Raw genomic sequence first — 56,559 nt, forward strand, 5'->3', positions numbered from 1 at the left:
GGACTACAACCTGCTCGCCGAAGCTGCCGACGCCACCACCCTCGACGACCACTTCGAGATGGGACTCACCGCCATCCTGCGCGGCTTCCAGCACTCCGCCGACTGAGAAGGCCGCCTTCACACACGGACGTTCAAAGCCCTCCAGCCCTTATCCCTGGACTGCTCCACCGCCACGCGGGCTGATCACCAAGCTCATGATCACCGGCTTAGGAACAGGAACTTAGGAGTCCTGGGCCTCCATCGTTGGCACACCCAATCGGGGAGGTCGCGACCGCAACGCGGTGCCAGCGGTGCAGCGGCCGGTGCGGATCTTCGTACCAGGCGGCGTCATCCCGGGCTTCCTCGAAGGACATGCATCTCTTACAGGCGCCCGGAATCTGACAGGAGGCTTGACGGAGTACCCGACAGCCAGCCATCTTCCCTTTAGGAAGCTTTCTTAACAGTGCACCACCTTCAAGGGACCATCCACGCACCAGCCAACATGCTGGAGGTCAGCACATGCACATCAGAAAGCACGCCGCGGCCCTGGCCGCCACCCTCCTCACCGCCACTGCGCTCCTCGCCACAGCCACCCCCGCGCACGCCGACCCCACCGACTGCAGAATGTTCAAAGAGAATGTGACCGCCACAGGCGGCACCGTCTACTACATCTGCACTGGCGGTACCGGCGGGTACGCCTTCGAGTACCGCGTCAAGTCATCCCCCAACCCCGATCACGGCGGATGGCGCTACGAACGCACCGAGTGCGTGCCCGTTGGCCAGTTCCTCGTCTTCCAGTACGTCTTGAATCAGCGAGAGGTGACGAACATCGTCAACTGCTGACGCCAGTGCCGTGATCCTGTCTGGTAAGGCCTCGGCTTTGCTGGGGCCCTACTCAGAGAACTACGGATGTGGCGCACTCCTCTGGACGACCGATCTTCGATGATCGACGTCCACTCTCCGTCCTCAGCTTCTCGCCAGGAGTCACCATGCGGAGAACCTTCCCCCTCGCCTCGATCGCCCTGGTCGCCGGATGCTCCGGCATACCGATCGCCGTGCCAAGACCGGCCCCGGCGCCACTCACCGTCGGCGGCACTATGAGCGTCCCCGGCAGCTCCCTGATCGGCGACCCCAAGTCGTGCGTCACGACCGGAGGGTACTCCGACATCCGGGAAGGCACCCAGGTCGTCATCACCGACGAGGCCAGCAAAACAATCGCCCTCGGTAGCCTGGAGGCGGGCAAGCCCGACAGCCAGAGCTTGGCCCTCTGCGTCTTCCCGTTCTCGGTGCAGAACGTCCCGGGCGGCCGGCCGTTCTACGGCATCGAGATCAGCCATCGCGGGCGTCTGCAGTACACCGCCGCGCAGATCACGATGTCCCTGCAGCTGACCCTGGGGGACTGACCCCGAACACGCGACCGCGACCTCATCGGCACTTCCATGCCACAAGGCGACATCGAGGGTGACGTCTACCGTGAAGGCGGCTGGCTTGTTTGTCTCTTTGAAGTGATACGGCGCTCGGATGACGCGGGTCGGCCTCGGCCTGGAGCGGGCTCAAAAGCCTTCCGTCATGATTGAGTATGGCGATGCTGCACGAACTGCGCGCTTACTATGAGCAGGACAGAGAGCACGGCCGCCTTCGAGAAGGGCGTGGCCGGTTGGAGTTCTGGCGGACACAAGATGTCCTGCGCCGGATGCTTCCGCCGACGCCGGCTCGGGTGCTGGATGTGGGCGGCGGCACGGGCGTGCATGCCAAGTGGCTGGCCGCCGATGGGTACGACGTCGAGTTGCTCGACCCCATCCCACTTCACGTGGAGCGGGCGCGCGAGCTAACCGGGATAGCCGCACGGTTGGGCGACGCACGGCAACTGCCCGTGCCGGATGAGAGCGTGGACGTTGTTCTACTCCTGGGCCCGCTCTACCACCTGACCGAGCGGGCCGACCGAGTTGGCGCTCTGGCAGAAGCCCGGCGTGCCGTACGGCCCGGCGGTCTGGTGGTGGCAGCGACCATCAGCCGCTACTCGGCCGTCCATGATGGAGTACGCCAGGGCTTTTACCTTGACGACGGGTTCCGCACAGCAGCCGACAGCGCCGCCGCGGGCGGGATCATGCGGTCGCCAAGGTCAGGGTTCACCGCATACTTCCACGAGCCCGAGGAGATTCCGCTGGAGTTCGCCGACGCGGGATTTCCCGAAGTCAAACACTACGGACTCCAGGGTGCCTTCTGGCTGTACGGGGATGTCGACGACTGGCTTGACGATCCAGAGCGTCGCACCCTCATGCTGGATGCGCTGCGGTCGATGGAATCAGTGCCGTCGCTCCTTGGGGTCAGCGGGCACATGCTTACCCTCGCCCACCGCGATCGATGACTATGCTGAATGCCCCTTGGGCGGCTACGGGTGAGGGCTAGGTCGAGGATGGAGGAGCGTTCGGTGTGTTCGCCGGAGGCGATGCCTTCTGGAACAGGTCGTTGAGACGATCAGCCCTTCCAGCAGGTTACGGCCGAGCTAGTCGTCGCCTCGGTGTCCGTCGCGGATCACCGCCAACCCGCCGACCCGGGTCGTGATGCCCGCCGGTCCGCGTCGGGCCGAAGCGAGCACGCTGGCCGGTCGGCCGAGGGCGTCGCCCTGCTCCACCTCGATCGCGATCGTCTGCGCGCCTGTCGTGTCGAGCAGGTGGGCGGCCAGGCAGCCGGTGCTGTTGGCGTTGGCGACGTCCTCGTCGACACCGATCGCTGGCGCGAACATCCGCGCCGCACCCGGTCGGTCGCCCACCGGCGGTACGTACACGAAACAGCCGAGGAGCCCGTACCGCAGGCACGCCGCTGTCAGCCTGCCGAGGTGTGGGCGGACTCGGAGCAGCGCCGACCGGTCGCGGACCGGTACCAGCATGCGTGGTGCGCCGGGCGCGGCGATCCGTGGCGCGTCGGTCGGATGCGGGTCGTCCGCGGTGAGCCCGAGCGCGGCGACGATCGCGGCGCGCTCGTCCGGCGCCGGGTGACGCAGCGCGACGAGGCCCTGGTCGAACCACACCTCGATGCCGGTGGGGCGGCGGATCGCGACGGTGTCGAACGTGCGTCCGCCGGTGTGCTGGCGGTCGTTCAGCTTGCCCAGCGCGGCGCGGGTCAACCGGACGGCCTGCGCGGCGACGGTGCCGTGGCCGCAGCCGGACAGTTCGGCGGTGGCGGTGAAGAACCGGACCGGCCAGCCACCGTCCGGCGTCCGCCCCGGGCCGAGGAACGCCGCGTGCGAGGTGCCGGCCGCGGCGGCGACCGCACACCGGTCCGCGTCCGTCGCCGCCGGGTCGTCGTCGGTGACGGCCGTGGGGCTGCCGCCCCTGCCGTCGCGCCGTACGCACGCATCGACCACCGTGACATCCGGCCAGGACATCGGCCCACCTTTCACGCTCAACGAACCGGCAACCTTCCGCCGATGGTCGGACCTGACCACAACGGCCGACCGAACGCGTCCCGGCCTGCCTCAGCCGGTGCCGTCCTGCACCGGATAGTGGATGATGACCGCACCGCCGGTGGCGTAGTTGGCGACATCGGCGGCCAGCCGCTGGCCCTGCGGCGACCCCTGCGCCGCGGTCATGGCGGCGGCGTCAGCGAAGTCGCCTTCGAAGACCGCGAAATACGGCGTTTCTCCCGTGGCCGCCACGTCGAAGCTGTAGCGCCACGCAAGCAGGCCGGGCCAGTTCATGACCAGCGGAAGGTGGTTGGTCACGTAGTAGTCGCGGAAGTGGTCAGGGTCGACGGGCTTGGAATACAGGACCACCAACTTATGCATGACGACCTCCTTCCAGAGAAACACTCCCGGTGACCTGGGAGCTCCTGCGAACTGGGTGAGGACGGAGGTGGTTTTGAAGAGCGCGTGAGAGTCGGTGGCCGGCCACGACGGGAGGGCCCGGGTGGGTCGGGTCGCGCCGGAATCCATGGTCGAGCACACCGGGTTCGGTGGCCGCGGCCTTCGCGGGAGCCGTGAGGGCGGACTCGAAATCGGGGGTATGCGCGGTCGGTTGAATCGCCATATGCGCAGGTTAGGGCTTGATGTGCGGGCGAGGGAAAGACCGGTACGGGCTAGACTCAGAACGGATCGTTATCAATCGATGGGGAGGGCGCGTGGCGCCGGACACGGTGAGCCTGCGGTACTTCCTGGTGCTGGCGCAGGAGTTGAACTTCACCCGCGCGGCCGCACGAATCGGTATCGCCCAGCCCGCACTCAGCGCCCGGATGCGCCGACTGGAGGCGGAACTCGGTACGGCCCTGCTGGTCCGCAACACGCGTAGCGTCGCCCTGACCACGGCCGGTGCGGCTCTGGCGGAGTCAGCGCCGCCCGCGCTGGCGGCGCTGGACCGGGCATGGGACACCGCCCGGAGCGCGGCGGCCGGTGAACTGGGCACGCTCCGTATCGGATACAGCCTCAGCACCGGGGCCGAGACGGCACCGGCCCTGGTGGACAGGCTGATCCGCGGCAACAGCGGACTCGAGGTCGGCGCGGTCCCGATGGCGACACCGGAGATCTCCCCAGCGGTCGCCGACGGCCGCATCGATGCCGGGATCACCCGCGGTGAACAGCCGGGCCGTGGCGTGCGCCGGTTCCTGCTGCGGCGTGAGCGCACCGGGGTCCAGCTGGCGCGGCACCATCCGCTGGCCGAACACCCGGAGATCGAGATCGCCGACGCGGCCGCGTATCCGCTGCGACTCCCGGACCGTGCGGCCAATCCCGTGATCCACGATCAGCTGGCCGCACTGTTCCGGGACACCCGACCACACCCCCGATTCCACACGCCCGCGGTCTCTTTCGACATGTCTCAGCGCGACCTGCGCGACGGGGTCACCCTCGCCCCGGCCGGAGAGGCCGCGGTCACGGCATCACCGGCCGGTCTCACCTGGCGACCACTGAGGGGCGCGCCCAGCCTGACGATCCACCTGGTCCTCCCACGCGAGCAGTCGCCACTGCACCGCCGCATCCGCGCCGTCGCCAAAACCCTGGCGCACGAGCTGCACTGGCTGCCGGACTGACGCGCAAAAGGTCAGGCGGGACGGACTTCGCGGCGACGTCCTCCAGCCGGGGGAGACAGCCCATCCGGTTGAAGCACTTCAGCCGCGCCATCAGTGTCGAACTGCCCGGGCCGTGCCTCCGCCGTACGCCTCCCGATACGTCGGCACCTACGTGTCGAGCACGTCCGAGACCCCGGTGAGCCAGGACGCGCGGGGACGCCCCCGGCTTCTCAGCGTCCCGGTGGGCGTCACCGCCGTACCAGACGCGTGGTGTCCACGCCCTACTCGCCGCACCCTCTACCCGCACACCGGCCCGGCCCAGAACGACGTCGTCACCGGCCCCGGCGGTGGGGCGTCCGAGCGGGCCGTACGACGACGGCCCGTGGTGCGGGGAAAGACTTGACCGGCTCCGGGGCGGGGCGCGGCCGGTCGGCTTCGCCCGGAATCCGCAGCGTCGCCTGCGCCTGCGCTGAGATGGCCGGGGGTGCGTCGACGTCGTCGTCCGTCTGATTCGGCTCGCGCAACAGTGCGGAAAGCTGCCTGGCCAGGTCTCTTCGGTCAACCGTGGACGGGCGTGCCAGGGCGGCTTCGGTGACCAGGCGCTGCTCGTCGGCCCCCATGATGATCACGTGGGCGTTCTCCGTCGGTCGTTCTTCTGTGAGCCGGGTGGCATCGTGGTGGTTCGTCATCAATGACCTCTCGATTCGTGTCGTTGTCGTGTCGTGACGCGGCTGTCAGCCGGGAGCCAGGCGGCTGAGGTGTTCCCAGGCGCGGTACTCCTCGGCCCTGGCCTGGTTCATCTGGTGGACCAGGTCGAAGGACTGGCCGCCGACGATCAGCCGCAGGGGCGGGTCGGGCAGGTCCACAAGTCGCATGACGACCGGCGCGGCAGTGCTCGGGTCGGGCCCCGCCTCGTCACCCCACATCTCGGCCAGCTTCGCCCGCAGCGGGTCATACGCCGGATCGGGCGTGGTGGCCGTCATACCGGTCGTGAACAGTCCGGTGTTGTAGCCGCCCGGCTGGACGATGGTGACCTTGATTCCGAAGGGCTCGACCTCCATGGCCAGCGCCTGGCCGAGGGAGTCGATGGCCGACTTTCCCGCCGCGTACAGACCGGCCGAGGCAATCCCGCCGCCCGTGCCCATCGTCGTCACCAGGAGGATGTGGCCCGAACCCTGGGCGCGCAGGTGGGGGAGCACGGCCTGGGTGATCCAGATCTGCCCCAGGACATTGACGTCGAAGTGGGCTCTGATCTGGGTCTCCGTGGCCTCTTCGAGCATGCCGTACAACATCGCGCCGGCGTTGTTGACCACGATGTCGAGCCTGCCGAACGCGGCCACCGCCCGTTCCACGCCCTCGTGCGCCGCGGCGCGGTCGGAGACGTCGAGCGGGACGCACGCCAGGGCGTCGGGGTGGCGGGCCTTCAGGTCCGCCAGCGGCGCCACGTCGCGGGCCGCGGCCACGACGCGATCTCCCCTGCTCAGCGCCGCCTCCGCGAACGCCCTGCCCAGCCCCCTGGACGCGCCCGTGATGAACCAAACACGCATGAAACTCGCTCCTTACATCAGTTGTCGAAGGCCTGGTAGAGGGTGGTCCAGAAGTCGCTCACCAGGTGTGCCGGGCTGGGGACGGTGTAGCCGAGCTGGCACAGCAGGATGCCGGTGAGCTGGTTGGCCGGGTCGGCGTAGGCCGAGGTGCCGCTGCCGCCGTCCCAGCCGAACTGGCCGATCGGGGTGTGGTCGCCGCGGTAGGTGCGCACCGCCATGCCCAGGCCCCAGCCGCCCTGCTGCCCCTGGCCGAAGGAGATGTGCACGTTGCCGGTGGCCATGGCGTGCCGTACGGCCTGCTGCTCGGGTGTGAGCCGGTTGGTGGTCATCAGCTCGACTGCGGCCCGCGACAGGATCCGGTCGCCCTGGTAGGTGCCGCCGTTGAGCAACATCTGGAAGTAGGCGTGGTAGTCGTCGGCGGTGGAGACCAGGCCGCCTCCGCCGCTCTGGAACGCCGGAGGTCGGCTCCACCGTCCGCCCTTGGGCTCGTCCCAGGCGAGGAACTCGCCGGTGGCCGGGTCGGGGGCGTACAGGGTGGGCAGCCGGTCGATCTGGTCGGCGGGGACGTGGAAGCCGGTGTCCTTCATACCGAGGGGCTCGAAGACGCGCTCGCGCAGGAACTCCTCGAACGACTGGCCGGTGACCCTGGCCACCAGCACCCCGACCAGGTCGTTGCTGAGCTGGTACTGCCAGCGCTCGCCGGGCCGGTACTGCAGCGGAAGCTCACCCAGGCGGCGCATCCACTCGTCAGGCCCGGGCATCGGCTCCGGCAGGTTGGGTGTGAGCCCCCGGGCGAAGATCTCGTTCATGATCGGCGTGCCCAGCGACGTCATGTCCATGCCGAGCCCGAACGTTGAGGTCAGCACGTCCCGCACGGTGATCGGCCGACGTGCCGGCACGGTGTCGTCCAGCGGGGCGTCGGGGCGCGCCAGGACCCGCGGACCGGCCAGCTCCGGCAGCCACGCGTCCACCACGTCGTCCAGCCGCAGTCGGCACTCGTCCAGCAACACCATCGCCGCGGCCATCGACAGCGGCTTGGAGGTGGAGGCCATCCGGAAGATCGTGTCCCGGCGCATCGGCGCGCCACCGTCATGTTGCATGGTCCCGAACGTCTCGACGTGCGTCTGGCCGCCCCGGCTGACCAGGGCGACCAGGCCGGGGATCTTCCCCGACTCGACGTGCCTCGCCAGCACCTCGCGCAGCCTGCGCAGCCCCGCCGCGGAGAAACCGTTGTCGCTGTGTTCCATCATGAGACTCCTGACAATTCGTTGATCTTGCGAAACTCGGAGGACCGTTCACGGCGTGGTTATGTCGCGGCGGGGCTGGAGACGTAGTTCCTCAGCCTGACGATGCGCGCGAGGGTCGCCTCCGCGGCGGTCGTGTCAGGCGCTTCCCGAATGGGGGCGCCGAGGAAGAACCGGTCGGCCCCCTCGCGTCCAAGCTGCTGGTGCTCGGCGACGAAGCCGCGCATCTCCCGCTCGTAGGCGGCGAACGCCAACGTGTGGTCGCCGTCGGCGACGGCCAGTTCACCGGCCAGGATGTAGGCGCCGATCAGCGCCTGGGAGGCGCCGTGGCCCGAGGCCGGAGCCGCGCAGTAACCGGCGTCCCCGAGGAGCACCACCCGGCCTGAGGACCAGCGGTCCATCTCCACCTGGGCGTTGACGTCGAAGAAGAAGTCCTCCGCCCTGCTCATCTCCTCCAGCAGGTGCGGGATCCGGCCGCCTTCACCGGCGAACCGCTCGGCCACGATGCGCTTGTGCTGCGCGACGTCGTCGCGGTCGTAGGTCAGCGATCCGGAGGCGAAGTGGAGCACCGCGCGCGCCTCGCCGTCGTCGCGGGCCCTGAGGAGGTCAGCCGCCTTGCCCGGCATGCTGTGAAACAGACCGGTGTCACGCTGGCTGGACAGGCCGAAGGCCGCCGTGTAGAGGCCCAGGTGCCGGACGAACCGTTCTCTCGGCCCGAAGACCTGCGAGCGGGTCCGGGAGTGCAGCCCGTCGGCACCGGCCACCAGGTCGAACCGGCGCGGCCGACCGCGTTCGAAGGTGACCCGCACGCCGTCGGTGTCCTGCTCCAGGGTGGCGATCGAGTCGCCGAGGACGTACTCCACCTCCCGGCGGGTGGCCTCGTACAGCAGGCCGATCAGGTCACCCCTGAGGATCTCCAGGGCGCACGGGCCGCCGTCACGCGCGTCACCCGGGTGCGTGTTCAGCGCGTGGGCCCGCTCCAGCAGGGCCATGCGGTCCAGCACGTCCAGCGCCTCACCGCGGAAACCCACCCCACTACCGCCCGTGCGCATCCGCGAGGCCCGCTCCACCACGGTGGGGGTGAACCCGTGGTGGCGCAGCCAGTACGCCAGGGCGGGCCCGGCGACGCCGGCACCGGAAATGAGGACGTCCATAACCTGCTCCATCGAACGAATAGATCGTGCGATTCGAGAATCAAGTACGGTTAACCCCGGAACAACGATGAATGGCGAAAGATCACATTCAGTGGGAGTAAACGGAGCAGGTCAGGCGTGGAACTGCGTGACATCGAGATCTTCCTGACCCTGGCCGAGGAGCTGCACTTCGGCCGCACCGCCGCCCGGCTGTGCCTGTCACCCGCCCGCGTCACCCAGGCGGTCCAGAAGCAGGAGCGGCAGATCGGCGCCCCGCTGTTCGAACGCACCAATCGCACGGTACGGCTGACGCCGGTCGGACAGCAGCTCCGCGACGACCTTCGGCCTCTCTACGCCGGGTTGAAGGACAGCGTGGAGCGCGCCCAGCTCGCCGGCCGGGGCATCACCGGCACCCTGCGCGTCGGCATGCTGCCCGCCAACGCCTACGACCTGCGCCCCTACTGGGACGTCTTTCGCCTCCGGTACCCGCAGTGGAAGCTGCGCGTCCAGAAATCCCAGTTCAGCGACGCCTTCGCCACGCTGCGCCGCGGGGACATCGACGCTCTGATCACCTGGCTGCCCGTCGACGAGCCGGACCTCACCGTGGGGCCGGTCCTGTTCGCCGAACCCCGGGTGCTGGCCGTCTCCACCGGCCACGAGCTCACCCGGCGCACGTCGGTCTCGCTGGAGATCGCCGCCGACTTCCAGCATCCGCAGTCCGACACCCGGCCCGACTACTGGTACGACGCCTACATTCCGCGCGAGACCCGTCGCGGCCGCACGATCGAGCGTGGCCCCGTGGTGCAGGACACGGAAGAGGCCATCACCCTCGCCAGCATGGCCGAAATCGTGGTGCTCTTCCCCTCCCACATGACTCGTTACTGGGTACGGCCGGACATCACCTACCTGCCGGTCACCGACATGGGGCCGCTGCCGTACGCGCTGGTGTGGCGAAGCGAGACGGAGGGCGAGCCCATCCGGGCGCTGGCCGGGATCATCCGCGACCTGGGCCCGCTCCCACCGGCCCCGGCCGCTCCTTGACGCCACCCGTCAGGGGCGGGGTGCTTGCCGGTGGTCGGCGGTGGTGTGTGGCCTGCTCGTAGTCGAATCCGAGCCCGAGCAGTGCCGGTTCGCTGAACGGCCGTCCCAGTAGTTCGACCCCCACCGGCATGCCGTCTGGGGTGAAGCCGGCCGGGATCGTCAGGGCGGGGAACCCGGTGTTGGCGGCGAGGGCGCAGATCCTGAGTCCTTCCTGAGGCTGGCCGATCGGCGCGGCCTGCTGTTGGACCGCCGGGTAGACCAGTGCGTCCAGGTCGTTGTCCTCGAACAGCTTGTGGAGCAGTTGTTGCGCCTGCGCGCGCCGGGCCAGCCGTTGGTGGTAGGCGTCCTGCGGGCCGGTCGAGGTGCCCAGCCGCTCCTTGAGCCGCTTCAGGACCGTGGGCGTGACCTGGCCGGAGGTGACGATGTCGGCCAGGGTCACGACGTCGGCCGGTGGCTCCAGCCGGGCCAGCGAACGGGGGAACCGTGAGCCCGGCGCCGCCAGATAGCGGTTGAGGTCGCGTTCGGTCTCGTCGGCGAACACGCTGGAGTCGTCCACCGCCGAAGTCAGCGCGGGCTGGGCGGGCAGATCGACGACGGTCGCCCCCTGCGCGGCCATGTCCCCGACGGCCGCCCGGACCAGCGCCGTCGTGACCTGCGCGGGCCCCGACGTGCTCAGGTAGTCGGTGAACACGCCGACGCGGGCGTTGACCAGGGCGGTGTCATTCAGCGTGGCGGTGTAGGTGCGGGGGATCCGCCCGATGGACGCCCTGGTGGACGGGTCGTCCGGGTCGTACCCGGCGGTGGCGTCCAGGATCAGTGCGATGTCGCTGACCGACTTGGCGATGGGGCCACCGACGTCCTGCGTGTTGGAGAGAGGCGCGATGCCGTCGCGGCTGGACAGGCCCTGGCTCGGCCGCAGGCCGACCAGGCTGTTGTGCGCCGCCGGGCTGCGGATGGAGCCACAGGTGTCCGAGCCCAGCCCGGCCGCGCCGAAACCGGCGGCGACTCCGGCGCCCGTGCCTCCGCTGGAGCCGCCCGGGTTGCGGGTCTGGTCGTAGGGGTTGCGGGTCTGCCCACCGAGCGAGCTGATGGTCTCGACGCCGGAGGCGAACTCGTGCAGGTTGGTCTTGGCGACGACGATCGCGCCGGCCGCGCGCAGCCGTGCGACCTGTTCGGCGTCATCGGCGGGACGCCAGCGCCTCAGCGCCAGCGAACCGCTGGACGTAGGCAGGTCTCCCGTGTCGTAGTTGTCCTTGACCAGGATCGGGATGCCGTGCAGCGGGCCGCGGACGTGCCCCCGCCGGCGTTCGGCGTCGAGCCGGGCGGCATCGGCGATCGCCGTCGGGTCCATGCGAATGACCGCGTTGACACCGGGCTGGTCGGCATACGCCTGCTCGTAGGCGTCGATGCGTGCCTGGTACGCCTTGACCAATCGGACCGAGGTGACCCGGCCGCTCGCCAGTAGCCCGCGCAACCGGGTGGCGTCCATGTCCACCACCCACTCGGCGATGTCGTTCGGTGCCGCCCGGTCACCTGCGCCGTCGCCCGCCGTCGCTTCGGCTGTGACCGCGGGTGCCGTCAGGAGAACGACACCGACCGCCAGGGCCGCCGCTCGGGTGTGCCGGTTTCGCCTTCGTCGTGCCACATCGGCCTCCTCGTCACCGATTGGCGCCTCGATGTACGAACACGGGAGATGCGCATACGGCCCCGCCGACCGTGAACAGCCGCTGACTGTGCCATCTGGAGTATGACCCGGGAGTGCCGTAGCGACCACCCCCCATGGTCTCCGGCGGGCTCCGCACAGGGTCAGTCTCATTCGGCCCGTACGGCGGCGCGGGCGAGGGCGGCGGCCAGGTGCGTGACGTACTCCGGGGTTGAGGAGCCGACAGGCAGCGGTTGTCGCTGAGAACGATCATGGTGCTGCCGCGAGGCGAATCATTCGTTTTACAACGCGACAATTATTTCGAGTTAACCGTTGGTCCTGTTTTTCGGGTCGTGCCCGCCGAGTTTCTGTCTGGTGATCAGAGGGCTGCCTACGGGGCGTTCACCGACCTGCCGTCACTGTCCTGATCTGGAGAAGTTCTTCTTCCTGGACCCGTTCGACCGTGATGCCATCGCGAGATCGAGGACCGATTCGCATCGCCTTGGCGTCGCCGTACAGATCGGAACGGTCCGTTGCAAGGAGCTGTTACTGGAAAAGTTGGGCGGCAGAGACACGGTGCGGCGTCGAGATTGGGTTGCTGGACGGCTGTGACAACGTTGGGGACGGGCCTGTGGTAGTCCCGGCGCTCACCGCTTGGAGGAGCCCCGCCCCCGAAAAGCTGCCCACACCGGCGATGACATCGAAAATCCCCACAATCCAGGCGATCGCCTTGGGCAGGGGGCGGCATGGGATGCGCCCGGCGTCTTGGGGCCCTCGTTGGCTGTCACGCCCACGCCATGGGTCGGAGCAAGTCGATCTGCCGAGCCCTTGCTTTTTAGGTCAGGACGTTCCCCCAGATACGGCATTCCCAAATTGGGATTACCGATGGGTGATCACGGAAAACCATGCCGGCACCCCGACATATTCCATAAAGTAGCGATTTGGATACACACCCATTTTCCGTTCCGGCGCCCATGTGAGCTGACATGCCTTCATACCCGATGTACAACCTTAAGTTGGCTGGATGGCGCAACCAAAGCGTCTGGGGGTGGGACCCGGCACTGAAGACCTGGTATGCGCAGCTCACCCGCGACAGCGCCGGGTACGACGCCATGGAGCGGGGGCCGCAGATCTGGCTCAGCCCGCCGCGGGTTCCCGTGATCTCCACCCCCGCGGCTCTCGCCGTGAAGATCGCCAAGGTCACCCGTACCGAGGTGGCCGCGGTACGGACCGCGATGAACGACTCCCTACCGGGTCGTCATGACCCACTCTGGCTACCTGAGGAGGAGCCGCACCCCGGCACCGGGCATTCGTTCGGCGGCATCATTCAGCGTCTGATCCCCAGGTGGGGGCGCCCCTGAGTGGTGAGCCTCGGCAGGGGCTGGTTTCAGACTGGGGACGTGAGGCGTTCGAAGGTTCGCCACCAGCAGCGTCCACGCGATACTGAGGGCCTGGTGGGCGGCGTTCGGCGAGCGCGGCCATACGGCACGGGTGGCCGCGCACCGGGCAGGTGGCCGAGTTAGGCCCGTACGGCACGGCCGTCTCGGTGACGTCACCGATGTTGAGCGCGGCCAGTTCCGAGGACCGGGCGGCGATGGCGTAGCCGAGCAGCACCAGGACCGCATCACAGATCCCGGCCAGGGCGGTGCGGTCCAGCGGAGTGAGCATCCGGCGTATCTCGGCCGGGAGCATCGGGGTGGCCTTGCGCACCGTCGCGGCCGGGTCGGGGCCAGGGCGAGTTCCTCGCGATGCCCGGGCAGGACCTTGCGGGCGCCGGAGGTCTCCGGCGCCACCACGTCAGCGGCCTTGTGCATCGAGCGGATCGCGGTCAGCGTCCGCTCGATGCTGGAGCGCGCAAGCGGATACCCCGTCTTCGCCGACGGGGCACGGTCAGGTGGGCGGCGTACTCGGTGACGGTCTGCGCGGTCGTCGGCAGCGCCGCCCCGCCCGTGCTCGCGCACAGACGGTGACGCGGCATATGCCCGGTGGGTCGAGGCGGGAACTCCGGCCTCGACGGCCGCGTAGTCAGCCGGGCCAAGGGGCGATCGACGGTCTCTACGGCCTTCGCGTGCGAGAGATCAGTCCGACGACCTCGGTCAGCACCGGCCAACCAGCACGCGATGCTCCCATATACCCCCATATGGGACATCAAGGATCATGGCAGGCATCGAAACGATCACGAGCACGCGGTTCACCAGGAAACACGGAAAGATCACCCCTGGTGGGGGAATTCTCCCTTTTTCTGTTTCCCTCAGATAAGGAACCTTCGCTCATGAATCGGCAGTCCCTCATCCCGGCCGCCCTGGCGGCGCTGGTCCTTTGCGCGTCGGCGCCGACCGCCTTCGCCGACGCAGCCCGAGTACGGCCGCGGCCCGATGCGCTGCGGGCGATCCAGGCCCGCCTGGCGGCCGGGGGTGGCGTCGCGCTGACCGAGAAAAGCTCAACTCGGATGCCCGGCGGCCGGATCGTCGACCACATGTCCTACAGCGCCGGATACAACGTCGAACGCAAAGACCGCCTGAGGTTGGGCCGTCCCGGCGTGTTGGCCGCCGAGACCTGGCGGCGGCTGTCCTTCGGCACGGGCGTGGCCAAGCAGATCGCCGCCGACACCGCCAAGGGCGGGGACGCCTACGTCGCCAGCCTGCTGCCGCAGACCTCCTGGCACCACTCCATCAGCGTCGGTGGCCACCTGTACGCCTCCGGCAGGCTGTATGACCCCGTGCTGCCCCAGGGCAAGAACTGGGCGCGCCTCAAGAATGTCAGCGGCGCCGCAGCCGCCTACGGCGACCAACTGCTCAACGTCTTCGAACCGGCCACCGCCAAAGCGCTGATCACTGAGAAGAACCGCAAGGGCGACGGGTATGAGTTTCGCGAACCCGACGGCAGGAAGCACTGGGAGCTGCAGTACGCCGGTGCCCTGTCCTTCGCCGCGATGTACAAGCTCTCTGCCACCTTCCGGGAGGCGCTCAACGGCCGCATGGACTCCGCTGACCGGACCCTGCAGCTCAACTGGAGTGTCTTCGTCGACGACAAGGGGCTGCCCCTGCGAGTGGTGTCGTTCTGGGAGAACCGGCAGGACGGACGCTTCTTCACCAGCGAGACCGTCACCTCCTACTCCGGCTGGGGCTCACGCACCGCGATCACCGCACCGCCGTCCAGCAGGACGGCTGTCACCCGCGGCCCGGCTGGTCTGCCCGAATCCGACGGCACGGTTGACGTCCTGCGCGCCCGTCCGGCCACCGGGTGACCAGATAGCCACGGCGAGCGCGTCGTTGAGCACGCAGGCGAGTGCCTGTCCATCCAGGACAACGTCGCTCTGTGACGGCCGACGTCACCGCTCCGCCTCTCCCGGGCGCGCCTACCCTCACCTGCGCCGCCCTGAAGACGGTTCTCGGGTACGGCACCGGCACCAACCCGGCCCATCCCAAGACGCTGGGCTACGCCAAATCTCTCGACGGCGCGATCACCCTCATAGCCAGGGGCGGTGACCAGGTAGCAGACGGTGAAGCCTTCCTCCTGGGTAGCGCGGTGCTCGCGTGCGCCTTCCAGCGCGAGGGCGGCCTGCTCGATCGTGGTGGCGCGCGAGGAGGGATGACCGGTTTGGCGCCTTCTTACACCAGGGCATATCCGTAGGCGGTGGTGAACGGCGCGAGATCAGGGACACCGAAGGTTTCGCACATCGCTTTGAAAGTGACGACTTTGTTTTCGCCGAAACGCCGGACCTGGGCGGCGTAGGAGACAGCGGACACAAAGGTGGGCGGGGTGGTCTTGCTGTGAAACTTGTCGGCGTACATCACTAGTTTCTCTTCACCCGACTCAGCCATATAGTCGGCGACGGGCAGGGGAAGTCCCTGCTCTCGCACGTCGCTCCGGCTGATCCCCATGCCGGTGTGACAGGAGCAGAAGCGGCGGATCTCGTCCGGAAACCCCTCCTCAAGGAGAAGCTCGTAGCCGAGTACGCCGTGCTGCAGGTAGCGTGTGTGATCCAGCTTTCCGCTGGCCCCGTACAGCCGATAAACCCCGATGTCGTGAAGCAGGCTTCCCGCGCGCACCAAATCCCTGTTGAGATCGGATCCGGTACGTGCGAGAAGTTGCTCTGCGATACAGCACACGATTTCACAGTGGATATAGACGAGATCGAAGGCCTCCCGGGTAGGCGCGTGCTTCTCATGGAGCGCACGAATCTGTTCGTCTGTCGGAATCCGCATTCCGAGATTCTACCAACCGGTGAACACGGCGTTCTGCGCCTTGACCGGATACGCATTCCATGAATTCGGATGCTGTTCTATCGCGCTGCCGTTGATTTGTCGTGCTCGACGCCGAACCACGTCACCGTCCTCATCCGCCGGTACGCCGTGAACCGAACGGCCGATGACGTTGGCGGGCCCGTTCGGGGCTCGGGTTGTTGTCACCGGCCGCTCCGATGCGGGTGGTCAATCCCGCACGTGCAGGCCGAAGCCCTTACGTCCCGGCACCTCCAGGCCCTCCTTCAACCGCAGTGACGGGATCTCGTAGTCACCGAAGTTCTGGCGCCGGAACGCGATCGGTTCGGTCGTCTCCAGCGACAGCAGCCGCTCCTTCCACGCCTTCGCGGCGTCCTCGACGTCGCCGCGGGTCATCTTGTCGGCGCCGTGCAGCACGAACGGCGGCAGCACTTCCATGCCCGGGTAGTACAGGATCCCGTGGTGGATCGGGAACAGCAGGTCCTCGATCGGACCGTTGATCCCGCGATCGGTGTAGTGGGATTCGGGGCCCCCGATGGTCACCGACAGGATCGCCCGCCGCCCCTGCAACGTCCCTTCGCCGAAACGCTCGCCGTAGCGGGTCTCGTCATGCGCTCCGACGCCGTACGCGAAGTGGAAGGAGAACACCCGGTCCACCCAGCCCTTGAGGATCGCCGGCATCGTGTACCACCACATCGGGAACTGGAAGATCACCGTGTCGGCCCACAGCAGCTTCTCCTGTTCGGCCGCCACGTCGGGCGTGAGCGCGCCGGAGTCGTACGCCCCGGCCGAACTCGGTATCACCCGCAGCGGGCTCGTGGCGTGCTCGCCGAAGTCCGCCGCGTCCACCACGGCCTTCCAGTTCATCGCGTACAGGTCGCTCACCCGCACCTCGTGCCCGGCGGCTTCGAGAGTGGACACGGCGAGGTCCTTCAAAGAGCCGTTCAGCGAACGCGGCTCGGGGTGGGCGTAGACGATGAGCGCCTTCATGACTGTTCCCTTCGACAAGGTGTTCGCCATAGATGCTCGACCACCGGGGCCTCGTCGTTCAGGGGCTCTTCTTCCTGGTATCAGCAGGGCCACCCTCACGTACGTCACCGGAGCCATACTGGAGGCATGGACGATCTCGCGGGCTTCCTGCGCACCCGGCGCTCCCGGGTCGACCCTGCCACCGTCGGCATCCCCACCGACAGCCGCCGCCGCGTCGAAGGGCTGCGCCGGGAAGAGGTCGCGCACCTGTCCGGGGTCAGCGTCGACTACTACGTACGCCTGGAGCAGGGCCGCGCCACCCAGCCCTCCGAACAGGTCCTCGACGCGCTCGCCCGTGTCCTCGGCCTCGATGAGACCGAGCGTGAGCACCTGTACCGGCTGGCCCGGCAGCGCCGCCGCCGCGCGAAGTCGCCCAGCGGGCGCCTGCGGCCGGAACTGCTGCACGTACTCGACCTGGTCACCGACGCGCCCGCCCTGATCATGGACCACCGGCTGGACGTGATCGCCGGGAACCGCCTCGCCGGGCTCCTCTTCGGCCGGGAGATACCGGGCTTGAACACCGCCCGGCACATCTTCCTTGAGGAGGCCGAGCGCGGCCTGTACGCCGACTGGGAGAACTGCACCCTCGACGTGGTCGGGCACCTGCGCCTGGCGGCCGGGAAGTACCCCGACGACCCGCGCCTGACCTCGCTCATCGGCGAGCTGGCGATGGGCAGCACGCGCTTTCGCCGCCTCTGGGCCCGCGCGGACGTGCGCGCCCGCACCCATGGACGCAAGGCGTACCAGCACCCGCTGGTCGGACTCCTGGAACTGCACCAGGAGAACTTCGCACTGCCGGATGAATCAGGCATGGAACTGCTGGTGCTGTCCGCGACACCCGGAAGCCCTACCGAGGACGGGCTGCGCCTGCTGAGTACGCTCAGCGGAGACGGACATCCCACGGTGGAAGACCTGCCGGTGACGAACGCGCCATGAGTCACACGAAGCCGTTGGGGTCAGCGGCGGCGATCGGCGGGCTTCACTTGCCTCGCCTGGGATGAACACCGGGACCAGGCCGAGTCCCAGATGTTCGTCAGCCGGTCGCTGACTCGGCTTTCGAAGGCCACCAGAACAGAGACAGAGGATCATCGTCAGTCCCAGCTCCTCGGCCCATTCGCGGACCCGCCATCCTCCGTTGCGCTGCTCGCAGAGGGCGTATTCGGCGAATCGGTCCCGATGAGCCCGATCTTGACCGGCAGCGTCACCTTGTGCCAACCGTGGGTCTGGCACTGGTCGCACACTGTAGGCGCCAAGCACCTTCGTGCGATCAATGGTTGCTTTCAGGGTTGGGGCAGCCGGGCACGTGCAGGTCCCGCCCGGCGAGGAGGTAGGCGTGCTCACCGTCCGGGTTCGTGCAGATGGCGCTGTTGAGCAGGCGGATCGGGCGATGAACACGCCGCTGGACGTGGCTGGTGTACGGCTCGCCCTCGTCGGCGGTCAGCCGTACGTGGACAGTGGGTTTCCCACGATGTGGCGGGTGATTCCGGCGGGGCAGTGCGCTTGGGGCGTTGGTGAGGGCACTTTGGCATTCAGGCACTGGCGGTATCCGGCACATCCTCACACCACCGCGTTGGTCGATCAACTGACCGCCGGGGCGAAAACCGTGATTGAGGACCTTTTCGACTGGGTTGATGAACTGCAGCGAGTCGGGGGATTCACGTATGGCTACCGCCAGGTGGCGTGTGCCGTCTCTATTGTCCGGTAGACGTTGGAGAGGGTGGGGCTCCGTTGTTCTTTGTCTTGTTCTGAGAAGGGCTGTTTGTGAGAGTGGCTGACCTTTCAACGTAAGGTCGATGCCGTACGTGCGATCGCCGAAGCCCTGGTTCGGGCGCCGAGGAGTCGTCGATGCTAAACCAGGATCTGCTGCGTAACGCGCGCCTGGCTGGTTATGGGGCCGTGAGCACTCAATTGTCCTTGCTGAGCGACCACCGGCTCGGGGAGGTCGTGGCAGCCGCTACTCCGCTCGGGTCGGGTATCGGCGGCAGGTCGGCGGAGCTGGACATCAACGGAACGCGCGTCTTCGTCAAGCGGATCCCTTTGACGGACATCGAATTGCGTCCGGAGAACGTGCGATCGACGGCGAATGTCTTCGAACTGCCGATGTTCTACCAGTACGGGGTGGGCTCGGCCGGGTTCGGCGCCTGGCGGGAGCTTGCCGTACACACCATGACCACGAACTGGGTTCTCGGCGACGAGTATGCGGGATTCCCCCTGATGTACCACTGGCGGATTCTGCCTGATTCCCCTCCCGAAGGATTCACCGACGAGTTCGGGGGTTTGGAAGGAGCCGTCGCGCACTGGGAGGGATCACCCGCCGTTCGTGACCGGCTGGAGGCCATCGGCCGATCCTCGTGCGGCCTGGTGCTCTTCCTGGAGCATGTGCCGTACACACTTGCCGGATGGCTGGCCGACCACCGTAAAACCGCTGCACCCGAGGGTGGGGACGGTTCGCTTTTCCGCTGGGTGGAGGAAGCTCTGACGAGCGGAACCGCCTTCATGAGTTCTCGCGGACTTGTCCACTTCGATGCTCACTTCGAGAACATCCTGACCGATGGCCGACAGCTCTACTTCGCTGATTTCGGGCTTGCTCTGAGCTCCCGCTTCGACCTTTCGGCGGACGAGTCCGGCTTCCTCTCGGACCATCTCGCGTACGACCACTGCTACACCGCGAGCCACCTGCTCCAATATCACCTGCTCGACGGTGTGCGCGGTGACACGGAACGTGAAGCCTTCCTGCACGACTGGATCGCAGGTCGGCGACCTGGCGACATCCCGCCCGAGATCGCGGCCATCATCGACCGGCACGCACGCCCTACCGTCGTCCTGGACTCCTTCTTTCGCCGTCTGTTCACCGAGAGCAAGAAGACGCCGTTCCCGGCCGCGGAGCTCGAACGGCAGTTGGGCGCCACAACCCCGAGCTGATCCACACCCTCGCCTCGGCCGCTGCCTACCGCACGGTCCCGGGTCACGCGCTCCGGTCCCTCCCGGTGAACAGCCTGTCCAGATACAGGTCGATCGCGGTGAGCGCGTCCTGGGGGCTGATCACGTTCAGTTCGATCAGGGGGGTGAGGCCGGTGAGGGTGAGGAGCAGGTTGGTCTCGGTCGCCGGGTCGCGGTCAGGGGCGATGTGCCCGTCGGCGATCGCATGGCGGACCAACTGCTCGACGAGGGCCCGTCCTTGGACGAGGCCACGGCGCGCCTGCTCATGGACGGTCTCGTCGTGCAGCGCTTCCAGGACGTAGGCGGCGCTCATCCGGCTGGTCGCGCGGGCGTCGGCATGCAGGGGGAGCATTTCCACGAGCGTCAGTCGCAGCACGTCACGGGGGTGCGGACGGTCACCGAGCTTCTTGAGGCCCTCTTTGACGCGCCGCGAGGTCTGCTCGGACGCGAAGTCCATGGCGAAAGAGAGCATGGCGGTCCGGGAGGCGAAGTAGTGCTGCAACTGCCCGAGGGAGATGCCCGCCTCCTGCGCCACCACGCGCATCGTCAGATGCGTGACGCCGCGTTGTTCCACCACCCGCCACAGCGCGCGGGCGATCGCTTCGCGGCGTCCGCGGTGATCCACCTGTTTCGGCATCGTCGGTCTCTCCCTCGTCCCCGGAGACTTTCCAATACAGTTGACATAATACAACTGACTTACAAAACTGGAGTCCACCTGAGGAAGGAAGCGTCATGCCTGAACAGCCAAGGGTGCGGACCACGGAAGGTGTGGTGCAGGGCCTCTGGCGGCAGGGGCACGCGGTGTTCCGCGGCATCCCCTACGCCCAGCCCCCGGTGGGAGCACTCCGTTTCGCCGCGCCCGCCCCGCCGCACCGCTGGGAGGGGACGAGGCAGGCGGCGGAGTTCGGTCCCGTGGTGCCGCTGTCCCTGTCGATCGACGTGGGTCCGCCGCAGGGCACGGACTGGCTGACGCTCAACGTCGGCACTCCGGATCCGGGCGCGGCCGGGCTGCCGGTGCTGGTGTGGATCCCCGTGGGCGGCTACATCTCGGCGATGTCGAGCGACCCGATGTACGATCCGGCGGCGCTGGCCGAGGCGGGACTCGTCGTGGTGACCGTCAACTGCCGCGTGGGCGCGGAGGGCTTCGCGTTCCTCGACGACGCGCCGCCCAACCGCGGATTCCTCGACCAGATCGCGGCGCTGGAGTGGGTGCGGCGGAACATCGCCGCTTTTGGAGGCGACCCCGACCACGTCACCGTGGCCGGACAGTCCGCCGGGGCCGGGTCGGTCGCCGCCCTCCTGACGATGAAGCAGGCGCGCGGCCTGTTCCGGCGGGCCATCGCCCACTCGGTGCCGGGGCTGCACAGCACCCCCGCGCTGGCACGGCAGGTCACCGCCGCGTTCGCGGACCGGCTCGGCGCGGCGGCCCCCACCGCTGCGGCCTTGCGCGACATCGACCCCTGGCACCTGGCCGCAGAGCTCACCTCCTTCAACGCCGGTCTCCATGCTCACCGGGAGAGCTGGGGAGCTATCACGGGGACCGGAACCGCCCTGTGCCCCGTCGTCGACGGCGAGGTGCTTCCCGAAACGCCCTGGACCGCGTTGACCGGTGCGCGCGCGGACGGGACCGAGCTGCTCGTCGGCCACGTCCGGGACGAGTTCCGGCTCTTCAGCGTCATGAGCGGACGGCAGGGCACCTTCACCGAGCAGGACGCCCGCACGGCCTTGGAACTACTCGCCCCCCGGCCGTACGGCGCGCAGGCGTACCGTGCCGCGTTTCCGCAGGCCACCCCGGAGGAGCTGGTGGAGACGGTGTACTCCGACGCCCTCTTTCGCATGCCGTCACAGAAGCTGGCCGAGGCGAACGCCGCAGCCGGTGGCACCTCGTACCTGTTCGAACTGTGCTGGACCGCCCCGGTCCTCGGCGGTGCCCTGGGCGCCTGCCACAGTCTCGACGTCCCCCTGGCGTTCGGCACGCTGGACAGCCCCGTCGGCACGCAGCTCATCGGCGACGAGCCCACCCCCGAGGCCGTCGCGCTCGCCCACGAGTTCAAGGAGACATGGATCCGCTTCGTCACCACCGGCGACGCCGGATGGGCCGACTACCAACCCGACCAGCGGCTCACCCGCGTCCTGGACGCCGAGTCGGAGACCCTGCCCTACCCCGAGCATGCCTCCCGCCGGATCTGGGAAGGCCACTTCCCCGCCCCCTTCGATCTCTCGTAGGGCGGAGCCACCGCAGAAGGAGAAGCGTTCCGGCTCGACCTGCTCAACGCGCGGTCAGGAACGCCGCGGTCGCGGGGCTCCGGTGTATCAAACGACGTTCAAGGAGGCTTACCCCGATGTTCCGCGCGAACGGCCCGCTGCCGGGCGACGTGCACGTGACCGCGCTCGGTCCTGAGTCCGGGCCGCCGGTGGTCTTCGTGCACGGCTCCACGAGCTGGGGCGACGACCCGGTGTACGGGTTCGCGGCGCAACGCCCGCTGGCTGACCGGTTCCGGCTGCTCCTGATGGACCGCCGGGGCTGCGGCGGCAGCCCGGACGCCGGGGACAGGTTCCCCGGCGACTACCTGGCCGACGCCGACGACGTCGCCGAACTCCTCGGGGCGGGCGCGCACCTGGTCGGCCACTCCTACGGCGCCGTCGGAGCCATGATCGCGGCGGCGCGCAGGCCGGAGGCGGTGCGCTCGCTCACCCTGATCGAGCCAGGCTGCTACCAGGCCGCCGCCGACCACCCCGACGTGGCCGAGGCGCTGCGCGCCAACCGCGCCGCCTACGCCGCCCTTCCCGACCTGACGCCCGAGGAGTGGCTGCGGGCCGCCGCCGACTCGTCCGGCATGCCGGAGCCCGGGACGGACGATCGGCGGTCGCGCGCGGCCGCCACGGCGCTGCGCGAACGCGTTTGCTGGGAGGCGGGCCTTCCGCTACCGGCGCTGCGGGCGGCGACCTTCCCCAAACTGGTCGTCTCGGGCACCTGGGAGGACGCCCCCGGGCCGTACCGGGAGCGCGGCGGCGTCCCTCTCATGGCCTGCGCACGCGTCACGGCCGAGCGGATCGGCGCCCGGCACGAGCGGGTGCCGGGCAGCGCCCACTACCCACACGTCGAGGCACCGGAACGGCTGAACGCACTGCTCACCGCCCTCTGGTCCGCCGCCTGAACGGGCCACACCGGTTCAGCCAAGCTCGTCCGCGACCAGGACCTGGTCGCCGGATGTCAGGCCAGGGCCGTCGGCGGCGCGGTAGCCGGGAGCAGGCTCGCGCACGTTTCCTCGCCGGAACGCGGTGTGGCCCGAAAATCTCCTCCAACGCCTGGATCCGTAGCCGACGGCTATTCGGCCGGACGGCGTCCCCAGGCCGAGATCAGTGGCGCGAGTGTCAGGTCGAGTTCGCCCGCGTGGATGGCGGCCAGGTGCGCGTCGAGCTCGGCGTCGTCGGCCAGACCGGCCGCGAGCAGTTCGCCGCGTACGTGCCGGATGGTCGCCGCCTCCAGCCGGTCGCAGGCCAGCCCGCCGACCGGGAAGGAGCCCGCCGCGGCGACATCTACCAAGCCCGCCTCACGCAGGGCCCCTGGCAGCGTCCGGCCGTAGCGCAGGTTCGCGCCGCGGCGCGTCAGCAGCTCCCGGACCGCGTCGCGCAGCCGATTGGCCCGCCGCTGCGCCGGGCCGTTGTCGTCCAGGCACGCCAGCGGCTGCAGAGCGGTATCGGCGTCCTCGACCAGCAGCCAGCCGCCGGGCCGCAGCGCCGCCACCATCGTGGCCAACGCCCGAGCCCGGTCGGGTACATGGACCAGCACGAGCCGGGCGTGCACCAGATCGAACGTCCCCGGCTCCGGGGGCGGATCAGCGGCGACGTCGTGCCGGAGCACCTCGTACCCGTCGCCTGTCTTCAGCCACGACGGGTCGATGTCCGTAGCCAGCACGTACCCGGTCGGACCGACGGCCGCCGCGAGCGCCTCCGGAATACTGCGACCCCCGGCCCCCACCTCCCAGCAGCGCGAGCCAGCCCTGACCCCCAGCCGGTCGAAGTGCCCCCGCGTCACATCGTCGAACAGCTCGGCCAGCCAGACGAACCGCTCGCCCGCCTCGGCGCGCGCGTTGTCCAGCAGGTATCCGCGGGCGGGAGCGGGCTCTCCACCGAGCGCGGTAGTCCCGCCTGTCGGATTCGATCGGTCACCGATGTGTGGCGGGCGGGGTGAGGAGGTCATCACTACATGGTCACCTCCCCAGACCACCGGCGCCACCACGGGGGAGGAATATCTCATAAAGCCTGAACCCCACGCGTCCCAGTCGGATTGACCATGGCCGACCTGAACGGCGATGGCAATGCCTACTACGTGCGCATCGGCAGGGTTTATGACGCCACCGCGTAAGCGATGACTGGCGCGACGACCACCGCTGGACGCAGGGGTGCCGCCAGCTGATGCATGGGAACTGCTTGTTGACAGCTTCTAGGCCACCGTACGGCGGGCGGAAGGCAGAGGTCTTCCCCGAGGCGGCCGGTCATGATCTCGTTACGGTCCGCACGACGAGCGGTGTTCGGCGGGGGAGAGAGAGGCCGTAGACGGCGCGGAAGTCGGCCTCGTGATCGCTGCGCGCCAGGGTGGGCACCAGGGATTGGGCCGCCATCTCGTGCCACATGACGAACCGCTCGGGTGCGGGACGTCCTCGGTGCGGAACACGACCTCGATCATCGCCGGTTTCCCGTTGTCGATCTCCTGCATTCGCTGATGTCCACGAAACGATCCTTTCGCGTCTCAGGTGGTGCGGGGTTTCTGCGACTTTTTAGATGATCTGTGGATCGTCGGGAGAACCAGGCGTCACCATGCAAGAGTCCCGCCACAAGCTCGCCCGGGACCTGTGCCACGGCAAACGTGCCATGTACCGGGACGGCATTCAGGACCAGCTTGGCTTGGTTCTGAATGCCACAGTTTTGTGAGCGACCCGCTCCATCGATGCCGCCGCGGCCCAGTTGCGGGTCAAGGGCCACGAGATCCGGGACGAGGACGTCGCGTGGCTGGTCTCTGCTCAAGCACAAGAGCCTCAACGTGGTGGACCGCCGCCTTCGTCCTCGCAGGCGGGTGTCTGGCGCCCGCTGCGAGGCCCGGACGCTCCCGGACTCGACGACGGGGACGCAGAAGCGAAGGAAAAACGCGATATTTCCCGATAAAGCAAGCTTTGGCACCCAGGCACCTTTGATGGAAGATCCACGTAACTCATCCATATCGGGTCGGGCCCGCATACACCCCGCCGCTCGGAGGAACACGTGCGACGAAGAATTCTCCTGCTGGGCCTCGCCCTCACCGTCATCGCCCTACTGCTCCCCACCCCCGCCGGGATCGCCGCCCCGGCCATCGCCTGGGCGCCCTGCCAGGACGATCCCGGCTTCGACTGCGGGACGGTGTCCGTACCGATCGACTGGAACAGGCGGAACGGGCCGAGGATCGACCTGGCGCTGGCTCGGCACAGAGCCACCGACCCCGCCGCCAGGGTCGGCTCCCTGCTGATCCATCCCGGCGGGCCGGGCGGCTCCGGGGTCGACTTCGTCATGGCGAGGCCCAACTGGCTGAGCGATGAGCTCCACCGCCGCTTCGACATCGTCGGCTTCGATCCGCGTGGTGTGGCCCGCAGCCACCCCATCGTCTGCTCCGGCGAGGCGCTGGACCGCACGCCGTACCTGGTCCCGGCGAGCGCGGCCCAGTTCGAGGCGCTGCGCGTGGCCATCACCGATCTGCGCGCCGACTGCCGGGCCCGTACCGGTCCGCTCTACGACCATGTGGACACCCTCAACGTGGTACGTGACCTGGACGCCATCAGGGCGGCCCTGGGCGAGGAGAAGCTGACCTTCTACGGCGTGTCCTACGGCACGCTGCTCGGTCAGCAGTACGCGGAGATGTACCCGCGCCGGGTGCGCGCCCTCGCGCTGGACAGCAACGTCGATCACAGCCTGGACATGAGGGAGTTCTTCGACACTGAGGCCGTCGCCGCCCAGGACTCCTTCGACGAGTTCGCGAACTGGTGCGCGCGGTCGCGAAACTGCGCGTTGCACGAGCAGGGCGTACGCGCGGTCTGGACCCGGCTGCTGGCCAAGGCCGACCGTGGCGAGCTGCGAAACCCGGAGTTCCCCGACATTCCGGTGACGGCCCTCTCGCTGATCAGCGAGGCGCACCTGCGGTTCTACGGTCCGCAGTGGGAGTTCCTCGCGCAACTGCTGGTCGACCTCGACAACGGCGCAGCCTTGCCTCCCGGCGTTCTCGCCCCCTACCAGAACGGCGAGGTGGCCGCCTTCCCCTTCCCGGCCCTGTGCCAGGACTTCGACCTGCGGGCCCGGGGCTACGGTGAGTACGCAGGCCACCTGCGCCGCTCGGCCAGGCTCGCGCCCGACATGAGGTACGGCCCGCTCGCCGCCACGATGGGGCCCATCTGCCTGGCCCAGCCCACGCCGATCCCCAATCCCCAGCGTCCCACGCGGGTCCGTGACAGCTTTCCGCTCCTGCTGGGCAGCACGTTGCACGACCCCGCCGCGCCCTACGAGTGGACCGTCGGCCTCGCCCGTCAGCTCGGCCCGTACGCCAGGGTGCTCACCTACGAGGGCTGGGGCCACGGCACCTACGGCTGGAGCGACTGCACCACCGGCGCCTTCGACGCCTACCTGATCTCTCGAACGCTGCCGCCGCGCGGAAAGCGCTGCGAGGCCGTTTCCGGCCTCACCGCCAGGCTGCCGCAACCCCCTCCGGCCCACATTCGGACGCCCATCCTCCCCACCTGGCCCGCGCCCCGTCTCGTCAGTGGGTGAACGCCTGGAGTTCGGCCGCTCGTATCTGGTCGCGGCTGGAGCCGACGGCGGCGCAGTCCGTCATGTCCTCCGGGACGCTGGTCTGCTGACCCGCGTACGTCGGGTTGCCGGTGCACCGTGAGGTGAGGGCGCGCAGCATCAGGTGGGTGGCGTCGGTCGCGGGGACGCGTCCGGGCGGCTGGTGTGGATCAGGCGAGCAGCCGGTCGACCAGCCCGTCGAGGTAGTCAGGGGTGAGCGGGCCCGTGTCGAACAGGACGCGTATGTAGATCGGCGCCAGGAGATGGTCCAGCACCTCCAGGGCGTCGGGCGGGTCCTCGCCGCGGTCGCGGGCACGGTCGAGCATGGCCTGCAACTGCCTGGTGCGGTCGGCCAGGAGCGCGTCGCGCACCTGGAGGCCCTGCTGGCCCTCGCCCGACAGCGCGACGGCCAGCCGTACCACCGCCAGGCCGTCGGGTCCGGTGACCTCGCGAGCCACGTTGGCGGCGTAGGCGCGCAGGTCGCCTGCCAGGCCCCCGGTGTCGGGCATCGGCGACCGCGCGTTGAGCCGGGTCAGCAGCACGTCGCCGAGCAGGGCCTGGAGGTTGCCCCACCGGCGGTAGACGCTGGTGTCGGCCACGCCCGCGCGGGCCGCGACCTCGCCGACGGTGAAGTTTCCGTAGCCGCGCTCGCCGACCAGGTCGGTGACGGCCTGGTGCACCGCCGCGCGGAGCCGGGCACTGCGCCCGCCGGGCCGCCTGGCCCGCCCCTGCTCATCCATGCCCCCACCCTAACGCAGTTGAGAACTGCGTTAGGGTCTGTCTTAACGCAGTCGATAACTGCTTTTAGGGGGATCTGTATGAAGGCGTTGCTCACCCTGACCTGCGCGGGTCAGTTCATGGTGCTGCTCGACAATACGATCGTCGGCGCCGCCCTGCCCGACATGCAGCAGCGACTCCACACCGGGCTGACCGGCCTGCAGTGGATCGTCGACGCCTATGTGCTGCTGGTGGCCATGCTGCTGCTGTCGGGCGGCGTCTTCGCCGACAGGTTCGGCCGCAGGCGGATGTTCCTGGCCGGGGTTGTGGTGTTCACGGCCGCGTCGGTGGTGTGTTCGTTCGCGCCCTCGATCGGCTGGCTGATCGCCGGACGGGTCCTGCAGGGCGTCGGGGCCGCAGCGCTGAGTCCCGCCTCACTGGCGCTGCTCGCCGCCGCGTACCCCGCCCCGAAGGAGCGTGTCAGAGCTATCGGGTTGTGGGCCGGGTTCAGCGGCATCGGTCTGGCCGCCGGACCGCTGGCGGGCGGGATCCTGGTGGAGTCCTTCGGCTGGCCCGCCATCTTCCTGGTCAACGTGCCCATCGGGGCGGTCCTGCTGCTGGCCGGGCTGCGCGTGCTGGGGGAGTCCCGCAACCCGGGCGCGCCGCCGATCGACGTCCCCGGCACGGTCCTGTCCGTCGCGGGCGTGGGCGCCGTGACCTACGGCCTGATCGAGGGCGGTTCCCGAGGCTGGACCTCGCCGGTGATCCTGGGCGGTTTCGCCGCCGGGCTGGTGCTCCTGGCCGCGTTCGTCGTGGTCGAGAGCCGGGTGCCGACGCCGATGCTGCCGCTCCGGCTGTTCCGTCAGCGGCTGTTCACGGTGTCCAACACGGCGATGGTCGTGGTCGGGTTCGCGCTGATGGGGTCGTCGTTCTTCTTCTCCCAGTTCTTCGTCTACGTCCAGGGCACGTCGATCCTGGTCGCCGGGCTGCGGACCCTGCCCGCCTCACTGGCCATGGTGATCGTCAGCCCCTACGCGGGCCGGTTCGCGGCCAGGTACGGCTTCCGCGCCGTCGTCAGCATCGGCCTGGCACTGGCCGGGCTGGGGCTGCTGGCGCTGGGCTTCGTCCACGCCGACACCGGCTACGGGAACGTGTGGTGGCGGCTGGCGGTCGTCGGCATCGGGTTCGCCCTCACCATGTCGCCGCTGACCGGGGCCGCCATCCAGGCGGTCAGCCCGCAGGAGGGCGGTCTCGCCTCGGGCGTCAGCAGCACCACCCGGCAGATCGGCGCGGTGCTCGGCGTGGCGGTGCTCGGGGCGATCGTCCACACACGGGAGTCCGGTGGCGCCTCCTTCGAGTCCGGTCTCAACATCGCCTTCCTCGCGGCGGGTGTCGTGACGCTGGGCTGCGCCGTACTCACCGGTCTGTGGTTGACCGCCACAAACCAGGACCGAACGGTCAGCGAGCCGTCGCTGACAGCTTCTCCCGGTCGGTCCACGTCGTGAACCACCCGGCGCGGCCGTGACGCAACCATGACGCGGCGCGGACGAGGCGAGGACACGGCCGATCGACAGTGGACGAGGTCGACCGGTGGCCGTCGGACAGAGGGCCACGGCGAGGATGATCGCGGAGAAGGAGAAGCATGACTGACGACGGGAACCGGGGCTGGCGTTCGCCGTCGCGGGTCACCGCCGGTGCCGCCGCGCTGATGATGGCCTGCGCCGGGCCTGCCGTCGCCGCCCCAGCGCAGGCCGGGAACGTGCAGAGGGCGATGGAGGAACTGGCCAGGGTTCCCGGGGTCGTGGGGGCGGTCGGCGGGGCCTACGTCGATGGGAGATCCATCGGGCTGGGCAGCGCGGGCACCCGGTTGCTGAACGGCGGGGGAGGGGCGATCCCCGCGAACGCTCGCTTCAGGATCGGGTCGCAGACCAAGGAGATGGTGGCCACCGTGGTGCTGCGACTGGTCGAGGAGGGCAGGCTGGGCGTGGACGACAAGCTCGGCCACCTGCTGCCGGTGGTGGTGAGCGAGGATCTGGTCGCGCGGGCCGACGAGATCACGGTACGGCAGATGCTCCGGCACACCTCCGGCATTCCCGACTGGTACGCCAAGGAGCCGAACCCGGACGGGAGCGAGGGGGACATCTCGTTCGACGTGTTCGACTTCACCACCCACTACCGGCCGCTCGACCTGGTGAGGTGGAGCCGCGACCGGCCCAGGACCGGGGAGCCGGGCGAGAAGTACTCCTACTCCAACACCAACTACACCCTCCTCGGCATGGTCGTCGAGAGGGTGACCGGCCACGGCCTGGCCACTGAGCTGCACAGACACCTGTTCGGCCCGCTCGGGATGACCAGGACCCACCTTCCCGTCAAACCACCGGAGGGCATCAGGGGGCCGCACGGCCACGGCTACTATCCCGACGCCAACGGCAGGCTGCGCGACGTGGACCGGTTCAACGCCAGTTTCGGCGGGGCGGCCGGAGGGGTGGTCTCCACCGCGCACGACGTGAGCGTCTTCAGGCGGGCGTTCTCCCAGGGCAAACTGCTGCCGCCGGAACTCCAGCGGGTCCTGACCGACCGGCTGCCCAACGACCCGCCGCCGGGTGGAGGCGGCCCCGCCTTCTGCGACGGCGAACTCGACGGCTTCTTCACGGGCGGGAGCACCGCCGGCTACCTCGCCATGACCTTCTACACGAAGGACGGCAGCCGCCAGCTCTCGATGTCGACCACCCTGAGCGTCAAGGACATCAACGGCCCGGCCGAAGGCATGTTCAAGGCCGTGGAGACCGTCTTCTGCCCATCCACAGCAGCAAGACGTGCTCTGCCACCGATCGGAGCCGTACGGCACGCCGCTGCCGCGAGGTAGTGGCGTCCCGGCCCTCCTCAGCGCCTCATCCAGATCCATCCCCTGCTGTCCTCGAAGGCCGAGCGCGGCCAGGGCGGTCTTCCCCGGCTTGACCACCGGCGGCCGTCCCAGTGCCACGCGTCCCCGTCCCGATCGAAGACCCAGACGTTGGTCGCGGACGTTCCGGAGACGACCTCGGGGTACCGCAGGCCCACCGGCGGGCGGGTGGAGCGCCATCCGTGTCCGTCCCAGTGCCACAGGCCGCCGCCGTATGGGCTGACGACCTCACCGTCGGTACCCACCGCCCACGCCTCGCCGGGCGCGACCGCGACGACCCTGGTCATCTCGGCGCCCCCAACGTTCGTCTCCGTCCACACTCCCGCGGACAGAGCCAGGCTCTCTTCGGTCGGAGTACCTCTCCCCGAAGGGTTCCGCGAGTCCGCGGCGCCGTCGGCTGAGCATCCCGCCGCGGTGACGCCCAGCACCGCGATCGCGACCAGTGGCCCGATCACGAGCGGACCGTACGGAAACCGTGCCATGGAGCAGGAACCTACACGCCCCGATCCGACCGGCCACGAGAACACCCCGCCCCTGAACGGCGTCGGTCACAGATAGGGCCCCAGGAGCAGCCGGGCGGCTCGTTCGCCCATCAGCAGGTGCGCCGCCGGGTCGGGGTGCAGGCCGTCGGGCAGCGCCCTGGCCTCGTCCGGCCCGAGGAGCTCGCGCCCGTCGAGGTAGCGCAGCGCCGGGTCGGCCCGGACGCCGACGACCTTGGCGAGCAGCGTGCGGACGCCCGTCAGGGTCAGCGCTCCGGCGCCCGGAGACCCCAGGGCGCGTTGGCGTCCGGTCTCCGGGTCGGGCGCTGTGGGTCCGGCCTTGGTCTCCAGTTCGGCGAAGGGGGTCGGTGAGACGAGCACGATCGGAGTGTCCGGATGGCCTTCGCGGATCGTGTCGAGGAAGCCGTGCACGGCGGGGACGAAGGTGCGCTCCCGCATCGACGCCCGCCCGACGATGTTGATCCCGACCTTGAGCGTGATCAGGTCGGCCGGGGTGTCCCGGATGGCGCGGGCGACCTCCGGATCGAGCATGGCGTTGCCACCGAATCCGAGGTTGGTCAGCGCGGCACCGGTCGTCAGAGCGGCGACGGCAGGCCAGGTCAGGGTCGGGGCGGGCGCCTCCGGGCCGTGGCTGACCGACGAGCCGTAGTGCACCCACGCCACGCCGGGCGGCGGGGTCGGGGCGAGCAGCGGCGCATCGGAGTCAAGCGTGCGCAGCTCGACCGCCGCGCTGTGCGGCAACCAGATCTCGACGTCCTTCTCTCCCTCGGACAGGTCGTCGAAGCGCACGGTCTCGGGAGGTCCCGGAATCAGCCGCGCGTTGGCGAGGTTGACGGTGAGGCTCAGCGCGTCTCCGGCCGTGGCCGGTACGCGGGCGAGCACGGTGCCGTCGATGGCGAGGTCGAACGACGCCGACAGCGGGCCCGCGCCCATTTTCGGCACGGTGACGTGTACGCCAAGGGCCAGCGACCGCGCTGCCGTGCGCAGGCGCAGGCGGACCCCGGCCGCATGCGAGACGACCAGGTCCATCCAGCCGTCGTGCAGGCGTGGCCGGGTCCAGGCAGGGAGCCGTCGTGGCCGGATCCCGTCCGGGGTGCGTTCCAGATCGAGCGCGCCGAGGATCGCGACCCGGTCGTCGGGCAGGCGGATGTGGTGGGTCATACGGTGTGCTCCCTGTCGTGGTCGAAGACGATCGCCGCCCGGATGCCGGAGTGCTCCGGTCCCTGTGTGACATGGCGTTCGGCCTGCTCGATCAACGGCACGCCCTGTCCTGCCTCAAGGTTCTTCCAGACCGTCGCGGCCTCGCCCGCGCTCGTCGCCCGCGCCAGGGAAATTTCCTCCGACCTCCAGCGGCCCCTCGCCGACGGGCTCGAACAGGACCCCGCCTTCGACGGCGACGCCCCGCTGTTCGCCGCCTTCTTCGTCGCCGGTTACACCGCCGTGCTGGTGGAGACCCCCCGGCGCCTGATCGCCGGAGACCAGGCCACCACCGCGCCCGCCTGCGACGCCTGTCCGACACCCTCAGCACGCCGTAACGCTGGCCGCTCGCCCTACACGGCTTGACGGACAGAGTCTGGGCAGGTCGTGCGCGGCCTCTTCACGGCGACAAGGCGCTGGTGCCTTCGTTCAAGGTCTACGGCGTCGATCAGGTCGCGTCGCATGTCGTGCACGGGCCGACCGGCGCCCCCGCGCCATCGACGGCGCGGGGGCTGGGGTGTTCCGGTGCCGGTCAGTTGTTGGGACGCCAGAGGGCGACCTTGCCCTCGGTCCACTCGACGCACCGGTAGTTGGAGGGGGCCAGCTTCAGGTCGATCTGGCAGGAGCGCCAGCCGGCTGCGGTGTTGGGGTAGAGCTTGATCGCGGTGCCCCAGGCGAGCGCAGGCCCGGCGCTGATCACCAGACCGGTCACGATCGCGGCAGTGGTGGCGCCGACGGCGGCGAGGCGACGGACGACAAGACGCTTCATATTGAGAGGATCCTTTCGTGGCGAAGGGCTCATCCTGCCCGCGAGAACGGTGCAGACGCGAATGACGACCACGACGCACTTCCTCACCACCAGGCCCCTGAGCAGGCAATAAGGCGCAAAGGCCGGTTACGGACTGACCGGATCGACCCGCAACCTGACCAGGTGATGCCTCCGGAACGCCCCCCGTCCGCCGCCAGACTGACGGGAGGCGTCCCGGAGGCATCACCTCCCTCCCCGAACTCGCGCGCAGATCGTCAGAAACATCCCGCACGTCGAGAACAACCGGGCCATCACCTCGCCAGTGGGATCGGCTACCAGGGCCCCGTCCACCGCCCTTGTCGTCATCGATGTGTAGGTCGTCAGGAACGCCCTGTAGCTGGAGCACGCCGTACGCCTCCTCGAAAAGGGACCACCGCTGACGTCGCCGCCCGCGAGGCGGGCTTCACCGTGGTCTTCGTCCAAGCGCTCACCCAGGCGGGAGTGCCGGTACGGCCCCGCCACGTCAGCGGCTATGCCGCGTAGCACCTGACCCGGCGCTACGCGTCGGAGAAGAGCAGGTGCGGGCGCGAAGGCGAACGGAATCGGCTGCCTGGCGGGCTCAGGGGGTGAGTTGGAGGAAGTGGGAGAGGACGAGGCCGGCGGCGCCGAGGAGGGTGGAGTCGTCGTGGAGGGCGGAGAACGCGATCTGCGGCTGGCTGCCCGGATGGGCGGCGGTGCGTTGCCGTACCCGCCACTCGATCTTGCCGCGCAGTGCTTCGCCGCCCGCGACCACGTCGCCGTGCAGGATGAACAGTCCGGGGGCGAGGAGCTGCTGGATGTTCGTGATGCCGACGGCGAGGTTGTCGACGTACCGGTCGAACAGCTGGGCCGCCCCGGGGTGGCCCTTGGCGGCGAGGCGGGTCAGCGGTCCGACCGTCAGGGTGGACGCCGAGGGCAGGTTGAGCCGGGCCGCCTCGTCGCGCAGCCAGCGGTGGGTGGCGATGGTCTCCCAGCAGCCGCGCTGGCCGCAGCGGCAGGGCAGGCCGTCGACCTGCACGATGCTGTGCCCGATCTCGCCGCCCGCGCCGCCCGGCCCGCGGTGCACCGAACCGTTCAGCACCAGTCCCACGCCGAGTGCCTCTCCGGCGTAGAGCGAGGCGAAGGTGGACAGCCCGCGTCCCTGCCCGAACCAACGGTCGCCGAGAGCCTGGACGCGCGGGTGCAGGTCGACGTAGACGGGCAGGCCGGTGCGGTCGGCGATGAGCGGGCCGATCGGCAGGCCCGCCAGACCGGGTGCTAGGTTGACCTGCACGATGGTGCCGCTGTCGGTGTTGACCATGCCGCCGACCGCGATGCCCACGCCGAGGGCGGCCGGTCGGTTCGGGGCGAACAGTTCGTCCAACGCGTCGGCGACCGCGTCGACGACCAGGTCGGCGTCGCGGGTGTCCGCTGGATACTCGCGGCTCGCCGTGGTCAGGATCGTGCCGCCCGCGCTGACGAGCGCGGTCTCGACGTGTCCGGGCAGCAGGTGGACGGCGGCGATGGGTGGGCTGTTGGGGGAGAACCACAGCGGGCGCGACGGTTTGCCACCGGCCGCGCTGCTGGGCTGGGGATCGCCCTCGGCCAGCATCTCGCTGTCGATCATCGGCTGCACGATGGAGCCGATCGTTGCCCGGCTGACCTCGGTGAGCCGGGCCAGGTCGGCGCGGGACAGCGGGCCGACGTCGTAGAGCGCCTGCAGCACCCGGGCGCGGTTCACCTGGCTGACCGTGTTCGGGGAGATCAGCGGCGAGTGAGGCCGGGGCGGCGGGGCCGTCGCCTCCGGGCGCGTCCACTCCGATTGCACGCTACAGTCCCTCCCGATCAAGACGGAACATCCAGGCGCCCAGAGCGGGCGTGGTTGCGCGTGATCTTTTTCCTACCGCAATATACGGGTCGTTCCGGCGATCGTCGCGTGGCATGTCGTCCTCCTCTGGGCGTCGGCTCAGCCGACGAGCGGGAAGGATCGGGACAGCACCAGACCGGCCGCGCCGAGCAGGGTGGTGCGGTCGTGGGCGGAGCCGAAGGTGATCTGCGGTTCGGCCACGGACCGCGTCGGAAGGTAGCTGCGTGCCTGCCGTTCGACGCGGCCGCGCAGCGCCTCACCACCGGCGATCACGTCGCCGTGCAGGATGAACAGGCCCGGGGCGAGGACCTGCTGCAGGTTCACCACGCCGAGGGCGAGGTTGCGGGCGTACTGCTCGAACAGCTCCTTGGCGTCGGCGTTGCCCGCGGCCGACAGGTCGGCCAGCAGAGCCGTGGTCATCGCCTGCGCGGCCGGTAGGTGCAGCCGGGCGGCCTCCTCGCGCAGCCAGTCGCGGGTGGCGATGGTCTCCCAGCAGCCGCGTTGGCCGCATCGGCAGGTTCGTCCGCTGATGTCGACGGTGGTGTGCCCGATCTCGCCGCCCGCTCCGGCAGGTCCGCAGTGGATGGCGCCGTTGAGGAACAGTCCCGCGCCGATCGCCTCGCCGATGTAGATGGACGCGAAGGACTGTTCGCCCCGGCCGGGGCCGGACCAGCGGTCGCCCACGGCCTGGGCCCGGGGATGCAGATCGAGGTGGACCGGCAGGCCGACCCGCTCGGAGACCAGGGGCCCGAGCGGAAGGCCGGAAAGCTCCGGCATCAGGTTGCAGGCAACGATGGTTCCGCTTGTCGATTCGACGATGCCGCCGACCGCGATGCCCACGCCGAGGGCCCGGGCCGTACTTCCCGCCAGGACCGTGTTGAGCTGGTCGACCACGCAGTCGACCACCGTGGCGGCGGGGGCGGTGACCAGGAAGCGTCCGCTTGAGGTGGCCAGCATTCTGCCGTCGGCGCTCACCAGTGCGGCCTTCACCCAGCCGGGCACCAGGTGTACGGCGGCCAGCGGTGGACTGTCCGGGGCGAACCACAGCGGCCGGGCCGGTTTGCCGCCGGGGGTGGCGCCGCGTTGCGGTTCGCCCTCCGCGAGCAGGCCGCTCTCAAGGAGGGGCTGCACGATCGACCCGATGGTGGCCCGGCTGACCCCGGACAACCGGGCCAGGTCGGCGCGGGACAGCGGCCCCAGGTCCTGGAGCGCCTGCAGTATCCGGCCCTGATTGACGCGCCCGGCTTTGACCGAGGTCATCAGGACGGTCGGCTGCCCGGGCCGGGGGGTCGTGCTAGGTGGCCACACCGCGCTGCCGTCCTCACCGAGTATGTATGGGCTCTTTACATACTGATTTGAGCACGGATGACGATGACCTGGCAAGTTGGGTGATCGACCCGAGACGTTGGAGCACAAACCCCAAAATGTTGCGGACCGAAACCTATTGACAGCACTAGGTATGTAGTTACCCTTAACTAACCTCGCGACTCTGACCCACCCCCGGCGAGGTAGAGCTTCAAGCAGGAAACGGTGCGACATGGAAGTAAGGCGTAGGGCTCAGCTGTTCTCGCTGTTGAGCGTCTGCACGGTGCTGACAGCCACGAGTTGCGCGGCGGGTGGTCCCTCCGCCTCGGGAACCACCCTTGACCAGACGAGCTGCGACAAGATCACAAGCGGGACGGCGGCCGGCGCGTCGCCGAACCGGCCGGGCGGAGGCGGCCAGAGCCTCAACGTCCAGCAGGCGTCGCTCGAAACCGGACTGCCCAGGACCACGACGAGCAGCAAGACCATCAGCTTCGTCGGCGGGGCCTACACCGGGACAACCGAGGCGTACTGGAAGGACCTCGCCGGCAAGTTCGAGGCGGCCAACCCCGGATACAAGGTCAACATCCGGATCATCGACTGGAACAACATCGACCAGCAGGTCAGCACGATGATCCAGACCAAGCAGTATCCGGACATCCTCAACCAGAACAAGTTCTCCGGTTGGGCCGCGAACGGGCTGCTCCAGCCGGTCGACTCGCTGGTCACCCCGACGGTCGGGAACGACTTCATCCCGTCGTTCAAGAAGAACAGCTACTACCAGGGCAGCCAGTACGGCCTGCCGCTGATCGCCAGCACCCGCGCCCTGTTCTACAACAAGGACATCTTCGCCAAGGTGGGGATCGACAAGCCCCCGGCCACCTGGGCCGAGCTGGTGGCCTCCGCGAAGAAGATCAAGGAGGCCGGATACACCGGATACGGTCTGCCGCTGGGCGGTGAGGAGAACCAGGGCGAGTGGTCGCTGTGGATGTGGTCCAACGGCGGCGACTGGAAGTCGAACGACCAGTGGAGCGTCAACAGCGAGCGGAACGTCCAGAGCCTGAACTTCCTGAGCTGCCTCGCCAACGTCTACAAGGTGACGCAGGCCAACCCGGGCCAGACGAACCGTACCGATGGCGTCTTCCGGCCGTTCGCCAACGGCCAGACCGGCATGATCATGGGTGCCAGCTTCGCTCCCAGCCTGTTCAAGCAGTGGAACTCCACCGTCAACTACGGCATCGCCCCCATCCCGGTGAACAACGGCACCGAGCCGTTCACCCTGGGCGTGCAGGACTACCTGGTGTCGTTCAAGAACCCGGGCAACACCGAGGCCGTGTCGAAGTTCCTGAACTTCTTCTACCAGACCGACAACTACGTGCGTTTCCTGACAAGTCAGGGGTTCCTGCCGACCACGCAGACGGCGTCCACCGCCCTGAAGGACGACCCCGATTTCGCGCCGTACCTGGATCTGCTGCCGATCGCGAAGTTCTACCCGTCGACCGACCCCGCCTTCCCGAAGGCACAGGGCACCCTTGAGGCACAACTCGGCACCGCGCTGACCCCGGGGACGGACACCAAGTCGGTTCTGGACCAGATCCAGACCGCGGCGACGCAGGGCAACGGCGGCTGACCCGTGACACCGAGGATGCGCCACCACACATGGCGGTCGCTGGCCTGGATCTCGCCGAGCGTCCTGCTCATCATCGCGGTGATCACGCTGCCCGCGCTGCGAATGGTATGGACGTCGCTGCAGCTCACCGATGAGACCGGGGTAAGCCACGGGTTCGCCGGGCTGGCCAACTACGAGCGTCTGCTCGCCGAACCGGCGCTGGTCAACGTGCTGAGCAACACGGTGGTGTGGGTTCTGCTCGTGGTCGGTGTGTCCATCGTCGTCGCGCTCGGCCTGGCGCAACTGCTGAACAAGCGGTTCTTCGGGCGGCGTCTGGTGCGCTGGGCGCTGATCGTGCCGTGGGCGACCTCGCTGGTGATGACCTCGACGGTGTGGCGGTACATGCTCGAAGGCGGCAACGGGATCGTCAACCGGTTCCTGATGGACCTCGGCGTGATCAGCGCCCCGATCGGCTGGTACCAGGACCCCCGGTACGCCTTCTGGTCGGTGGTCGCGGTGGGCATCGTGGTGACCATCCCGTTCACCACCTACGTCCTGCTGGCCGGGTTGCAGGCGATCGACCAGCAGGTCTACGAGGCCGGAAAGCTGGACGGCGCCGGTCCGTGGAAGACCTACCGGTACATCACCCTGCCGCTGCTCCGCCCGGCCCTGGTGATCGCCACGATCCTGGTCACCATCTACGTGTTCAACTCGTTCCCGGTGATCTGGGTGATCACCGGGAGCAACCCGGGGAACTTCTCGGACATCACCCTCACCTGGGCGTACAAGATCGCCTTCCAGCAGCAGCTGAACACCGGAGAGGGCGCCGCGCTGTCGGTGTTCAACGTCCTGATCCTCATCGTCGTTGTGCTGCTGTACCTGCGCGCGGTCAACGGCGACCGGGAGCGGAAGTCGTGGCTGGGCCGTACCTGGACCGCCCTGACCGAGCGGCTGGGCGAACGGTGGAGCAGGTCGGCGGGTCCCGCTCCGGTGAAGGTGTCCGGCCGGGTGCGCAGGAAGGTGTGGCCACGGGTGCGTCCGGTGGCGCTGCCGCTGGTCGGGCTGGTCGTCGCGGCGTTCTTCCTGGCACCGTACGCGGTGATGTTCCTGTCGTCGTTCAAGGACGGCGCCGAACTCTACGCGGTGCCCGCCACCTACCTGCCGCAGCACTGGGAGTGGAGCAACTGGGCGAACGTGTGGGACGTGCTGCCGCTCACCATGCTGCTGCGCAACAGCCTGATCATCGCGGCCGCCTCGACCGCGCTGGTCCTGGTGATCGCGGTGCCGGCCGCGTACTACACCGCGCGCAACCGGTTCACCGGCCGGACGGGCTTCCTGAACCTCGTGCTGATCACCCAGGTCCTCGCCCCGGTCGCCCTGGTCGTCGGCATCTACCAGGAGGTCATCTACGTCGACGGGGTCAACCAGTACTGGGCGATCGTCGTGGTCAACGCGGCGTTCAACCTCGCCTTCGTCACCTGGATCATGAACGGACAGTTCGCCGGCGTCGACGTCGCGATCGAGGAGGCGGCCATGATGGAGGGGCTCGGGCCGATGCGCCGGATGCTGCGCATCATGCTGCCGGTGGTGCGTCCGGGGCTGGTGACCGCGCTGGTCTTCACCTTCATCCAGGTGTGGAACGAGTTCGTCATCTCGCTGACCGTCTTCAACGACCCGACCCACGACCGGGTCACCCTGCCGGTCGGCATCCAGCAACTGGTCGGCCTCAACCAGACCAACTACCAGTACCTCTTCGTCGCCTCACTGATCGCGACGGTGCCCGTAGTGGTGCTGTTCATCACCATCGAACGGCACCTGGTGGGAGGACTGACCGCGGGGAGCGTCAAATGATCGAGTTGACCGCTGGGAACGCCGCCATCCGGGTGGACCCGGCCGACGGAGGTCGCCTGACGTCCCTGCGCGTCGGCGACGCGGAGCTGCTGGGCGCGGGTGGCCCGGGACCGGGCGGCCTGGACCGGATCATGCACGGCAGCTTCCTGATGGCGCCGTTCGTCGGCCGGTTGGAAGGGGCGCGGTTCACGTTCGCCGGGCGGGAGTGGGCGGTCCCGGCGAACCTTGCCCCGCACGCCCTGCACGGTCTCGTCTTCGACCGCCCCTGGACCGTGGACGGCCCCGCGGCCATCGGCATCGAACTGGACGAACGGTGGCCGTTCGGCGGCGCCGTACGACAGGATTTCGAGCTGACGCGGGACGCGTTGACGGTGCACGCGACGGTGACCAACGAACGCCGCGCCATGCCGGCGATCGTCGGCTTCCACCCGTGGTTCGCCCGCGGGCCCGAGTTCACCTACCGCTTCGAACCCGGCCTGCGCTATGTCTGCGACGAGGACGGCATCCCGCGGCATCTGTCCGCCTCCACCGGCCCGAGGCCGTGGGACGACTCCTTCACCGCCGTCGCGAGCCCCCCGGTCCTCCGTTGGCCGACCCTTGACCTGACCGTCGCCAGTGCGGCCAGCCACTGGATCGTCTGCGAGACCAAGGCCGACGCCGTCTGTGTCGAACCACTGTCCGGGCCGGTCAACGGCCTGAACACCAACCACTATCAGGTCGTCGAGCCCGGAGCGCCGCTGCGGTTCTCGATGACGCTGCGCTGGACCGCACGACAGCCAACCGACAGGAAGACAACATGACCGTCTTGGACTCGTTCTCGTTGCAGGACAAGGTAGCCGTGGTCACCGGAGCCAGCCGCGGCATCGGCCGGGCCCTGGCTCAGGCGCTGGGTGAGGCGGGCGCGGCGGTCGCGGTGACCGCCCGCACCTTGGAGGCGGCCGAGCGAGCGGCCCACGAGCTTCAGGCCTCCGGGATCACGGCGCTGCCGGTCGAGCTTGAGGTGACCGATCCGGCCCAGGTCGATCGGATGGTGGAACTGGTCGGCGAGCGACTCGGCCCCATCGACGTGCTGGTCAACAACGCCGGAATCAGCATCGGCCGGGCCGCCCTGGACACCCCCGACGAGCTCTGGCGCGAGGTGCTGTCCACCAACCTGGACGGAGTCTGGTACTGCAGCAAGGCGGTCGGCGCCCAGATGGCCACGCGGGGCGGCGGAAGCATCGTCAACATCGGCTCCATGTCGGCCATGATCGTCAACCGGCCCCGGTGGCAGCCCGCGTATCTGGCCTCAAAGGCGGCGGTGCACCAGCTAACCAAGGCCCTGGCCGCCGAATGGGCACCGTACGGCATCCGGGTCAACGCGCTCGCCCCCGGTTACATCCTCACCGAGGCGTCCCCGGTGGACCAGCCGGAGTACCGCGAATGGTGCGTCGAGCCCGCCGCGATGAAGCGGTACGGCCTGCCCGAGGAACTCGGCCCAGCCGTGGTCTTCCTGGCCAGCCGGGCATCAAGCTTCATGACGGGCTCGGTGGTGGTGGCGGACGGCGGATTCACCCTTTTCTAGTCCTGTGCTCGCCGAGCCGGTGGTCGGGGCGGGTCGCAGCAGGCCAATGCGCCACCGCACTCGTCCCTGACCCGGTTAGGTACGGCCACAGCCGCGGATGATCGACATGAGCGACCCATGGGTCTCGGCGTCGGCGGCAACCACAAGCCCGTGGCCCGTCCGCCCAATCGGGGCGCCGTCGATCCCGGTGACCACGCAACCGGCGGCCCGGCACACGGCGATACCGGCGGCGAAGTGCACGCTCCCGGTCAGGTCACCGCCGTCGGTGACGTACGCGGCGCGTTTGCCCGCCGCGACCCACGCCAGAGCCAACGTCGTGGACACGACCCTCGGCCGGAACCGCTCGACGAACCCGGCGTGGGCCAGCAGGTCCACGGCCCGGAACCCGGGCGCGCTCGGAAACGGCGGATCCAGGTTGACGTCCACCAGCCGGGTGGCCGCCGTGGGCGTCAGCCGCGTGTCGGCCCCGCCGTGCCGTACCCAGGCGGACTCGCCGTCGGTGAAGAAGACCTCGCCGCCGAACGGGTCGGCAACCGCCGCCGCCCCGTCGCGCAACGCCACGTTGACCGCCACCAGCATGCTGCCGACTGCGTAGTTCAACGTGCCGCACAGGGGATCCACCAGCCACTGACGTACGGCGTCGGCCGCACCCCGCCGCCCGCCTTCCTCGCCGAGCACCGCGTCCCCGGGCCGGGCGGCACGGAGGGCGCCGAGGATCGCCTTCTCCGCCTCCACATCGGCGGTCGTGGCGAAGTCCCCGCCACCCTTGTCGACGCGGGCGAGCCGCCGGCCGTACAGCCCGCGAACCACATCCGCACCGGCCCACGCCGCGGCTACCGCGACCTCGGCATCGTCAGAACTCGCCTTCGAGGTGTTCACGCCGTGCAGGGTACGTTCGGTGCTCACGTCCCGTCGATGGCTTTCAGCCTGAGTTCCTGGTCCGCTGCGCCGGCGAGGAGTTCGTCGTCGTGGCTGATGAGGAGGACGACGACACCTTCCGCGGCGAGGTCGCGCATGACCTGGGTGATGGAGTGGAGGTGGCGGCGGTCGACGCCGGAGCTGGGTTCGTCGAACACGACGATCCGGCGGGCGCTGAGCCGGGCCGCGGCGACGACGAGGCGCTGCTGCTGGCCGCCGGAGAGGGACAGCGGGTGACGGTCGCTGAGGTGCGCGAGGTCGAGGTCACCCAGGAGGGCCTGGGAACGCGCGTCGAGCCGGAGCTCGGCCTCGACGCTGTCGGTGAACAGTTGCCGCTGCACGTCCTGCATGACGATGGCGCTCGCACGCTGGCGTTGGGTACGGCTGAGCCGACGCCCGTCGAGGAACATGTCGCCCTCGTGCCGTTGCAGGCCGGTGAGGACGCGGGCGAGGGTGCTCTTGCCGACGCCGTTCGGGCCGGTGACCGCGGTGATCGCTCCGGCGGGCAGGAAGGCCTCCTCGATGTCGAGCACGCGGCGGCCACGGAAGGCGCAGCGGACATCACGCAGGACCACCCCGTTCTCGGGGACTCCGGCCGGGGGAGTGGGCCCGGCGACGCTGGCCCCGTGCGCGACGGCGGGCGGGGGCGCCGGGCGGGAGATCAAGGTGAGGCCGCGGAGCCCCTCCGCGTGCAGGGTGGCGTCGTCGAGCGCGGCGAACTCCTGTCCTGACCATTCGGTGTGGACGCGCCCGTCGCGCAGGGCGACGACCCGGTCGGCGACGTCACGCAGGAAGTGGAGGCGGTGCTCGGCGATGACGACGGTCGCTCCTTCGGCGCGCAGCCGGGTGAGCATGGCGGTGAAGCGTTCGATGGCGGCGGCGGAGAGGTTCGAGGTGGGTTCGTCGAACAGCAGCACGGGCGGGCGGTGGGTGGCCGCAGCGGCGCAGGCGACCTGCTGTTGCTGGCCGCCGGACAGCTCCTGCAGCCGCCGGTCGGTGAAGCCGCGCAGGTGATGCTCGTCGAGGACGGTGGTGACGCGTTCTCTGATGTGCTCCGCGGGCTCACCGAAGTTCTCCAGCGCGAAGGCGAGCTCGGTCTCGGTCGTGTCGGTGAAGAACTGGCGGTAGGGATGCTGGAGTACGGTGCCGGTGCGGCGGCCCAGCCGGTCGAGTGGCAGGTCGGCGACGGCCTGTCCGTCGAGGTGCGCACCGCCTTCGAGCTCGCCCTCGTGGAAGTGGGGGATGAGGCCGTTCATGAGCCTGAGAGCGGTGCTCTTGCCGCATCCGCTTGGCCCGCACAGCACGACAGTCTCCCCGGGCCGCACGTGCAGGGTGAGTCCGTCGAGCGTGGGGGCGTCCGCGCCGGAGTAGGTCCAGCGCACCCCGTCGATCCGGATCACCGCAGCACCGTGACCGTGGCCAGCGACGCCGTGACGAGTACGGCGGCGAGGTCGGCGACGCCGAAGCGGGGAGGGCGCATGGCGGTGGGCCGCGACACCGAGCCGAGTCCGCGCAGCAGGGCCGAGGCGGACAGGTCCTCGGCGACGCGCAGGCTGGAGGCGATGAGCGGGACGGTAAAACGCTCGATGCTGAGCACCGGGTGGCGGAGCATGCCTCCCCAGCCGCCGATCCCGCGCAGCCGCATGGCGTCGTACACGGCACGGGCCTCGGCGATGATCGTCGGGAGGAAACGCAGCATCACGGCCGCGGAGACGGTGATCGCACGGGGGAGGCGGGCGGCACGGAGCGCGGCGGTGAGCTCGGTGGGCGAGGTCGTGGACAACAGGTGCAGGGCGACGCCGCCGATGACGACGAAGCGAACCAGGTAGGCGGCCATGATGGCGAAGGTGCCGACGGCGGGGTGCGGTACGGCCAGCGGCAGGAGATAGGCGAAGGCCGCGACACAGGCGGCACCGGCCGGCAGGGCGACGGCGCGTCTCCAGGCACCCTCGTTGAGCGCGAGCAGCACTCCGAGGACGAGTGCCGCCGGAACGAACGACGCTCCGTTCGGCGCCATGACGACCGTGCTCGTCGCGAGCACGAGCAGTGCCTTCGTCCGCGGGTCCAGCCGGAGCACCGGGCGGGAGCGGGCCGCCACAGCGGACCGCTCCCCGACCGCCACCGGAGTGACGGTCACGCCAGGCCCGCCTTCTCGAAGTGCTTGCGCATCAGCCGCAGGCCGAGAAGCCCGCCGAGCAGGCCGAAGAGGATCGTGGACACGTCGAACGCGATCAGCACCGCCGGGGACATCAGCGCCTGCATCTGACTGATGTACTCGGCTCCCATCATCTGCATCGCGGGATCGGCGTAGTACCCCTCGCGGTCGTAGAAGATCGGCATCACGGGCCCGACGAACCAGACGGAGTAGACGGCGTAGGCGAGCACGCTCAGGCGGCGGGAGCCGTACCGGCCCGCCCAGATGATCACCTCGGCGACCAGCCCGCACACAATGCTGATCACGAAGCTGACCAGCGGATGCCCGGTGAGCACGAGGAGCCCGGCGGTGACGATCGCGAAGATCGTGACCATGCCCGCGTGGCGCACCCGGGTGAGGAACAGCATGAACGGGATGCCCCCTGCCACGATGCTCGCCACGAAGGCGACCAGCATGACGGTCGGGTTGATGAACCCGAGCATGTTGATACCGAACACGATGACGAGGTAGAGGGCGCCGAAGACGCCGATGTTGATGAGGTCCTTCGGGCTCATGCGTACGTCGAGACGGCGCTCAACCGGAGTGGTCACGGGGTTCCTTTCGTGGCGAGTTGCCAGCCGCGGGCACGGACCCGCTCGTTCCAGAAGCGGGCGTACGTGCCCCCGGCGGCGAGTAGTGCGTCGTGGTCGCCGTGCTCGGTGATCCGTCCCCGGTCGAGGACGAGGATGCGGTCGGCGGCGACCACGGTGGACAGTCGGTGGGCGACGACGATGACGGTGCGGTCCCGGGCGAGCTCGGCGATCGCGTCGGCGACGGCGGCCTCGTTGGCCGGGTCGAGTGCGGCGGTCGCCTCGTCGAGCAGCACGATGGGGGCGTCCTTGAGCAGGGCGCGGGCGATCGAGACGCGTTGCCTCTCTCCGCCGGACAGGGTGGATCCGCCCTCGCCGACGCGGGTGTGCCAGCCGTCGGGGAGGCGTTCGACGACCTCGTCGAGGCGGGTGACGCGGGCGACCCGGTCGAGGTCGGCGTCGCTCGCGTCCGGGGCGGCCATGCGGAGGTTGTCGGCGATCGTGCCCTCGAACAGGTAGACGTCCTGGAACACCTGCGCCGTCAGGCGGGAGACCCCGGCGCTGCCGAGTTCGCGGACGTCGTGGCCACCGACGCTGATCGTGCCCTCGTCGGCGTCGAAGAAGCGGCCGACGAGTTTGAGCAGGGTGCTCTTGCCCGCGCCGGACGGTCCCACGACGGCGGTGAAGCTGCCCGACGGGATCGTCACGTCGATCCCGTCGATGACCACCGGGCCGTCGTCGTAGCCGAAGCGCACGCCGCGGAGCTCGATGTCGGAGCCCGCGGGTTCTGCGGGGCTGACCGGTTCCGGCAGCGGCGGTACGGCGAGCAGCGCGCGCACCCGGCCGATGGCGTCGGCGTTGACCTGCACGTGCCCCGCGAGCTCGCCGAGTTGCGAGATCGGGTCCAGCATGCGGAGGGTGACGATCAGCACGCCGATCATGACCGGGACCGTGATGGCGCTCTGCAGGGTGAGGGCGACCGCGAGGGCGATGACGGCGGTGACGACCAGTTGCAGGGTGCCGAAGAAGGCGATCAACCCCCATGCTCCACGGATCGTGAGCCGCGACTGGGAGCCCTGCTGGCGGACCAGGGAGTCCTCCAGCGTGCCCAGCTCCGGCCGGTCGAGCACACCGTAGGCGCGCAGCGTCGGCTGCTGGCGGGCGTACTCGATGATGCGGGACGCGGTCACGCCGATGTCGTGCTCGTAGTCGTCGTCGTTGCGGCGCACGATCACCATGAGCAGCCGCAGCGCCAGCGCGCACAGCACCGCTCCGGCGGTGAAGGCGACGCCGATCCGCCAGTCGAGGAGGAAACTACCGACGATCATGGTGGCCGGGGCGGTCAGGCCGACCACGACGTGGCGCAGCAGGTGCGCGGGGATGTTGGCCACGTCCATGGTGCCCTTGCCGAGCATCCTGCCGATCGGCCCGGTACGGTCACCGCGGAACCAGCCGATCGGCAGCGTGGCGAGGTGGTTGCCGATCCGCTCGTGGAAGCTCGTCAGGACGTCCGTCCCGACGAGATAGCCGAGCGACGTGCTCCAGGCGAGCAGCACGTGATGTACGGCTACCGCCGCGACGATCGCCCCCAGCCAGAGCCAGAACCGGCTCCAGTTGACGGGCGGGCTCACGAGGGTGGCGATCAACGGGGCCACGAAGAGGAACCCCAGCCCCTGCAGGACACCCTGTGCCGCCTGGGCGGCGAGCATGACGCGCAGGTGCCTGCGGCCGCGCGCGTCCAGCAGCTCGGACAGGTATCGGATCATGGCGATCATCAGCGCGTCTCCATCTCCGTGCCGGCGTCCTCGCGGGCGCGCTGGTCGTGCTCCCACAGCCGCGCGTAGAGCCCGTCGCGGACCAGTAGTTCCTCGTGCCGTCCCTGCTCGGCCACGCGGCCGCCGTCGAGCACGACGATCCGGTCCGCGCCCCGGACGGTGCTCAGCCGGTGCGCGATGACCAGCACGGTGCGGTCGCGCGCGACCTCGCTGAGCGCGTCCTGGATGCGGGCCTCGTTCTCCGGGTCGGCGCTCGCGGTGGCCTCGTCGAGGACGAGCACCGGCCGGTCGGCGAGGATCGCCCTGGCGACGCACACCCGCTGCCGCTCGCCCCCGGACAGTTCGGCGTCCTCACCGACCACGGAGTCCAGGCCGCGAGGAAGCTCGTCCAGCCGGTCCAGGATCTGCGCCTTGGCCGCTGCCGCGCGGACGGCCGCCTCGTCGGCGTCCGGACGTGCCAGGCGGATGTTGTCCCGGACGCTCATGTGCAGCAGCGCCGAGTCCTGGAACACGAACGCCACGTGCCGGTACAGCTCGGCGGGGTCGATGTGCCGCAGATCGACCCCGTACAGCTGTACCGAGCCCTGCTGCGGGTCGTCGAAGCGGGGCAGCAGCTTGGCCAGCGTGGACTTGCCCGACCCGGACGGGCCGACCAGCGCGGTGATCGTGCCGCGTTCGAGGTCGAGGTCGACGCCGTCCAGCGCCACCGTGTCGCCGTAGGCGAAGCGGACCCCGCGCATCCTGACCACCGGGCCGGGGGCGTTCTGGTCGGGCGTGATCGGGTCGGCCGGGACGGGCAGCTCCGGGCTGGAGAGCACCTCGCGGATGCCGCGGGCCACGCTCAGCGCCGTGACCAGCGGGTGCACCGACATCATGACCGTCATCAGCCCCGCGGTGGTGACCGTACCGAACACGAGGAACGCGATGAGGTCCTCCACCGGCAGCCAACCGGCCGCGGTGAACGCTCCTCCCGCGGACGCCATGACGACGAGCACGCTGGGTGGCGAGAGAAGGATCTCCGCGATGACGCTCGCCACGCTCGTCGCCCTCGCCCAGTCCAGGAAGAACCGCGCGAAGCTGCGCGACACCTCCTGGAAGCGGCGGCTGGCGACGCCGGGGGTGCCGAACGCCTTGACGACGCCGATGCCGTTGACGAACTCGACCGCGGCTCCGCTGAGCCGGGTCAGCCACTCCATGAACTCCGGGTACTTCGTCCCGGCGCCGGCCATCGCCCGCTGGTACATGGCCAGACCGGCGACGATGGGCAGGAGGCTGACCAGCGCCATCCGCCAGTCAACGGCGAGAAGGTAGACGATCGCCACCACGGGCGGGACCGCGGCGGCGGTGACCTCCACCACGGAATGGGCGATGAGCTGGTGGAGCGCCGCGACGTCGTCCTCGACGGTCTTCTTCACGGTGCCCGAGTTGCGGTCGGTGAACCAGCCGAGGGGCAGCCTGCGCAACTTGACCAGGAGATCGCGGCGGATGCCGAAAGACACCCGGATGTCGGCCACAGCCGTCGGCTGATCTCCACCACGGCGACCAGCGGCGCCATTCCGGCCAGCGCGCTGACGGCGGTCAGGACGCCGCAGCCGATCAGAGTGGCGCGGGCGGGGGCCAGCACCGAAGGCGCCCGCAGCGCGGGCAACACCGTGGACATGTCTGATCCTTCACGACAGAGAACGACGATCCGCCCACACTATTGCGTACTAAGTACACGTAAGCAAGGTTAGGCTTACCTTAATCTTTTCCCGGGTGGGGTGCCACTACAGTTGAGGGAATGGTCACCCGGACGAGCTCCAGCGGACGCCGCCAGTTCCTCACCCGCGGGATCGTCGTGGCCGCCGGACGGCGGGTCGCCGAGTCGGAGGGCGTCGACGGGCTGACCATCCGTCGGGTGGCCGCCGAGCTGGGCGCGGCCCCCATGGCGATCTACCGGCACGTCAAGGACAAGCAGGAGCTCATCCTGGCGCTGCTGGAGGACGTGGCGAAGGGGCTGCCCCCGCTGCCCGAGGACGAGGGGACGCCGCAGGAACGGATCGTGGCCGCGTTCGTCTCCGTGGACGCCTATCTCGCCCAGCACGTGTGGGTCGTGGAGATCCTGCGGCAGGGCGAGCTGTTCGCACCGCGCGCCGCCGCCCTGTTCATGTGGACCCTGGACCGGTTCGGCGAACTCGGCCTGGACGACCACCGGGCGACCGACGCGTACGCGAAGCTGTGGTGGTACGTCCTCGGCCACCTGTGCTACCTGCCGGGAGTCGCCCCCGAACGGCGCGCCGCCCGTGAGGAACTGCTGAGCTCCTCGGTGGCCGACCCAGAACGGGCCCGCCGGGCGGTCCGCTCCTTCGACCATGAGGCCGCCTTCCTGGGCGGACTCCAGACCCTGGTGGACGCCCTCAGTCGCCCTTGATGTGGAGGGCGGCGATGCCGGTGAGGACAAGGTTGACGCCGGTGAGGAACTGCTCGCGGTCGTCGTGCTCGCGCATCTGGTCCGCGATGGCCCGCATGAACGGGTAGTCGTCGGGATCGAGGTCCCGCCACGCCCTGGAGGCGGTGGCGAGGAACTCGGCCCGGTCCACCTCGAAACCGTCGGCGCGCTGGGAGGTCTGGGCGGTGGCGCCGAGGACGTAGTGGACCAGCGTCGAGGTCGTGGTGAACCAGTCGTCCCGTGGCACTCCCAGCGCGCTGACCGGTCGGCCGACGCTTTCGAAGATCCGCAGTGTCACCGGCCCCCAGGGGTTGCGAATGAGCTGCGCCGCGAGCTGGGCGGCGAGCCACGGGTGCTCGGCGACCGCGTCGAACAGGCCGAGCGCGACGGCGCGGATCTCGTCCTGGGGGGCCACTTCGGCGGGCCGGGCCAGGGCGGTGGCGACGACGGCGTCGGCCGCGGCCTCAAGCAGCTCGTCCATGTTGCCGATGTGCCAGTAGATCGCGCCTGACCCGGTGGCCAGGCGGCCGGTCAGCGCCCGGACCGTCAGGGCGTCCTTCCCCGACGCGTCCAGCAGCTCGACTGCGGTCTCGACGATGCGCTCCCGGGTGAGCACCTGCCTGCGGCGCTGTGACTGATGTGTCCGTACGGCCATGCCTGGCATTCTGGCACGCTCTGGAGCGGCGATCCAATATGGAGTAGCGTTCCATGATTGGAGCGATGCTCCATAAACCAAGGAGGCTCGTCATGTACGACGTGGTGATCGTGGGCGCCGGTCCGGTGGGCCTGTTCCTCGCCGGTGAACTCGCGCTGGCGAACCGCTCGGTCCTGGTCCTGGAACGGGACCGGGAGCCGACCTCGCCATGGAAGGCGCTCCCGCTCGGACTGCGGGGCCTGAACGCCGGATCGGTCGAGGCGTTCCACCGCAGGGGAATGCTGGAAGAGCTGCTGAAGGCCTCGGGCGCCGACGGGACGCGCCGTGACGTGAGCCATTTCGCGGGCATGCGGCTCGACCCGGCCAACATCGACGCCGCCGCCCTCCCGTTCCTGCTGCCCGGTCCGGCGATGGGTGGCGTCATGACCAGCCTCGACGCGGTTGGAACCGTACTGGCCGAGCGGGCGGTCAGGCTCGGCGCGCGGATCCTGCGGGGCGTTCCCGTCGAGGCCGTGACCCAGGACGGCGAAACCGTCGTCGCACGGGCAGGCGGGCACGACCACCGGGCACGCTGGCTCGTGGGCTGCGACGGTGGACGCAGCACGGTGCGCCAGCTGGCGGGCTTCGACTTCGTCGGCACCGAACCGCTGTTCACCGGCTACGTCGCCCACGTCACCTTTGCCGATCCGCGGAAGCTGAACCCGGGCTTCAACCTGACACCGACTGGCATGTACCTGCGGACGCCCTTCGAGGGGCATCTGGGCATGATGGACTTCGACGGCGGCGCCTTCGACCGCTCGCGGCCGCTGACGCGCGAGCACCTCCAGACGGTCCTGCGCCGGGTCTCCGGCACCGACGCGACACTCACCGAGGTCCATCTCGCCTCCAGCTTCACCGACCGCGCGATGCAGACCACGACCTACCGGAACTGCCGCGTCCTGCTCGCCGGTGACGCCGCCCACATCCACTCCCCGCTCGGCGGCCAGGGACTCAACCTCGGCATCGGCGACGCCATGAACCTCGGCTGGAAACTCGCCGCCACCCTCAACGGCACCGCACCGGACGGCCTGCTCGACACCTACACCGCAGAACGACACCCCGTCGGCGCGGCGATCCTCGACTGGTCACGCGCCCAGGTCGCGACCATGAACCCCGGCCCCAACGCCCCGGCCCTGCGGCGGCTGGTTCACGATTTGCTCGACACCCGCGACGGGACCACCCACGTGTTCCGCAGCACCTCGGGACTTTTCCACAGCTACGACCTGGGCGACGACCAGCCGCTCGTCGGCCGGACCGCCCCGGACTTCCGTCTCGCCGACGGCACCCGCCTCGGCGACCTGCTGCGCGAAGGGCGCGGCGTCGTACTCGACCTCACCACCGACCGTCGCCTGCACGACGCGGCGACGGACTGGAAGGACCGCATCCGCTACGCGGCCGGGCCGGTGAGCGACGATCTCGGATTCGGCGCCCTGCTGGTCCGGCCCGACGGCATCGTCGCCTGGGCAGACGGCCACGACCCCGACCACGAGGCGTTCCGGCACGCCGCCACCCGCTGGTTCGGCGACCCGCGACCGGTGGCCGCGGATGAGGTTGATGGCGATGCCGTACGGCCATGGCAACGCATCGGGGGTGTGTGACCCCACCCACTGGCGAGGCCGTATCGCCGGTGCCAGCGGTCGCGGACGCGTGGCCCGTGGAGGTCACGGCGCCTGACGATCTGTGGGTGCGGCTCGCAGTGATACGTCAGCGCCGCCTCAGCACGCCGACCAGGCTCGTGAGGCTGTCCTGGCCGTGACCCGCGGTGACACCCTGACGGAAGATCTCCAGGACGGCGGCGGGAAGTGAGCCGTCCACGCCGGACGCCTGCGCGGTGCGCAGCACGTGTTCCAGGCTCGCCACGCCCATGGAGATCCGGTCGACGTCCCCCGCGTGGTCACCCGCGGTGATGCGCGGCGCGTAGAACTCCAGGAAGTAGCGCAGGTCCATGGTCCGCACCGCGTGCGGCAGAAAATCCCGCGCCGAGATCCCGTTGGCCTCCGCCACCGCCTGACCGTGCAGGTAGCCCGCCAGCGCCGTCCAGAACATGTCGATCCCGATCTGGTAGTACAGCGCCGCCAGTCCGGGGTCCTCACCGAGGTACTCAATCCCGGTCAGCACCTCCAGGGCGGTCCTGTGCCTCTCGATCACATCCTTTTGGCCGCTGTAGTAGGTCATGGCCTCGGGCGTGCCGATGCCAGGAGGCGGCACCTGCACCCCACCGCTGATCTGTACGGCCCCGCGCCCGGCCAGCCATGCGACCGCCTGGCGCGCCCTGTCCGGGGTGTCGGAGGTGAGGTTGACCAGCGTGCGTCCGGCCAGGGCGGACCCCGGGGCCCGGGCCAGGACGGCGTCCATCGCGTCGTAGTCGATCAGGCTCAGCACCACCAGTTCGTTGGCGGTGAGCGCCGTCTCCACGGTCTCCGCCCTCCTCGCGCCCCGCGCCACCAGCCCGTCCGCCCTGGCAGGCGTCCGGTTCCAGACGGTCACCTCGTAACCGCCGTCGAGATAGGCACCGGCCATGGCCTGTCCCATGGGGCCCAACCCGATCACCGTCACGGACTTCATCCACGCACTCCTCGGTATTAGAACGAACGCTCTATCCAGAGGCACGCTAACACACGACTGGAACGAACGCTCTACCTAGTACGATGGGGCCATGCGGACCCAGCACGAGATCGGCACCCGGGAGCGGATCGTCCGTGCGACCTCCCGGCTGATGCAGCGACAGGGATACGAGGCGACGGGCCTCAAGCAGATCTCCCAGGAAGCCCGGGCCACGCTGGGCTCGGTCTACCACTTCTTCCCCGGCGGCAAGCGGGAGCTGACGATCGAGGCGGTCCGCCACGGGGACAGGGAGTTCGCGGAGTTCCTGCACGCGGTGTTCGAGCGGGAAGACGATCCGGCCACGGCGATCGTCGCCTGCACCCGCGACCTGGCCAAAGGACTACGGGAGTCCAACTGGCTGGACGGTTGCCCCGTCACCACCACGGCGCTGGAGAGCGCCGGCCGGGAGCCCGAGATCCAGCGGGCCGCGGAGGAGGCCTACGAGAACTGGCGCACGTTGGTCCGCGACAAGCTCACCCGCTCCGGCTTCGCCGACGACGTGGCGCACGACCTCGCCCACAGCGTGATCAACCTGCTGGAAGGCGCGGAGCTGTCGGCGCAGGTGTCCCAGAGCGAAGCCCCCCTGGAGATCGCCGGCAGGCACCTCGCACGGCTCGTCGACTCCTACCGATGAACACGATCGGTAGGTGACCCGTCAGGCGGCGGCGTACCGCTGCGCGGGATTGCGGAGCGCACCGCATATTCCGGCCACCGCCTCCCCGAACCTCGGCGTCCAGCCGAGCCCGCGCACCCTGCCGGCGTCGAGCGCCGCGTCCATCGCCAGGAAGCCCGCCATGGGGCCGTGCGTCTCCAACGCCTCCGCGAGACTCCATGAACGCACGGGCACACCGGCCGCGTCCCCGACCGCCGAGAAGAGGTCGGCCATCGACACCGGCGCCTCCTCGGCGACGTGGAACACCCCGCTCGCACGGGATTCGAGCACCAGCGGTTCTCACCGGTGCCGACGTAGCGGGCCACGCCCTCGGAACGCGCACGATGGACCAGCCCGGCGACGGGACCCGCCCCGTCGCCGTAGACCATCGGAGGCCGTACGACGACCCCGCGGACACCCGGGGCGTCGAGCACCCGCGCCTCCGCCGCGGCGAGCCAGGCGAGTGGGCCGGTCACGTCCGCGGTGTCGTCCTCGGTGACCGGCACCCGGGACGAGCGCGCCCTCGGTGCCCCGGTGGTCGTCACGAAGACGCCGCCGCTCATCGACGCGAGCATCGCCGTCACCGCCGCCGCATCGACCAAGGGACGGTCGTCACCGTCGCTCGCCGCGGTGTGCACCACACCGTCACCCGCTGCCGCCTCCCGCGTGAGCACGGCGAGGTCGGTTAGGCTGCCCCGGACGGGTTGTCCGCCCGCGGCGCGAACCCTGGCCTCGGCCGCGTCGCTGCGTGCCAGGCCACGGACCCGGTGGCCGCGCGTGACGAGGGCGCGCGTCAGCGCCGAGCCGATGAATCCACTCGCGCCGGTGAGAAAGATGTCCAATGTCGTCTCCTTGGTGAGGGGGATGACTCACCTTAGAAAGCGCCGGATCCACCGTGTATGTGTCAGAGTTCAGCCGCCATGCGTGATCGTCCGCCTGCCGACGTCCTCGGCACGCTGCTGCGCCACGTGCGGATCACCACGAGCACATTCGGGCGGATCGAACTCGGCGCGCCCTGGGGCGCGAAGCTCGGCCCGCGCGGCACCGTCTCGCTGCACCACCTGCTCGAAGGCGAGATGTGGCTGGAACTGGACGGGCACGACATCCACGTCGGACGCCGGGATCTCCTGATCCTTCCGCACGGCACGCCGTACACGCTGCGACATCGGCCGGGGGCGCCGGTCGAGGACGAGGCGCGCTGGCGGACGCCTCCTGTGCCGGGCGCGCTGTCGGTGAGGCGCCGCCACGGCGGCGACGGCGCGAGGACCGTGGTGCTGTGCGCCGAACTGGGTGTGGAGGGGGCCGCCAGGGCGATGCTCATGCGGGCGCTCCCGTCGGTGCTGCGCTTTCCCGCCGGTGGCTCGGGCGAGGCGATGCCCGGACTCGACCGGCTCCTCGACGTCCTGCGCGAGGAGGTGCGCGAGGCACGGAGCGGCGCGCCGCTCATCGCCGCGCGACTGGCCGAACTCCTGCTGCTGCGGGCCGTTCGCGAAGAACTCGAACGGCCCGCGACGGCCGGTTCCTGGCGGGCCGCGCTCACCGACGACCGCGTCGCCCGGGCCCTGGACGCGATCTACGGCGCGCCGGAGCGTCCGTGGAGCGTCGTCACCCTCGCGCGTACGGCCGGCATGAGCCGGACGGTCTTCGCCCAGCGGTTCCGCGATCTCGTGGGGGAGAGCCCGTTCGCGCACCTGACCCGGTGGCGCATGGAGGTGGCGAAGACAACGCTGCGGGACCATCCCGGCCGCACTCTCGGCGAGATCGCCTCGTCCGTCGGCTACGCCGACGAGTTCGCCTTCGGCACCGCGTTCCGCAGGGTCGTGGGCATCCCCCCGGGCGCATACCGCACCGCGGCCGAGCGGCCCGAGCCACCGTCCTGAGGAAGGGAACAGCTCCTGCCATACTCCCCGTGATCATGAGGGGGAAGTCTCGGAGGAAACCGATGCGCAAGACCATGCCTTCGGCACCTCAACGCCGCATCGGTCCACTTCGTTGGATGGCTTACTTGGCCTGCCCCCGTGTACGGCGGCGGACCGGGTGATCGTCAGCCGGCGTGGGCGATGTCCAGTTCCCGTGCTCGGATGGACCTGCTGCCGCTTCGCAGGGAGCGCAGGGCGTTGCCGATCACCGGGAGCCGGAGGCTGCGCGCCATGACCGGCCGCAGGGCGATCTGCCGCCGGTTGCCCGGGGTGACGAAGTACCGCTGTTCGACGCCGTTGGTCTGGTAATAGGTCATGTGCGGACGGAGCTGTGCCTCCCAGGCCCGCAGCGCGCCACGGATGTCGCCGGAGTGACGGCACAGCATGCTGGCGAGCAGGTCGGCTCCGGCGAGCGCTGCGGAGATCCCCATGGCGGCGTACAGACTGGGGCACCAGGCGGAGTCGCCGACCAGCACGACCCGGCCGCGTGACCAGGCGTCCATGCGGGGTTGCTCCACCGAGTCGAACAGGAACTCGTCGGCGCCGTCGAGCGCTTCGAGCGCCTCGCCGAGCAGCAGTCCGGTGGGCTGGGGGCCGTACGCGGCACGGACCTGTCCGGCGGGCCGGCCGGTGAACTCCGCGTCGACGTCGTCGGTGCGGTACGAGAAGAGCACGGTGGGCGGGTGGTCGGCGAACGGGAAGACCCACATGGCCCGGCCGGGTTCGAGAAGGCTCGCCCCCTCGTGCGGGGAGAGGCCACCAACCGGACCCGGCAGCGTCATCGCCGCGATCATGTAGCCGAGTCGGCGCAGATATCTGTCGTGCGGGCCGAAGACGAGACGCCGGACCGTGGACCGCAGCCCGTCGGCGCCCACGACGAGGTCGAACCGCTCGGTCACGGATGTGCCGTCGTGTTCGAGCGTCACCTCGACGCCGGAGGCGTCCTGCTCGATGCGGGTGGGGGTCGTCGCGTAGCGGACCTCCACGTCATGCGGGAGCGCGGTGAAGGCGGCGCGTTCCACGTCACCGCGCAACATCATGCGAGGTGAGACCGGCAGATCTCCGAAACCCAGGCCGGGTTTGCGGACACCGGCGCGGTCCACCGTGTAGGTGACGCCGTCAGGCGGTGAGCGGTCGGGGATGGCGTCGAGAATGCCGAGTCGTCGCGCGGCGGCCTGGCCTGCGCCGAACAGCACGACGAAGTAGCCGCCCGATCGACGGCCCGGCGCCCTCTCCACGATCACCGGATCCCAGCCGATGCGCCGAAGGCCGATCGCCGTGGCGATGCCGCTGACACCGAGCCCCACGACCAGGGCCCGTCTCCTGCCACTGCTCAACAAGATCATGGCTTCCTCCTCGGGGGGATGGCTAGGGGACGAAAACGACGCGGTCGTCGGTCTCCGCGGCCCACATCTGCTCGACCTGGGCGAGGGGTACGGCGCGGGCCCGCACGTCGATCGCACCCGCGGCCACCGCCGAGGCCAACTCCGGCAGTTCGGAGAGGAAGTCGCGGGCAGGGACCGAGCCGATACCGCTGCCGACGATCTGCAGGCGGGCGGAGCGCAGCGCCGCGGAGGGAATCGGCGCGGTCTGACCGGCGACGGATCCGATCTGGATCCAGGTCAGCGGGGCGGTGCGGTCGGCGCGGGCCGTGAGCATCGGAATCATGGCGGCGGCGGCGCGTTCGCCCCATACATAGTCGATGACCACGTCGACGTCGGCCGCCTGGCCGAGCTGGTCGAAGGTGATCGTCTCGTCGGCGCCGAGCGCGGTGAGCGCCTTCAGACGGGTGGTGTCGCGGCCGGCGGCGATGACCTGGGCGGCGCCGAACAGCTTGGCGATCTGGACCGCCATCCGTCCGGCGTTGCCGGTGGCGCCGAGGACGAGGACGCGCTGACCGGCGTGGAAGTCGACGCGTCGGCGCAGTGCGACCCAGGACGACATGGCCGGGTTCATCGCGGCGGCGATCCGCACGGGGTCG

The 56,559-nt window shown here is 69.6% G+C and carries 55 protein-coding genes and 1 pseudogene (1 of these 56 only partly in view); 26 read left to right on the plus strand and 30 right to left on the minus strand.

Annotated elements, in window-relative coordinates; genetic code table 11:
• Positions 1–498 precede the first annotated feature (498 nt).
• From FHS44_RS09015 to FHS44_RS09025, 3 genes are all read left to right on the plus strand, one after another.
• The gene (locus tag FHS44_RS09015; protein WP_184713520.1) at positions 499–822 is read left to right on the plus strand and encodes a hypothetical protein; all 324 of its coding nucleotides are present in this window, start codon (positions 499–501) and stop codon (positions 820–822) included.
• Positions 823–968: 146 nt separating this feature from the next.
• On the plus strand, positions 969–1,382 hold the full coding sequence (locus FHS44_RS09020; protein WP_184713521.1) for a hypothetical protein: 414 nt from the start codon (positions 969–971) through the stop codon (positions 1,380–1,382).
• Between the two features lie 182 nt (positions 1,383–1,564).
• Positions 1,565–2,347, plus strand: coding sequence for a class I SAM-dependent methyltransferase (locus FHS44_RS09025; RefSeq protein WP_221460615.1), 783 nt, complete (start codon positions 1,565–1,567; stop codon positions 2,345–2,347).
• Positions 2,348–2,485: 138 nt separating this feature from the next.
• On the opposite strand, the gene FHS44_RS09030 is transcribed toward FHS44_RS09025, so the two are convergent.
• Both FHS44_RS09030 and FHS44_RS09035 read right to left on the minus strand, forming a co-directional pair.
• Entirely contained in the window at positions 2,486–3,367 is an 882-nt protein-coding gene (locus FHS44_RS09030; RefSeq protein WP_184713523.1) for a PhzF family protein, read from the minus strand.
• 90 nt (positions 3,368–3,457) lie between these two features.
• Positions 3,458–3,766: an EthD family reductase gene (locus tag FHS44_RS09035; RefSeq protein ID WP_184713524.1), complete on the minus strand. Its 309-nt coding sequence runs from the start codon at positions 3,764–3,766 to the stop codon at positions 3,458–3,460.
• 347 nt (positions 3,767–4,113) lie between these two features.
• On the opposite strand from FHS44_RS09035, the gene FHS44_RS09040 reads away from it, so the two are divergent.
• On the plus strand, positions 4,114–5,001 hold the full coding sequence (locus FHS44_RS09040; RefSeq protein ID WP_312863578.1) for a LysR family transcriptional regulator: 888 nt from the start codon (positions 4,114–4,116) through the stop codon (positions 4,999–5,001).
• A 311-nt stretch (positions 5,002–5,312) separates the two neighbouring features.
• On the opposite strand, the gene FHS44_RS09045 is transcribed toward FHS44_RS09040, so the two are convergent.
• From FHS44_RS09045 to FHS44_RS09060, 4 genes are read right to left on the minus strand one after another with little or no spacing between them, the layout of a single operon-like run.
• Positions 5,313–5,669, minus strand: coding sequence for a hypothetical protein (locus FHS44_RS09045; protein ID WP_184713526.1), 357 nt, complete (start codon positions 5,667–5,669; stop codon positions 5,313–5,315).
• A 45-nt stretch (positions 5,670–5,714) separates the two neighbouring features.
• On the minus strand, positions 5,715–6,527 hold the full coding sequence (locus FHS44_RS09050) for an SDR family NAD(P)-dependent oxidoreductase (RefSeq protein ID WP_184713527.1): 813 nt from the start codon (positions 6,525–6,527) through the stop codon (positions 5,715–5,717).
• Positions 6,528–6,544: 17 nt separating this feature from the next.
• Positions 6,545–7,777, minus strand: coding sequence for a serine hydrolase domain-containing protein (locus tag FHS44_RS09055; RefSeq protein ID WP_246435382.1), 1,233 nt, complete (start codon positions 7,775–7,777; stop codon positions 6,545–6,547).
• A 56-nt stretch (positions 7,778–7,833) separates the two neighbouring features.
• Positions 7,834–8,925, minus strand: coding sequence for an FAD-dependent monooxygenase (locus tag FHS44_RS09060; RefSeq protein ID WP_221460616.1), 1,092 nt, complete (start codon positions 8,923–8,925; stop codon positions 7,834–7,836).
• A 117-nt stretch (positions 8,926–9,042) separates the two neighbouring features.
• Between FHS44_RS09060 and FHS44_RS09065 the strand changes: the two genes are divergently transcribed.
• Positions 9,043–9,945 carry a LysR family transcriptional regulator gene (locus FHS44_RS09065; protein ID WP_184713529.1) on the plus strand — a complete coding sequence of 301 codons (903 nt, stop codon included), beginning with the start codon at positions 9,043–9,045 and terminating at the stop codon, positions 9,943–9,945.
• Here FHS44_RS09065 and FHS44_RS09070 read toward each other — a convergent pair.
• Positions 9,899–11,590 carry an amidase gene (locus tag FHS44_RS09070; RefSeq protein WP_184713530.1) on the minus strand — a complete coding sequence of 564 codons (1,692 nt, stop codon included), beginning with the start codon at positions 11,588–11,590 and terminating at the stop codon, positions 9,899–9,901. The genes FHS44_RS09065 and FHS44_RS09070 overlap by 47 nt on opposite strands.
• Positions 11,591–11,962: 372 nt before the next feature.
• Here FHS44_RS09070 and FHS44_RS42710 point away from each other — a divergent pair, with 372 nt between their 5' ends.
• From FHS44_RS42710 to FHS44_RS09090, 4 genes are all read left to right on the plus strand, one after another.
• On the plus strand, positions 11,963–12,199 hold the full coding sequence (locus tag FHS44_RS42710; RefSeq protein ID WP_184713531.1) for a DUF4158 domain-containing protein: 237 nt from the start codon (positions 11,963–11,965) through the stop codon (positions 12,197–12,199).
• Between the two features lie 404 nt (positions 12,200–12,603).
• Positions 12,604–12,948, plus strand: coding sequence for a hypothetical protein (locus tag FHS44_RS09080; RefSeq protein WP_184713532.1), 345 nt, complete (start codon positions 12,604–12,606; stop codon positions 12,946–12,948).
• A 911-nt stretch (positions 12,949–13,859) separates the two neighbouring features.
• Positions 13,860–14,834, plus strand: a complete 975-nt coding sequence (locus tag FHS44_RS09085; protein ID WP_184713533.1) for a hypothetical protein — start codon at positions 13,860–13,862, stop codon at positions 14,832–14,834.
• Positions 14,835–14,905: 71 nt separating this feature from the next.
• Positions 14,906–15,220 carry a hypothetical protein gene (locus FHS44_RS09090; protein WP_184713534.1) on the plus strand — a complete coding sequence of 105 codons (315 nt, stop codon included), beginning with the start codon at positions 14,906–14,908 and terminating at the stop codon, positions 15,218–15,220.
• Here the strand turns inward: FHS44_RS09090 and FHS44_RS09095 are convergent.
• Positions 15,199–15,795, minus strand: a complete 597-nt coding sequence (locus FHS44_RS09095) for an HD domain-containing protein (RefSeq protein ID WP_184713535.1) — start codon at positions 15,793–15,795, stop codon at positions 15,199–15,201. The two genes, FHS44_RS09090 and FHS44_RS09095, sit on opposite strands and share 22 nt — an antisense overlap.
• A 225-nt stretch (positions 15,796–16,020) precedes the next feature.
• Positions 16,021–16,800 (minus strand): NAD(P)H-dependent oxidoreductase, encoded by a 780-nt coding sequence (locus tag FHS44_RS09100; RefSeq protein WP_184713536.1) that lies wholly within the window; start codon positions 16,798–16,800, stop codon positions 16,021–16,023.
• A 126-nt stretch (positions 16,801–16,926) separates the two neighbouring features.
• On the opposite strand from FHS44_RS09100, the gene FHS44_RS09105 reads away from it, so the two are divergent.
• From FHS44_RS09105 to FHS44_RS09115, 3 genes are all read left to right on the plus strand, one after another.
• The gene (locus FHS44_RS09105; protein ID WP_184713537.1) at positions 16,927–17,775 is read left to right on the plus strand and encodes a helix-turn-helix transcriptional regulator; all 849 of its coding nucleotides are present in this window, start codon (positions 16,927–16,929) and stop codon (positions 17,773–17,775) included.
• A 397-nt stretch (positions 17,776–18,172) separates the two neighbouring features.
• Complete coding sequence (locus tag FHS44_RS09110) at positions 18,173–18,544, plus strand: hypothetical protein (RefSeq protein ID WP_184713538.1); 372 nt, start codon at positions 18,173–18,175, stop codon at positions 18,542–18,544.
• 140 nt (positions 18,545–18,684) lie between these two features.
• Entirely contained in the window at positions 18,685–19,761 is a 1,077-nt protein-coding gene (locus FHS44_RS09115; protein ID WP_184713539.1) for a protein kinase family protein, read from the plus strand.
• Between the two features lie 43 nt (positions 19,762–19,804).
• Here the strand turns inward: FHS44_RS09115 and FHS44_RS09120 are convergent, their stop codons facing one another.
• Positions 19,805–20,416, minus strand: coding sequence for a TetR/AcrR family transcriptional regulator (locus FHS44_RS09120; protein ID WP_184713540.1), 612 nt, complete (start codon positions 20,414–20,416; stop codon positions 19,805–19,807).
• Positions 20,417–20,511: 95 nt separating this feature from the next.
• Between FHS44_RS09120 and FHS44_RS09125 the strand changes: the two genes are divergently transcribed.
• Together FHS44_RS09125 and FHS44_RS09130 are read left to right on the plus strand one after the other, a co-directional pair.
• Positions 20,512–22,005 (plus strand): carboxylesterase/lipase family protein, encoded by a 1,494-nt coding sequence (locus FHS44_RS09125; RefSeq protein ID WP_184713541.1) that lies wholly within the window; start codon positions 20,512–20,514, stop codon positions 22,003–22,005.
• A 116-nt stretch (positions 22,006–22,121) separates the two neighbouring features.
• On the plus strand, positions 22,122–22,937 hold the full coding sequence (locus tag FHS44_RS09130; RefSeq protein WP_184713542.1) for an alpha/beta fold hydrolase: 816 nt from the start codon (positions 22,122–22,124) through the stop codon (positions 22,935–22,937).
• Positions 22,938–23,107: 170 nt separating this feature from the next.
• On the opposite strand, the gene FHS44_RS09135 is transcribed toward FHS44_RS09130, so the two are convergent.
• On the minus strand, positions 23,108–23,983 hold the full coding sequence (locus tag FHS44_RS09135; protein WP_184713543.1) for a methyltransferase domain-containing protein: 876 nt from the start codon (positions 23,981–23,983) through the stop codon (positions 23,108–23,110).
• A gap of 1,058 nt (positions 23,984–25,041) precedes the next feature.
• On the opposite strand from FHS44_RS09135, the gene FHS44_RS09140 reads away from it, so the two are divergent.
• Positions 25,042–26,571: an alpha/beta hydrolase gene (locus FHS44_RS09140; RefSeq protein WP_184713544.1), complete on the plus strand. Its 1,530-nt coding sequence runs from the start codon at positions 25,042–25,044 to the stop codon at positions 26,569–26,571.
• Here FHS44_RS09140 and FHS44_RS09145 read toward each other — a convergent pair.
• Entirely contained in the window at positions 26,561–26,710 is a 150-nt protein-coding gene (locus tag FHS44_RS09145; protein ID WP_184713545.1) for a hypothetical protein, read from the minus strand. The two genes, FHS44_RS09140 and FHS44_RS09145, sit on opposite strands and share 11 nt — an antisense overlap.
• Positions 26,711–26,759: 49 nt before the next feature.
• Complete coding sequence (locus FHS44_RS09150; RefSeq protein WP_184713546.1) at positions 26,760–27,329, minus strand: TetR/AcrR family transcriptional regulator; 570 nt, start codon at positions 27,327–27,329, stop codon at positions 26,760–26,762.
• A gap of 78 nt (positions 27,330–27,407) precedes the next feature.
• Here FHS44_RS09150 and FHS44_RS09155 point away from each other — a divergent pair, with 78 nt between their 5' ends.
• Positions 27,408–28,811, plus strand: coding sequence for an MFS transporter (locus tag FHS44_RS09155; protein WP_184713547.1), 1,404 nt, complete (start codon positions 27,408–27,410; stop codon positions 28,809–28,811).
• A gap of 137 nt (positions 28,812–28,948) precedes the next feature.
• On the plus strand, positions 28,949–30,172 hold the full coding sequence (locus FHS44_RS09160) for a serine hydrolase domain-containing protein (protein WP_184713548.1): 1,224 nt from the start codon (positions 28,949–28,951) through the stop codon (positions 30,170–30,172).
• A gap of 17 nt (positions 30,173–30,189) precedes the next feature.
• Here FHS44_RS09160 and FHS44_RS09165 read toward each other — a convergent pair whose 3' ends face one another.
• The gene (locus FHS44_RS09165) at positions 30,190–30,663 is read right to left on the minus strand and encodes a hypothetical protein (RefSeq protein ID WP_184713549.1); all 474 of its coding nucleotides are present in this window, start codon (positions 30,661–30,663) and stop codon (positions 30,190–30,192) included.
• 93 nt (positions 30,664–30,756) lie between these two features.
• The gene (locus tag FHS44_RS09170) at positions 30,757–31,869 is read right to left on the minus strand and encodes an SGNH/GDSL hydrolase family protein (RefSeq protein WP_184713550.1); all 1,113 of its coding nucleotides are present in this window, start codon (positions 31,867–31,869) and stop codon (positions 30,757–30,759) included.
• Positions 31,870–31,935: 66 nt separating this feature from the next.
• Here FHS44_RS09170 and FHS44_RS09175 point away from each other — a divergent pair, with 66 nt between their 5' ends.
• Positions 31,936–32,271: a hypothetical protein gene (locus FHS44_RS09175; RefSeq protein ID WP_184713551.1), complete on the plus strand. Its 336-nt coding sequence runs from the start codon at positions 31,936–31,938 to the stop codon at positions 32,269–32,271.
• A gap of 166 nt (positions 32,272–32,437) precedes the next feature.
• Here the strand turns inward: FHS44_RS09175 and FHS44_RS09180 are convergent, their stop codons facing one another.
• The 3 genes from FHS44_RS09180 to FHS44_RS09190 form a co-directional block, all read right to left on the minus strand.
• The gene (locus FHS44_RS09180; RefSeq protein ID WP_184713552.1) at positions 32,438–32,674 is read right to left on the minus strand and encodes a hypothetical protein; all 237 of its coding nucleotides are present in this window, start codon (positions 32,672–32,674) and stop codon (positions 32,438–32,440) included.
• 598 nt (positions 32,675–33,272) lie between these two features.
• Positions 33,273–34,499, minus strand: coding sequence for an ROK family protein (locus FHS44_RS09185; RefSeq protein WP_184713553.1), 1,227 nt, complete (start codon positions 34,497–34,499; stop codon positions 33,273–33,275).
• Positions 34,500–34,637: 138 nt separating this feature from the next.
• Complete coding sequence (locus FHS44_RS09190) at positions 34,638–35,846, minus strand: ROK family protein (protein ID WP_221460617.1); 1,209 nt, start codon at positions 35,844–35,846, stop codon at positions 34,638–34,640.
• A 280-nt stretch (positions 35,847–36,126) separates the two neighbouring features.
• Between FHS44_RS09190 and FHS44_RS09195 the strand changes: the two genes are divergently transcribed.
• Genes FHS44_RS09195 through FHS44_RS09215 form a run of 4 tightly spaced genes read left to right on the plus strand, consistent with a single transcriptional unit; the run spans position 36,127 to position 40,864 of the window.
• A complete protein-coding gene (locus FHS44_RS09195; protein ID WP_184713555.1) occupies positions 36,127–37,470 on the plus strand; it encodes an extracellular solute-binding protein in 1,344 nt (447 codons plus the stop codon).
• A 15-nt stretch (positions 37,471–37,485) separates the two neighbouring features.
• Positions 37,486–39,300, plus strand: a complete 1,815-nt coding sequence (locus FHS44_RS40810; RefSeq protein ID WP_246435383.1) for an ABC transporter permease — start codon at positions 37,486–37,488, stop codon at positions 39,298–39,300.
• Positions 39,297–40,100 (plus strand): aldose 1-epimerase, encoded by an 804-nt coding sequence (locus FHS44_RS09210; RefSeq protein ID WP_184713556.1) that lies wholly within the window; start codon positions 39,297–39,299, stop codon positions 40,098–40,100. The genes FHS44_RS40810 and FHS44_RS09210 overlap by 4 nt, the downstream gene beginning before the upstream one ends.
• On the plus strand, positions 40,097–40,864 hold the full coding sequence (locus tag FHS44_RS09215) for an SDR family NAD(P)-dependent oxidoreductase (RefSeq protein WP_184713557.1): 768 nt from the start codon (positions 40,097–40,099) through the stop codon (positions 40,862–40,864). The genes FHS44_RS09210 and FHS44_RS09215 overlap by 4 nt, the downstream gene beginning before the upstream one ends.
• Positions 40,865–40,939: 75 nt before the next feature.
• Here FHS44_RS09215 and FHS44_RS09220 read toward each other — a convergent pair whose 3' ends face one another.
• Genes FHS44_RS09220 through FHS44_RS09245 form a run of 6 tightly spaced genes read right to left on the minus strand, consistent with a single transcriptional unit; the run spans position 40,940 to position 47,795 of the window.
• Complete coding sequence (locus FHS44_RS09220; RefSeq protein ID WP_312863579.1) at positions 40,940–41,770, minus strand: inositol monophosphatase family protein; 831 nt, start codon at positions 41,768–41,770, stop codon at positions 40,940–40,942.
• Entirely contained in the window at positions 41,767–43,182 is a 1,416-nt protein-coding gene (locus FHS44_RS09225) for an ABC transporter ATP-binding protein (RefSeq protein ID WP_184713558.1), read from the minus strand. Before FHS44_RS09225 ends, FHS44_RS09220 begins: the two co-directional genes overlap by 4 nt.
• Complete coding sequence (locus FHS44_RS09230; RefSeq protein ID WP_221460618.1) at positions 43,179–43,919, minus strand: energy-coupling factor transporter transmembrane component T family protein; 741 nt, start codon at positions 43,917–43,919, stop codon at positions 43,179–43,181. The genes FHS44_RS09225 and FHS44_RS09230 overlap by 4 nt, the downstream gene beginning before the upstream one ends.
• Complete coding sequence (locus FHS44_RS09235) at positions 43,916–44,527, minus strand: MptD family putative ECF transporter S component (protein ID WP_221460619.1); 612 nt, start codon at positions 44,525–44,527, stop codon at positions 43,916–43,918. The genes FHS44_RS09230 and FHS44_RS09235 overlap by 4 nt, the downstream gene beginning before the upstream one ends.
• On the minus strand, positions 44,524–46,281 hold the full coding sequence (locus FHS44_RS09240; protein ID WP_184713559.1) for an ABC transporter ATP-binding protein: 1,758 nt from the start codon (positions 46,279–46,281) through the stop codon (positions 44,524–44,526). Before FHS44_RS09240 ends, FHS44_RS09235 begins: the two co-directional genes overlap by 4 nt.
• Positions 46,281–47,795, minus strand: a complete 1,515-nt coding sequence (locus tag FHS44_RS09245; protein ID WP_221460620.1) for an ABC transporter ATP-binding protein — start codon at positions 47,793–47,795, stop codon at positions 46,281–46,283. Before FHS44_RS09245 ends, FHS44_RS09240 begins: the two co-directional genes overlap by 1 nt.
• 266 nt (positions 47,796–48,061) lie before the next feature.
• On the opposite strand from FHS44_RS09245, the gene FHS44_RS09250 reads away from it, so the two are divergent.
• Positions 48,062–48,691, plus strand: a complete 630-nt coding sequence (locus FHS44_RS09250) for a TetR/AcrR family transcriptional regulator (RefSeq protein ID WP_184713560.1) — start codon at positions 48,062–48,064, stop codon at positions 48,689–48,691.
• On the opposite strand, the gene FHS44_RS09255 is transcribed toward FHS44_RS09250, so the two are convergent.
• Positions 48,678–49,364, minus strand: a complete 687-nt coding sequence (locus FHS44_RS09255) for a TetR/AcrR family transcriptional regulator (protein WP_184713561.1) — start codon at positions 49,362–49,364, stop codon at positions 48,678–48,680. The two genes, FHS44_RS09250 and FHS44_RS09255, sit on opposite strands and share 14 nt — an antisense overlap.
• Positions 49,365–49,456: 92 nt before the next feature.
• On the opposite strand from FHS44_RS09255, the gene FHS44_RS09260 reads away from it, so the two are divergent.
• Entirely contained in the window at positions 49,457–51,001 is a 1,545-nt protein-coding gene (locus tag FHS44_RS09260) for an FAD-dependent oxidoreductase (RefSeq protein WP_184713562.1), read from the plus strand.
• A gap of 106 nt (positions 51,002–51,107) precedes the next feature.
• Here the strand turns inward: FHS44_RS09260 and FHS44_RS09265 are convergent, their stop codons facing one another.
• A complete protein-coding gene (locus FHS44_RS09265) occupies positions 51,108–51,968 on the minus strand; it encodes an NAD(P)-dependent oxidoreductase (protein ID WP_184713563.1) in 861 nt (286 codons plus the stop codon).
• Between the two features lie 91 nt (positions 51,969–52,059).
• Here FHS44_RS09265 and FHS44_RS09270 point away from each other — a divergent pair, with 91 nt between their 5' ends.
• Positions 52,060–52,641, plus strand: a complete 582-nt coding sequence (locus FHS44_RS09270; RefSeq protein WP_184713564.1) for a TetR/AcrR family transcriptional regulator — start codon at positions 52,060–52,062, stop codon at positions 52,639–52,641.
• A 21-nt stretch (positions 52,642–52,662) separates the two neighbouring features.
• Here the strand turns inward: FHS44_RS09270 and FHS44_RS40815 are convergent, their stop codons facing one another.
• The gene (locus tag FHS44_RS40815) at positions 52,663–52,950 is read right to left on the minus strand and encodes a Rossmann-fold NAD(P)-binding domain-containing protein (protein ID WP_246435384.1); all 288 of its coding nucleotides are present in this window, start codon (positions 52,948–52,950) and stop codon (positions 52,663–52,665) included.
• An 86-nt stretch (positions 52,951–53,036) separates the two neighbouring features.
• Positions 53,037–53,501: pseudogene (locus tag FHS44_RS42715) on the minus strand (NAD-dependent epimerase/dehydratase family protein); the annotation flags it as partial.
• Positions 53,502–53,579: 78 nt separating this feature from the next.
• Between FHS44_RS42715 and FHS44_RS09280 the strand changes: the two are divergent.
• Positions 53,580–54,539 carry an AraC family transcriptional regulator gene (locus FHS44_RS09280; RefSeq protein WP_184713566.1) on the plus strand — a complete coding sequence of 320 codons (960 nt, stop codon included), beginning with the start codon at positions 53,580–53,582 and terminating at the stop codon, positions 54,537–54,539.
• A 164-nt stretch (positions 54,540–54,703) separates the two neighbouring features.
• Here the strand turns inward: FHS44_RS09280 and FHS44_RS09285 are convergent, their stop codons facing one another.
• Both FHS44_RS09285 and FHS44_RS09290 read right to left on the minus strand, forming a co-directional pair.
• Complete coding sequence (locus FHS44_RS09285) at positions 54,704–55,924, minus strand: FAD-dependent monooxygenase (RefSeq protein WP_184713567.1); 1,221 nt, start codon at positions 55,922–55,924, stop codon at positions 54,704–54,706.
• Positions 55,925–55,946: 22 nt separating this feature from the next.
• A protein-coding gene (locus tag FHS44_RS09290) for a quinone oxidoreductase family protein (protein WP_184713568.1) crosses the window boundary here: on the minus strand, positions 55,947–56,559 show its 3' portion. 314 nt of this gene lie beyond the right edge of the window; 613 of the gene's 927 nt are visible here — the last part of the coding sequence; its start codon lies off the right edge, out of view; it ends in the stop codon at positions 55,947–55,949.

It is taken from the genome of Streptosporangium saharense (assembly GCF_014203715.1).
Lineage (GTDB): Bacteria > Actinomycetota > Actinomycetes > Streptosporangiales > Streptosporangiaceae > Streptosporangium > Streptosporangium saharense.

Coding starts and splice junctions, on each gene's coding strand:
- FHS44_RS09015 (WP_184713520.1), top strand. CDS start 499: ATGCACATCAGAAAGCACGCCGCGGCCCTGGCCGCCACCCTCCTCACC.
- FHS44_RS09020 (WP_184713521.1), top strand. CDS start 969: ATGCGGAGAACCTTCCCCCTCGCCTCGATCGCCCTGGTCGCCGGATGC.
- FHS44_RS09025 (WP_221460615.1), top strand. CDS start 1,565: ATGCTGCACGAACTGCGCGCTTACTATGAGCAGGACAGAGAGCACGGC.
- FHS44_RS09030 (WP_184713523.1), bottom strand. CDS start 3,367: ATGTCCTGGCCGGATGTCACGGTGGTCGATGCGTGCGTACGGCGCGAC.
- FHS44_RS09035 (WP_184713524.1), bottom strand. CDS start 3,766: ATGCATAAGTTGGTGGTCCTGTATTCCAAGCCCGTCGACCCTGACCAC.
- FHS44_RS09045 (WP_184713526.1), bottom strand. CDS start 5,669: ATGACGAACCACCACGATGCCACCCGGCTCACAGAAGAACGACCGACG.
- FHS44_RS09050 (WP_184713527.1), bottom strand. CDS start 6,527: ATGCGTGTTTGGTTCATCACGGGCGCGTCCAGGGGGCTGGGCAGGGCG.
- FHS44_RS09055 (WP_246435382.1), bottom strand. CDS start 7,777: ATGATGGAACACAGCGACAACGGTTTCTCCGCGGCGGGGCTGCGCAGG.
- FHS44_RS09060 (WP_221460616.1), bottom strand. CDS start 8,925: ATGGACGTCCTCATTTCCGGTGCCGGCGTCGCCGGGCCCGCCCTGGCG.
- FHS44_RS09085 (WP_184713533.1), top strand. CDS start 13,860: ATGAATCGGCAGTCCCTCATCCCGGCCGCCCTGGCGGCGCTGGTCCTT.
- FHS44_RS09095 (WP_184713535.1), bottom strand. CDS start 15,795: ATGCGGATTCCGACAGACGAACAGATTCGTGCGCTCCATGAGAAGCAC.
- FHS44_RS09100 (WP_184713536.1), bottom strand. CDS start 16,800: ATGAAGGCGCTCATCGTCTACGCCCACCCCGAGCCGCGTTCGCTGAAC.
- FHS44_RS09105 (WP_184713537.1), top strand. CDS start 16,927: ATGGACGATCTCGCGGGCTTCCTGCGCACCCGGCGCTCCCGGGTCGAC.
- FHS44_RS09115 (WP_184713539.1), top strand. CDS start 18,685: ATGCTAAACCAGGATCTGCTGCGTAACGCGCGCCTGGCTGGTTATGGG.
- FHS44_RS09120 (WP_184713540.1), bottom strand. CDS start 20,416: ATGCCGAAACAGGTGGATCACCGCGGACGCCGCGAAGCGATCGCCCGC.
- FHS44_RS09125 (WP_184713541.1), top strand. CDS start 20,512: ATGCCTGAACAGCCAAGGGTGCGGACCACGGAAGGTGTGGTGCAGGGC.
- FHS44_RS09130 (WP_184713542.1), top strand. CDS start 22,122: ATGTTCCGCGCGAACGGCCCGCTGCCGGGCGACGTGCACGTGACCGCG.
- FHS44_RS09135 (WP_184713543.1), bottom strand. CDS start 23,983: ATGACCTCCTCACCCCGCCCGCCACACATCGGTGACCGATCGAATCCG.
- FHS44_RS09145 (WP_184713545.1), bottom strand. CDS start 26,710: ATGCTGCGCGCCCTCACCTCACGGTGCACCGGCAACCCGACGTACGCG.
- FHS44_RS09150 (WP_184713546.1), bottom strand. CDS start 27,329: ATGGATGAGCAGGGGCGGGCCAGGCGGCCCGGCGGGCGCAGTGCCCGG.
- FHS44_RS09155 (WP_184713547.1), top strand. CDS start 27,408: ATGAAGGCGTTGCTCACCCTGACCTGCGCGGGTCAGTTCATGGTGCTG.
- FHS44_RS09160 (WP_184713548.1), top strand. CDS start 28,949: ATGACTGACGACGGGAACCGGGGCTGGCGTTCGCCGTCGCGGGTCACC.
- FHS44_RS09170 (WP_184713550.1), bottom strand. CDS start 31,869: ATGACCCACCACATCCGCCTGCCCGACGACCGGGTCGCGATCCTCGGC.
- FHS44_RS09180 (WP_184713552.1), bottom strand. CDS start 32,674: ATGAAGCGTCTTGTCGTCCGTCGCCTCGCCGCCGTCGGCGCCACCACT.
- FHS44_RS40810 (WP_246435383.1), top strand. CDS start 37,486: ATGCGCCACCACACATGGCGGTCGCTGGCCTGGATCTCGCCGAGCGTC.
- FHS44_RS09210 (WP_184713556.1), top strand. CDS start 39,297: ATGATCGAGTTGACCGCTGGGAACGCCGCCATCCGGGTGGACCCGGCC.
- FHS44_RS09215 (WP_184713557.1), top strand. CDS start 40,097: ATGACCGTCTTGGACTCGTTCTCGTTGCAGGACAAGGTAGCCGTGGTC.
- FHS44_RS09240 (WP_184713559.1), bottom strand. CDS start 46,281: ATGATCGCCATGATCCGATACCTGTCCGAGCTGCTGGACGCGCGCGGC.
- FHS44_RS09250 (WP_184713560.1), top strand. CDS start 48,062: ATGGTCACCCGGACGAGCTCCAGCGGACGCCGCCAGTTCCTCACCCGC.
- FHS44_RS09255 (WP_184713561.1), bottom strand. CDS start 49,364: ATGGCCGTACGGACACATCAGTCACAGCGCCGCAGGCAGGTGCTCACC.
- FHS44_RS09260 (WP_184713562.1), top strand. CDS start 49,457: ATGTACGACGTGGTGATCGTGGGCGCCGGTCCGGTGGGCCTGTTCCTC.
- FHS44_RS09265 (WP_184713563.1), bottom strand. CDS start 51,968: ATGAAGTCCGTGACGGTGATCGGGTTGGGCCCCATGGGACAGGCCATG.
- FHS44_RS09270 (WP_184713564.1), top strand. CDS start 52,060: ATGCGGACCCAGCACGAGATCGGCACCCGGGAGCGGATCGTCCGTGCG.
- FHS44_RS09280 (WP_184713566.1), top strand. CDS start 53,580: ATGCGTGATCGTCCGCCTGCCGACGTCCTCGGCACGCTGCTGCGCCAC.
- FHS44_RS09285 (WP_184713567.1), bottom strand. CDS start 55,924: ATGATCTTGTTGAGCAGTGGCAGGAGACGGGCCCTGGTCGTGGGGCTC.